The sequence below is a fragment of the Halosubterraneus shenae genome (genome assembly GCF_050510935.1).
Lineage (GTDB): Archaea > Halobacteriota > Halobacteria > Halobacteriales > Haloferacaceae > JBDGPU01.
The window spans coordinates 218,025-273,201 of sequence record NZ_JBNLVO010000004.1; the positions used below are offsets into that span (position 1 = coordinate 218,025).

General features: G+C 67.7%; 53 protein-coding genes and 1 pseudogene (1 of these 54 running past the window's edge). 32 read left to right on the forward strand and 22 right to left on the reverse strand.

Annotation, left to right across the window (positions count from 1 at the left end; genetic code table 11):
- Positions 1-82: 82 nt before the first annotated feature.
- Positions 83-316 (forward strand): annotated as a pseudogene (locus tag ACQE3M_RS10200) (DUF5822 domain-containing protein); the annotation flags it as partial.
- A 52-nt stretch (positions 317-368) separates the two neighbouring features.
- Here the strand turns inward: ACQE3M_RS10200 and ACQE3M_RS10205 are convergent.
- Together ACQE3M_RS10205 and ACQE3M_RS10210 are read right to left on the reverse strand one after the other, a co-directional pair.
- The gene (locus ACQE3M_RS10205; protein ID WP_430505500.1) at positions 369-1,031 is read right to left on the reverse strand and encodes an HAD family hydrolase; all 663 of its coding nucleotides are present in this window, start codon (positions 1,029-1,031) and stop codon (positions 369-371) included.
- Between the two features lie 4 nt (positions 1,032-1,035).
- The gene (locus ACQE3M_RS10210) at positions 1,036-2,181 is read right to left on the reverse strand and encodes an acyl-CoA dehydrogenase family protein (protein ID WP_430505501.1); all 1,146 of its coding nucleotides are present in this window, start codon (positions 2,179-2,181) and stop codon (positions 1,036-1,038) included.
- Positions 2,182-2,432: 251 nt separating this feature from the next.
- Between ACQE3M_RS10210 and ACQE3M_RS10215 the strand changes: the two genes are divergently transcribed.
- Positions 2,433-3,650 (forward strand): carboxypeptidase-like regulatory domain-containing protein, encoded by a 1,218-nt coding sequence (locus ACQE3M_RS10215; protein WP_430505502.1) that lies wholly within the window; start codon positions 2,433-2,435, stop codon positions 3,648-3,650.
- Positions 3,651-3,680: 30 nt separating this feature from the next.
- Here ACQE3M_RS10215 and ACQE3M_RS10220 read toward each other — a convergent pair whose 3' ends face one another.
- The 5 genes from ACQE3M_RS10220 to ACQE3M_RS10240 form a co-directional block, all read right to left on the reverse strand.
- Positions 3,681-4,955: an alanyl-tRNA editing protein gene (locus ACQE3M_RS10220; RefSeq protein WP_430505503.1), complete on the reverse strand. Its 1,275-nt coding sequence runs from the start codon at positions 4,953-4,955 to the stop codon at positions 3,681-3,683.
- 202 nt (positions 4,956-5,157) lie between these two features.
- Positions 5,158-5,358, reverse strand: coding sequence for a dodecin (locus tag ACQE3M_RS10225; protein ID WP_430505504.1), 201 nt, complete (start codon positions 5,356-5,358; stop codon positions 5,158-5,160).
- A 194-nt stretch (positions 5,359-5,552) separates the two neighbouring features.
- Positions 5,553-5,891, reverse strand: coding sequence for a DUF7116 family protein (locus tag ACQE3M_RS10230; protein WP_430505505.1), 339 nt, complete (start codon positions 5,889-5,891; stop codon positions 5,553-5,555).
- Between the two features lie 144 nt (positions 5,892-6,035).
- The gene (locus ACQE3M_RS10235; protein ID WP_430505506.1) at positions 6,036-6,281 is read right to left on the reverse strand and encodes a DUF5816 domain-containing protein; all 246 of its coding nucleotides are present in this window, start codon (positions 6,279-6,281) and stop codon (positions 6,036-6,038) included.
- Positions 6,282-6,419: 138 nt separating this feature from the next.
- On the reverse strand, positions 6,420-6,785 hold the full coding sequence (locus ACQE3M_RS10240) for a HesB/IscA family protein (protein ID WP_430505507.1): 366 nt from the start codon (positions 6,783-6,785) through the stop codon (positions 6,420-6,422).
- Positions 6,786-6,922: 137 nt separating this feature from the next.
- Between ACQE3M_RS10240 and ACQE3M_RS10245 the strand changes: the two genes are divergently transcribed.
- The gene (locus tag ACQE3M_RS10245; protein WP_430505508.1) at positions 6,923-7,579 is read left to right on the forward strand and encodes a helix-turn-helix domain-containing protein; all 657 of its coding nucleotides are present in this window, start codon (positions 6,923-6,925) and stop codon (positions 7,577-7,579) included.
- A gap of 17 nt (positions 7,580-7,596) precedes the next feature.
- On the opposite strand, the gene hisD is transcribed toward ACQE3M_RS10245, so the two are convergent.
- The 3 genes from hisD to ACQE3M_RS10260 form a co-directional block, all read right to left on the reverse strand.
- Positions 7,597-8,874 (reverse strand): histidinol dehydrogenase, encoded by a 1,278-nt coding sequence (gene hisD / locus ACQE3M_RS10250; protein ID WP_430505509.1) that lies wholly within the window; start codon positions 8,872-8,874, stop codon positions 7,597-7,599.
- A 75-nt stretch (positions 8,875-8,949) separates the two neighbouring features.
- Positions 8,950-9,171 (reverse strand): hypothetical protein, encoded by a 222-nt coding sequence (locus ACQE3M_RS10255; RefSeq protein ID WP_430505510.1) that lies wholly within the window; start codon positions 9,169-9,171, stop codon positions 8,950-8,952.
- A gap of 913 nt (positions 9,172-10,084) precedes the next feature.
- Positions 10,085-11,188 carry a PLP-dependent cysteine synthase family protein gene (locus tag ACQE3M_RS10260; RefSeq protein WP_430505511.1) on the reverse strand — a complete coding sequence of 368 codons (1,104 nt, stop codon included), beginning with the start codon at positions 11,186-11,188 and terminating at the stop codon, positions 10,085-10,087.
- Positions 11,189-11,282: 94 nt separating this feature from the next.
- On the opposite strand from ACQE3M_RS10260, the gene gatE reads away from it, so the two are divergent.
- Positions 11,283-13,151: a Glu-tRNA(Gln) amidotransferase subunit GatE gene (gatE, locus tag ACQE3M_RS10265; protein ID WP_430505512.1), complete on the forward strand. Its 1,869-nt coding sequence runs from the start codon at positions 11,283-11,285 to the stop codon at positions 13,149-13,151.
- Between the two features lie 499 nt (positions 13,152-13,650).
- Here gatE and ACQE3M_RS10270 read toward each other — a convergent pair whose 3' ends face one another.
- Positions 13,651-14,133, reverse strand: a complete 483-nt coding sequence (locus ACQE3M_RS10270) for an Lrp/AsnC family transcriptional regulator (RefSeq protein ID WP_430505513.1) — start codon at positions 14,131-14,133, stop codon at positions 13,651-13,653.
- Between the two features lie 183 nt (positions 14,134-14,316).
- On the opposite strand from ACQE3M_RS10270, the gene ACQE3M_RS10275 reads away from it, so the two are divergent.
- Positions 14,317-15,255 (forward strand): DMT family transporter, encoded by a 939-nt coding sequence (locus tag ACQE3M_RS10275; RefSeq protein ID WP_430505514.1) that lies wholly within the window; start codon positions 14,317-14,319, stop codon positions 15,253-15,255.
- A 96-nt stretch (positions 15,256-15,351) separates the two neighbouring features.
- A complete protein-coding gene (locus tag ACQE3M_RS10280; RefSeq protein WP_430505515.1) occupies positions 15,352-15,567 on the forward strand; it encodes a hypothetical protein in 216 nt (71 codons plus the stop codon).
- 164 nt (positions 15,568-15,731) lie between these two features.
- Here the strand turns inward: ACQE3M_RS10280 and ACQE3M_RS10285 are convergent, their stop codons facing one another.
- Positions 15,732-17,417: a YcaO-like family protein gene (locus ACQE3M_RS10285; RefSeq protein WP_430505516.1), complete on the reverse strand. Its 1,686-nt coding sequence runs from the start codon at positions 17,415-17,417 to the stop codon at positions 15,732-15,734.
- 186 nt (positions 17,418-17,603) lie between these two features.
- Positions 17,604-18,419, reverse strand: a complete 816-nt coding sequence (tbsP, locus tag ACQE3M_RS10290; RefSeq protein WP_430505517.1) for a transcriptional regulator TbsP — start codon at positions 18,417-18,419, stop codon at positions 17,604-17,606.
- Positions 18,420-18,612: 193 nt separating this feature from the next.
- Here tbsP and ACQE3M_RS10295 point away from each other — a divergent pair, with 193 nt between their 5' ends.
- A complete protein-coding gene (locus ACQE3M_RS10295) occupies positions 18,613-18,801 on the forward strand; it encodes a hypothetical protein (protein WP_430505518.1) in 189 nt (62 codons plus the stop codon).
- Here the strand turns inward: ACQE3M_RS10295 and ACQE3M_RS10300 are convergent, their stop codons facing one another.
- A complete protein-coding gene (locus tag ACQE3M_RS10300; protein ID WP_430505519.1) occupies positions 18,802-20,838 on the reverse strand; it encodes a hypothetical protein in 2,037 nt (678 codons plus the stop codon). It lies immediately after the preceding gene.
- Positions 20,839-20,980: 142 nt separating this feature from the next.
- Here ACQE3M_RS10300 and glyA point away from each other — a divergent pair, with 142 nt between their 5' ends.
- From glyA to ACQE3M_RS10315, 3 genes are all read left to right on the forward strand, one after another.
- Entirely contained in the window at positions 20,981-22,228 is a 1,248-nt protein-coding gene (gene glyA, locus ACQE3M_RS10305; protein ID WP_430505520.1) for a serine hydroxymethyltransferase, read from the forward strand.
- A gap of 187 nt (positions 22,229-22,415) precedes the next feature.
- Positions 22,416-23,138, forward strand: a complete 723-nt coding sequence (locus ACQE3M_RS10310; RefSeq protein WP_430505521.1) for a TFIIB-type zinc ribbon-containing protein — start codon at positions 22,416-22,418, stop codon at positions 23,136-23,138.
- Between the two features lie 122 nt (positions 23,139-23,260).
- On the forward strand, positions 23,261-23,488 hold the full coding sequence (locus tag ACQE3M_RS10315; RefSeq protein ID WP_430505522.1) for a DUF7385 family protein: 228 nt from the start codon (positions 23,261-23,263) through the stop codon (positions 23,486-23,488).
- A gap of 47 nt (positions 23,489-23,535) precedes the next feature.
- Here ACQE3M_RS10315 and ACQE3M_RS10320 read toward each other — a convergent pair whose 3' ends face one another.
- A complete protein-coding gene (locus ACQE3M_RS10320) occupies positions 23,536-24,432 on the reverse strand; it encodes a tetrahydrofolate dehydrogenase/cyclohydrolase catalytic domain-containing protein (RefSeq protein ID WP_430505523.1) in 897 nt (298 codons plus the stop codon).
- Between the two features lie 172 nt (positions 24,433-24,604).
- On the opposite strand from ACQE3M_RS10320, the gene ACQE3M_RS10325 reads away from it, so the two are divergent.
- The 14 genes from ACQE3M_RS10325 to ACQE3M_RS10390 all read left to right on the forward strand — a co-directional run bounded on the left by ACQE3M_RS10325 (position 24,605) and on the right by ACQE3M_RS10390 (position 38,138).
- The gene (locus tag ACQE3M_RS10325) at positions 24,605-26,161 is read left to right on the forward strand and encodes a Na+/H+ antiporter NhaC family protein (protein ID WP_430505524.1); all 1,557 of its coding nucleotides are present in this window, start codon (positions 24,605-24,607) and stop codon (positions 26,159-26,161) included.
- Positions 26,158-26,436 carry a DUF7513 family protein gene (locus tag ACQE3M_RS10330; protein WP_430505525.1) on the forward strand — a complete coding sequence of 93 codons (279 nt, stop codon included), beginning with the start codon at positions 26,158-26,160 and terminating at the stop codon, positions 26,434-26,436. The genes ACQE3M_RS10325 and ACQE3M_RS10330 overlap by 4 nt, the downstream gene beginning before the upstream one ends.
- Before the next feature lie 917 nt (positions 26,437-27,353).
- Positions 27,354-27,644 carry a 50S ribosomal protein L21e gene (locus ACQE3M_RS10335; RefSeq protein ID WP_430505526.1) on the forward strand — a complete coding sequence of 97 codons (291 nt, stop codon included), beginning with the start codon at positions 27,354-27,356 and terminating at the stop codon, positions 27,642-27,644.
- A 3-nt stretch (positions 27,645-27,647) separates the two neighbouring features.
- Entirely contained in the window at positions 27,648-28,004 is a 357-nt protein-coding gene (locus ACQE3M_RS10340) for an RNA polymerase Rpb4 family protein (protein ID WP_430505527.1), read from the forward strand.
- A gap of 105 nt (positions 28,005-28,109) precedes the next feature.
- Positions 28,110-28,829: a DUF655 domain-containing protein gene (locus tag ACQE3M_RS10345; RefSeq protein ID WP_430505528.1), complete on the forward strand. Its 720-nt coding sequence runs from the start codon at positions 28,110-28,112 to the stop codon at positions 28,827-28,829.
- Positions 28,830-28,927: 98 nt separating this feature from the next.
- Positions 28,928-29,875 carry a 16S ribosomal RNA methyltransferase A gene (locus ACQE3M_RS10350; protein WP_430505529.1) on the forward strand — a complete coding sequence of 316 codons (948 nt, stop codon included), beginning with the start codon at positions 28,928-28,930 and terminating at the stop codon, positions 29,873-29,875.
- Between the two features lie 5 nt (positions 29,876-29,880).
- A complete protein-coding gene (locus tag ACQE3M_RS10355; RefSeq protein ID WP_430505530.1) occupies positions 29,881-31,062 on the forward strand; it encodes a mechanosensitive ion channel family protein in 1,182 nt (393 codons plus the stop codon).
- Positions 31,059-31,634, forward strand: a complete 576-nt coding sequence (locus ACQE3M_RS10360) for a HemK2/MTQ2 family protein methyltransferase (protein ID WP_430505531.1) — start codon at positions 31,059-31,061, stop codon at positions 31,632-31,634. The genes ACQE3M_RS10355 and ACQE3M_RS10360 overlap by 4 nt, the downstream gene beginning before the upstream one ends.
- 163 nt (positions 31,635-31,797) lie before the next feature.
- Entirely contained in the window at positions 31,798-32,796 is a 999-nt protein-coding gene (locus tag ACQE3M_RS10365; RefSeq protein WP_430505532.1) for a 5-methyltetrahydropteroyltriglutamate--homocysteine methyltransferase, read from the forward strand.
- Positions 32,796-33,875: a methionine synthase gene (locus ACQE3M_RS10370; protein WP_430505533.1), complete on the forward strand. Its 1,080-nt coding sequence runs from the start codon at positions 32,796-32,798 to the stop codon at positions 33,873-33,875. The genes ACQE3M_RS10365 and ACQE3M_RS10370 overlap by 1 nt, the downstream gene beginning before the upstream one ends.
- Positions 33,876-34,077: 202 nt before the next feature.
- Entirely contained in the window at positions 34,078-35,391 is a 1,314-nt protein-coding gene (locus tag ACQE3M_RS10375) for an MBL fold metallo-hydrolase (RefSeq protein WP_430505534.1), read from the forward strand.
- Positions 35,392-35,495: 104 nt separating this feature from the next.
- Complete coding sequence (locus ACQE3M_RS10380) at positions 35,496-36,413, forward strand: DUF1028 domain-containing protein (RefSeq protein WP_430505535.1); 918 nt, start codon at positions 35,496-35,498, stop codon at positions 36,411-36,413.
- A gap of 77 nt (positions 36,414-36,490) precedes the next feature.
- Positions 36,491-36,940, forward strand: a complete 450-nt coding sequence (locus ACQE3M_RS10385; protein WP_430505536.1) for an Lrp/AsnC family transcriptional regulator — start codon at positions 36,491-36,493, stop codon at positions 36,938-36,940.
- A gap of 79 nt (positions 36,941-37,019) precedes the next feature.
- On the forward strand, positions 37,020-38,138 hold the full coding sequence (locus ACQE3M_RS10390; RefSeq protein WP_430505537.1) for a DUF63 family protein: 1,119 nt from the start codon (positions 37,020-37,022) through the stop codon (positions 38,136-38,138).
- A 1,202-nt stretch (positions 38,139-39,340) separates the two neighbouring features.
- On the opposite strand, the gene ACQE3M_RS10395 is transcribed toward ACQE3M_RS10390, so the two are convergent.
- A complete protein-coding gene (locus ACQE3M_RS10395) occupies positions 39,341-40,735 on the reverse strand; it encodes a bifunctional metallophosphatase/5'-nucleotidase (RefSeq protein WP_430505538.1) in 1,395 nt (464 codons plus the stop codon).
- A 282-nt stretch (positions 40,736-41,017) separates the two neighbouring features.
- On the opposite strand from ACQE3M_RS10395, the gene rpl7ae reads away from it, so the two are divergent.
- The 4 genes from rpl7ae to ndk are packed head-to-tail and all read left to right on the forward strand — an operon-like array spanning position 41,018 to position 42,275.
- Entirely contained in the window at positions 41,018-41,380 is a 363-nt protein-coding gene (gene rpl7ae / locus ACQE3M_RS10400; protein ID WP_430505539.1) for a 50S ribosomal protein L7Ae, read from the forward strand.
- Positions 41,381-41,386: 6 nt separating this feature from the next.
- Complete coding sequence (locus tag ACQE3M_RS10405) at positions 41,387-41,611, forward strand: 30S ribosomal protein S28e (protein WP_430505540.1); 225 nt, start codon at positions 41,387-41,389, stop codon at positions 41,609-41,611.
- Positions 41,612-41,613: 2 nt separating this feature from the next.
- Positions 41,614-41,799, forward strand: a complete 186-nt coding sequence (locus tag ACQE3M_RS10410; RefSeq protein ID WP_430505541.1) for a 50S ribosomal protein L24e — start codon at positions 41,614-41,616, stop codon at positions 41,797-41,799.
- Positions 41,796-42,275 carry a nucleoside-diphosphate kinase gene (gene ndk, locus ACQE3M_RS10415; protein WP_430505542.1) on the forward strand — a complete coding sequence of 160 codons (480 nt, stop codon included), beginning with the start codon at positions 41,796-41,798 and terminating at the stop codon, positions 42,273-42,275. Before ACQE3M_RS10410 ends, ndk begins: the two co-directional genes overlap by 4 nt.
- A 216-nt stretch (positions 42,276-42,491) precedes the next feature.
- On the opposite strand, the gene ACQE3M_RS10420 is transcribed toward ndk, so the two are convergent.
- On the reverse strand, positions 42,492-43,676 hold the full coding sequence (locus ACQE3M_RS10420; RefSeq protein ID WP_430505543.1) for an outer membrane protein assembly factor BamB family protein: 1,185 nt from the start codon (positions 43,674-43,676) through the stop codon (positions 42,492-42,494).
- 172 nt (positions 43,677-43,848) lie between these two features.
- On the opposite strand from ACQE3M_RS10420, the gene rbcL reads away from it, so the two are divergent.
- Together rbcL and ACQE3M_RS10430 are read left to right on the forward strand one after the other, a co-directional pair.
- Complete coding sequence (gene rbcL, locus ACQE3M_RS10425) at positions 43,849-45,120, forward strand: type III ribulose-bisphosphate carboxylase (protein WP_430505544.1); 1,272 nt, start codon at positions 43,849-43,851, stop codon at positions 45,118-45,120.
- A gap of 269 nt (positions 45,121-45,389) precedes the next feature.
- Positions 45,390-46,211, forward strand: coding sequence for a hypothetical protein (locus tag ACQE3M_RS10430; protein WP_430505545.1), 822 nt, complete (start codon positions 45,390-45,392; stop codon positions 46,209-46,211).
- A gap of 410 nt (positions 46,212-46,621) precedes the next feature.
- Here ACQE3M_RS10430 and ACQE3M_RS10435 read toward each other — a convergent pair whose 3' ends face one another.
- The 4 genes from ACQE3M_RS10435 to ACQE3M_RS10450 form a co-directional block, all read right to left on the reverse strand.
- The gene (locus ACQE3M_RS10435; RefSeq protein ID WP_430505547.1) at positions 46,622-47,677 is read right to left on the reverse strand and encodes an ATP-dependent ribose-1-phosphate kinase; all 1,056 of its coding nucleotides are present in this window, start codon (positions 47,675-47,677) and stop codon (positions 46,622-46,624) included.
- Entirely contained in the window at positions 47,674-48,630 is a 957-nt protein-coding gene (locus tag ACQE3M_RS10440) for a ribose 1,5-bisphosphate isomerase (protein WP_430505548.1), read from the reverse strand. The genes ACQE3M_RS10435 and ACQE3M_RS10440 overlap by 4 nt, the downstream gene beginning before the upstream one ends.
- A gap of 213 nt (positions 48,631-48,843) precedes the next feature.
- Positions 48,844-50,904, reverse strand: coding sequence for a TRAP transporter permease (locus ACQE3M_RS10445; protein WP_430505549.1), 2,061 nt, complete (start codon positions 50,902-50,904; stop codon positions 48,844-48,846).
- Between the two features lie 63 nt (positions 50,905-50,967).
- Complete coding sequence (locus tag ACQE3M_RS10450; protein WP_430505550.1) at positions 50,968-52,086, reverse strand: TAXI family TRAP transporter solute-binding subunit; 1,119 nt, start codon at positions 52,084-52,086, stop codon at positions 50,968-50,970.
- Between the two features lie 435 nt (positions 52,087-52,521).
- Between ACQE3M_RS10450 and ACQE3M_RS10455 the strand changes: the two genes are divergently transcribed.
- Together ACQE3M_RS10455 and ACQE3M_RS10460 are read left to right on the forward strand one after the other, a co-directional pair.
- Positions 52,522-54,066 (forward strand): acyl-CoA carboxylase subunit beta, encoded by a 1,545-nt coding sequence (locus ACQE3M_RS10455; protein ID WP_430505764.1) that lies wholly within the window; start codon positions 52,522-52,524, stop codon positions 54,064-54,066.
- Entirely contained in the window at positions 54,066-54,338 is a 273-nt protein-coding gene (locus ACQE3M_RS10460; RefSeq protein WP_430505551.1) for an acc operon protein, read from the forward strand. Before ACQE3M_RS10455 ends, ACQE3M_RS10460 begins: the two co-directional genes overlap by 1 nt.
- Before the next feature lie 93 nt (positions 54,339-54,431).
- Here the strand turns inward: ACQE3M_RS10460 and ACQE3M_RS10465 are convergent, their stop codons facing one another.
- Positions 54,432-55,177 carry the 3' portion of an amino acid ABC transporter ATP-binding protein gene (locus ACQE3M_RS10465; RefSeq protein ID WP_430505552.1) on the reverse strand. It continues 82 nt past the right edge of the window, so only the last 746 of its 828 coding nucleotides appear in the window; the start codon falls outside the window, past its right edge; its stop codon occupies positions 54,432-54,434.

Genomic DNA, 55,177 nt, shown 5'->3' on the forward strand with positions numbered 1-55,177 from the left:
GTCCCGGAACCCTGCTCGGCCGCCGCGACCGTCGACCGGTCGGAGTCGACAACGCTTAGGGAAGCGACCCGTAGGTGCAACCGTGCAACCCATCGAGCGGACCGAGGTCGAGGGCGTCGACTACGGCTGGGTGATGCAGACGACCTTCGTCGTCACCATCCTGGTCGGCGCGCCGATCGTCGCGCTGCTCTCGACGATGGTCACGCTCGAGACCTGGCCCGCTCGCGCCGCGTTCGCCATCCGCGTCGGCGCCCCGATCTGGTTCCTGACGGCGGTCGGCGCGTTCCTCTACGCGAAGCGGTACGACGCCGGCGACGTGAAACGCGAGGAGAGCGACTGATCGGTCGGTCGCGGCCGCGGTTCGCGACTTACGCGTCCGGGTCGCCGTCGACCCACTGGAACGCCACGCCCGCACGCTCCGCGGTCACCGCGTCGCGCTCGGAGTCACCGACGAACAGCGCCCGCTCCGGCTCCGCGTCGAGCGCGCGGACGGCCGCGAGCAACGGTTCCGGGTCCGGTTTGTGGGTGGCCACCGAGTCGCGTCCGACGACCGCGGAGACGCCGTCGGCGACGCCGTGGGTCGACAGCGCGATCCGACACGCGGCCTCGCAGTTGAGCGAGCAGACGGCGGTCCGGTCGGCGTGGGTCGGCTGGAGCGCGTCGGCGAGCGCAAGGCGGTCGGAGGCCTCCGCACCCGCGCGCTCGTGACTCGCGATCGCCGCCTCGACGTCGGCTTCGAGGCCGTGTTCGGACGCGCTCTCGAGTAGCTCCCAGAGTCCGTCGCCCGGCGGGTCGATCGCGGCGTCCTCGTAGACGCCGATGACGTCGGTGGCGACCTGGTTCCAGTCGACCTGGAGGTCGACGAGCGTGCCGTCGAGGTCGTAGACCACGGCGTCGTACGCGTCCCAGTCGACGAACGCGGGGAGGGCGGGCTCGCTGCTGACGGTGTCGCTGCCGGCAGGCTCACCATCGGCAGGCTCGTTCCCGACTGGAGTCTCGGAAGCAGCGTCGGTGGGGTCGCTGGCGTCCATCGCGTTACAGTAACTCCCGCGCGATGATCTTCTTTTGGATCTCCGTCGTCCCCTCGTAGATCTCCGTGATCTTCGCGTCGCGGTACATGCGCTCGACGTCGAACTCCGACATGTAGCCGTAGCCGCCGTGGATCTGGACGGCCTCGTTCGTCACGAACATCGCCGCGTCGCTCGCGAAGTACTTCGCCATGGAGGCGGCGACCGTGTTGTCCTCGCCGGCCTCGGCCTGCCGACAGGCCTCGCGGACGAGCAGGCGGCTCGCCTCGATCTTCGTGGCCATCTCCGAGAACTTGTGCCGCACCGACTGGATCTGGTCGATGGACTGGTCGAACTGCTCGCGCTCGCCGGCGTACTCCTTCGCCTCGTCGAAGGCCGCCTGCGCGAGGCCGACGGCCTGGGCCGCGATGCCGATGCGGCCCCCAGTGAGGATCCGGAACGCCGCCGAGAGCCCCTTTCCCTCCTCGGTGAGCCGGTTCTCCGCGGGGATCCGACAGTCGTCGAACGTGATGCCCACCGTGTCCGAGGCACGGAGCCCGAGCTTCTCCTCCTTCTTGCCGACCTCGAACCCCTCGGTGTCGGCTGGCACGAGGAACTGCGTGATCGAGGAGGGGTCGTCGCCGTCGGTCTTCGCGAACACGATGGCGACGTCGCCGCGCTGGCCGTTCGTGATCCACTGCTTCTGCCCGTTCAGGACGTACTCGTCGCCGTCGCGCTCGGCCGTCGTCGACATCTCCGCCGGGTTCGACCCCGCCTCGGGCTCGGAGAGACAGAACATGCCGACGGGACGGCCCTCGGCCATCTCCGGGAGGTACTCCTCCTTCAGGGCCTCGGAGCCGAACTCGGCGATACACGAGGTGGCGAGCGAGTGGACCGACAGCGCCGTCGCCACCGCGAGCTGGCCGTAGGCGAGCTCCTCGTTGACGATGGCGTAGGTCGTCCGATCGGCGTCGAAGCCGCCGTACTCCTCGGGCACCGTCAGCCCCGTGAGGTCGAGCTCGGCCAGCCCGTCCCAGACGTCCTCCGGGAACTCCTCGTCGGCGTCGGCCGCCTGCGCCCCGGGGCGAACCTCCTCCACCGCGAACTCGTGGACGAGTTCCTTGATCGCCGCCTGTTCCGCCGTCAGCGCGGATCCGACCCGGACACCAGTCATACCCGGGGGTTCGATTCCGCACCGAAAAAGATGATTGATCCGCGTGGTGTGTCGGACATGGACCCGGAAGCTGCTCCCTGCGCCGGCGATATCGGCGATGATATCCTCGTCCGTCCGGTAATTGTCCGCTCTCAGTCGTCAGCGACGCCGGTTACAGACGCCGGTGAGACTACTATCACCTCCCACACGAACCGCTCAAAAACGATTCGAACTGTCGAACGATTCAACACCCCTCACGAGAATCCCTCCGTATGAACGCGACAGTCACCGCGATATCCGTTGTCGCTCTCCTCCTCGTTTCCCCGATTGCTGGGGCAGGTGCCGCGACGACACAGGACACCGTCACGCTGACCGTCTCCGTCGAAACGGTCGACGGCGACGCGGTCGGGAACGCCGACCTGAACGCGACCTGGGACGGCGGCTCCGCACAGGAGACGACCGCGAGCAACGGCAAGGCCTTCGTCGACGTACCCGCCAGCGCGGACGTCACCATCGAGGTCGACCACCCCGACTACGTCCGGAACGACCCGTACGTCGTCGAGAACGCGACCGCGCGGGACGTCACGGTCGAGGTCGCCGAGAAGGGCGGCCTCGCCGTCGTCGCGACCGAGAACAACGAGTCCGTCGCCGACGCGCAGGTCGTCGTGCGCAAGGACGGCGACGTGGTCGTCCGCGGCACGACCAACGACCAGGGGGCGTTCGACTCCGGCGTCATCGAGCAGGGCGAGTACGACGTCTCCGTCGTGAAGCCGGGCTACTACCGCGAGACGCGGACCGTCACTGTCGACGGCAACGTCACGGAGACGGTCGCGCTCGAAAGCGGGTCCGTCGAGCTGTCGATCAGCGTCGTGGACGACCACTTCGAGCAGCCCGAAGCGCTCCAGGGCGTCTCGGTCCAGATCGGCGACGTCGCCAGCGTAACGACGCTCTCGAACGGCGAGACGAGCGTCCGCGTGCCTGTGAACACGAAACTGAAGCTCCGGACGTCGAAGGACGGCTACGAGTCGACGACGAAGACGGTCTCCGTTCGCGAGTCCGCGACGGACGCCGAGCTTGCGGTCAACCGCGTCGACGCGCTGAATCTGACGCCGGCAAACGAGCGGATGGTGGCCGGTGAACGGCTCTCCGTCACCGTCACCGACGAGTACGGCGAGGTCGTCGAAGGTGTGACAGTCACGCTCGACGGCGAGGTCGTCGGCGAGACGGAAGCCGACGGGACGCTCCGCTTCGAGGTGTCCGAGCCCGGCAACCACACGCTGGTCGCGACGGGCGAGGGCGTCGAGTCGAGTCCGGTCCGGATCCGCGCGATCTCCGACGAGCCGGACGCGACGGCGACCGCGACGGAGACGGCCGCGGCGACTGACACGCCGACGACAACGACGGAGGAGTCCGCCGACGGGTTCGGCGTCGGCCTCGCGCTGCTCGCCCTGGTCGCGGTCGCCCTCGTCGCCGTCGGTCGGCGTCGATAAGCCAGCTTCGGGAGCGGACCGCGGCGGCCGCTACAGCTCTTCTCGCAGGAACTCCACGACAGCCGTCGGGTCGGCGCCCAGCCCGCCGCCCTGCGCGAACGTCGGGCCGCCGCCGCCACCGCCGCCAAACTCGGTCGTCACCCTGTCGACGACGTCGCCCGCGGCGTGCTCACCGGTCGACGCCACGACGACGAACGCGGCCCCGTCGCGGCCGGCGACCGCCGCGACGTCAGGGTCGTCGTCGCCCTCGCCGACCATCTCCTGGACGGCGTCGCCCACGTCGTTCGGCCCGAATCCGTCGACTGCGCCGACCGCCCAGGTCTGCCCGTCCCGATCGAACGAGTCGAGGTCGGCGAGCGCCGCGTCGAGGAGGTCGCGCTCGGCGGCCGAGAGCTCAGCGGCCAGCTCGTCGCGCTCGGCCTGGAGGCGTTCGACGGCGTCGAGGAGGTCCGCCGGGCTGGTATCGAGCGCGCGGGCGGCCTCGAGCGCGGCGCCGTGGACCGCGGCGTCGCGGTCGATCGCGGTCGGACCGACGGCGAACTCGACGCGCGTGCGCCCCTCGCCGGGGTTCGACCGGTCGAGCACCTCGATCGGCCCGATCTCGCGCGTATTCGCGACGTGGGTCCCACCGCAGGCTGCGGTGTCCCAGCCCTCGACGGTGACGACGCGAACGTCGTCGGCGGTGCCGTCGCCGTCGTCGCTGCTGTCTGCGCTTGCCCCTTCTGCAGCTCCCGTTCCGCCATCGCTCATGGCACCCTCCTCCGTCTTCTCGTTGAACGCGATGTCGGGGAGCGACCGGGCCTCCTCGGCGGACGTCGTCTCCCAGGTGACGGGGAGCGAGTCCCAGACCGCGCGGTTCGAGAGGCGACCGAGCTCGACGAGGTCGGCGTCGTCGATGGGCTCGGCGGTCGTCAGGTCGACGCGGACCTTCTCCAGCCCGATGTCGAAGCCGGCGTAGCCGAGGTCGTCGAAGAGGCGACGGGCTGCGCCGTAGAGGACGTGGGAGGCGGTGTGGGCCCGCATGCAGTAGGTCCGGAACGCGTCGTCGACGTCGCAGACGACCGTGTCGCCGGCGGCGAGGTCGAGGTTGGCGGCGTCCGCGTCGAGCGTGTGGACGACCTCGCCGTCGCGCTCCTGGACGTCGGCGAGCGCGACGCCGTCGATCGTGCCGCGGTCGGCCGGCTGGCCGCCCGCCTCGGGGTAGAAGTACGTCTCCGCGAGGACGACCTCGTCGCCGTCGACGCGGTCGACGACCGTTTCGAAGTGGCGAACGTCCGGCTCCGCGGGCGCTCGTGAGCGTGGCATGTCTCCGCGTCGGCGACGAGTCCGCAAAAAGGTGTCCGCTACGGCAGATCGCCGGTCGGCTCCGGCAGATCGACGGCCGATCCGGGTCCGGCAGTCGACCCGGAACTTGGTGCATTCCCCCTGCCTTACGGCCGCGGTCGTCCAGCCTGGTCCTCCAGCCTCAGTCTTCCAGCCTCAATCTTCCAGTCTCAATCTTCAGGCCTCAGTCCTCGAGCTCGAACGCGACCTCAACTTCGGCCTGGTACTCGCGCTCGGGGGCGTTCTTCACTTCCATCCCGAACTCCTCGACCTCCGCCCAGTAGACGTTGTCGAGGGTATCCTCGGCGCGGTCGAGGGCGTCGTCCGCGGCGTCGTCGAAGCTCTCATCGCTCGTCCCGATCAACGTGATCTTCTTGTACACCATGGCATCGGCCCCTTCGGTGCAAACCATCATTAAAGAGGTGGCCGGGCCGACCGCGAACGGCGCGACTACCGGCGCGTCAGCTCGATCGGTGGCGATCGAGGAGCGTTCAGTCGGATGCTTGAAAAGGAGAGTGGAGAAAGGAACGCGGGAGCCGACCCGTTACGGGCGGCGGCCCGTTACGGGAAGTTCATTCGTTATGGACTGCCGGGGACGCCGCGCATGACGGAGAAGTCCCCGTCTTCGGTGACGCCGATGACGGCCCAGTCGAACGGCGGTTTAAGTGTCGTGAGGTGCTCTCGGAGGTCCTCGGCGGCTTCGCGCCAGGTGACGAAACAGCGGAGTTTCGCCGTATCGCCGCCGTCCGCCAGATACGGTTCCGGGTCCGTCGCGTCGGCGGCGCGAAGCGGTGTTACGCGGACGCGTCGCCACTTCCGCTCGGCGACGAACTCCGGACCGTCGTCCGAGACGGTGTATCCTAGTTCACGAAAAACGTCTCTGGCCTCCGTCGTCGGTGGCATGGTAACAGGGACCATCCAGTTTGACCTTCGACGGGATCCGTGATAAGCTTTCTCACGCGATCGCGCAGTGTGGTGGCGCTCGATCGGGGTGGCGCCCGGCGGGCGGGGGCCGGCGCCCGGGGCGTGGCGCGGTGGTGCTGACCGCCGGTCGGACGCGACCTACTCGTGGGCCGAGTCCCACTCGTCGGGTTTCTTCATGTTGCCGCAGTCGTTGCAGGCGATGCGGCCCATCGTGTCCATCGCGGTGTCGGTGCTGTCGCAGTGGCCGCAGTAGAATCCCCAGCGCTCCGGGGTGTCGGCGTCGAGATAGACGACGAAGAAGGGCCCCTCGGTCCCGGTTTCCGCCTCGCTCCGGTCGAGGAACAGCTCGTCACCGTCGATCGGTTCCAGGGCTTCACGGTTCATGCTACTCGATAGGTGAGACAGTGGGATAAAAAGCGCGTCGTCAGGGGCGGTTTCCGCGACAGGGATGGTTTCCGCGAGCCAGGGCTGCGACCGAGCGGCGCAGCAGGTCGGTGGGTACCGCCAGCCCGTCGGTGGTCGCTACGTCCGGAAGGACTCGCCGCAGCCGCACTCGGAGACGACGTTCGGGTTCTCGACGTGGAACCCCTCGGCCTGGAGTCCGTCCTCGTAATCGAGCGTGCTCCCACCGATGTAGTTCTGGCTCGCCGGGTCGACGAAGATCCGCAGCCCGTGTCGCTCGACGATGAAGTCGTCCTCCTCGGGTTCGTTGTCGAAGCGCATGCCGTAGGAAAGGCCCGCACAGCCGCCCTGCTGGACGAACAGGCGGAGCCCGCCCACGTCCTGGTCCATCCCCTCGCGCTCCATTAGTGCGAGCGCCTCCTCGGCGGCGCCCGGCGTCACCTGAACGACCGGGTCCCCGCTGCTGTCGACCGTCTCGGTACTCATACACGAACGTATTCGCCCGAAGGTCAAAACAGTGACGACGCTTCGACCGCTGGCGGCACCAGCGCCGGACGCGTTCCCGGGCCCCCCGCTGATCGCCTGGCCGCCAGCGATTAACCGTCGGCTGCTGACTGGTAGGTATGCCGAAGATCGTGGAGGCCGTGCTCGACGCCGAGGAGTTCCGGCTCGGGCAAGCACTCGACGTCGACCTCGACGTCACGGTCGAGCTGGAGCCCGTGCTCCCGACCGGCGAGCGCGGGACGCCCTACTTCTGGATCTCCGGTGCCGACCTGGAAGCGTTCGAGACGGCCGTCGAGCGCGATCCGCGGATCCGCACCGTTCGTCGGCACGTGAAGCTCCGGGAGTCCGCGCTCTTGTACGCCGAGTGGGCCCAGCCGGACCACGGCCCGGTCGACGTCGTCGACGCCACAGATGGGACGGTCCTCTCCGGTGGCGTCGACGACGGGCGCTGGACGTTCACCTTCCGGTTCGCGGATCCCAGCCACGTCGACGAGTTCCACGAGCGCGCCGACAACCACGACCTGGACTTCGACGTCAAGCGAACCTACAGCATCGCGGATTCGGAGGGCGCGACGTACGGCCTCACGGAGAAACAGCGAACCGCGCTCGCAACGGCGCTCCGGGAGGGCTACTTCCGCGTCCCCCGCGAGATCACCCAGGAGGAGCTCGCGACGGAGCTCGGCGTGCAGTCCTCGGCCGTCTCCGAGACGCTCCGGCGGGCAACCGCGGAGCTCGTCGCGAACACGCTCGGCGAGGGCCCGGCGAGCGAGCAGTAACCGGTTACTCGAACCGGTTACTCGAACCGCTTCCGCACGCTCTCGGCGTGCGCGGAAAGCCCCTCAGCTTCTGCCAGCGTCGTCACCGTGTCGGCGACGTCGTCGAGCGCGTCGCGGTCGAGCCGCTGGACGGTACTCGACCGGAGGAACGTCTCCGTCGAGAGCCCGCCGTAGCGTTTCGCGCCGCCGTTCGTCGGCAGCACGTGGTTCGGGCCGGCCGCGTAGTCGCCTGCGGCGACGGCCGAGTACGGTCCCAGGAAGACGGAGCCGGCGTTCGTGATGCGGTCGAGCAGCGACTCGTCGTCTTCGGCGACGATCGAGAGGTGTTCGGCGGCGTACTCCTCGGTGAACAGCACGGCCTCGGACATCGACCGCGCGCGGAGGATCCCCGACGCCTCGTTGTCCAGCGCCGCGCGGATCGTCTCCTCGCGCTCGCTCGCGGCGGCCTGCTCGTCGACCGCGGCGGCAACCTCCTCAGCGAGGCCGTCGTCGGCAGTCACGGCGACGACGGAGGCGTTGGCGTCGTGCTCGGCCTGCGCGACGAGGTCGGCAGCGACGAGCTCGGGGTCGGCGGTCTCGTCCGCGAGCACGAGGATTTCGCTCGGGCCCGCGAGGAAGTCGATCTCCACGTCGCCGCGCGCCTCGGCCTTCGCCGCGGTGACCCAGCGGTTGCCGGGGCCGACGATCTTGTCGACGGCGTTGACGGACTCGGTGCCGTACGCGAGCGCGGCGATCCCCTGCGCGCCGCCGACCTGGTAGACGGTGTCGGCGCCGGCCTCGTGGATTGCCGCGAGCGTGACGGGGTTGATCTCCTCGGCCGGCGGGGTCGTGACGGCGACGTGGTCGACGCCGGCGACCTTCGCGGGGATGACCCCCATCAGCGCGCTGGAGGGGTACGCGGCCTCGCCGCCGGGGACGTACACCCCGGCGCTGTCGATGGGGCGGAAGCGGCGGCCAAGCTCGCGGCCGTCGAACTCCTCGGTCCAGTCCTCGGGGAGCTGGCGCTCGTGGAACTCGCGGACGTTCGCGGCGGCCTCGCGGATGGCGTCGAGCCGCTCGTCGTCGGCCTCGTCGAGCTCCTCGTGGGCGCGCGCGGCGTCGTCGGTGATGTCGAGGTTCCCGACCTCGACGTCGTCGAACTCGCTGGTGAGGTCCCTGACGGCGACGTCGCCCTCCGTCCGCACTCGGTCGATGATCTCCCGGACGTCCTCGCGAGCGGACTCGACCCCGGCGTCCCGGTCGAAGAACGCGCGGCGGTCGTCCGGCGAGAGGTCCGCGATCTCGCGTACGTTCATGTCTCGTCTTCCGGGGGCCCCGGGAAAAGGCGTTCCGGATAGGGGGCGATTGTGGTTCGGGATCCGGTTCCGGTGTTAGTCGTCCGACTCTTCGAGCGGGAGGAGTCCACTGACGTCGAGGAGTCCGCGAAGAAGGAGGCCGATCACGAGGAGCGTCGCGAGGGCGAACAGTGGCGCCGAGACGTACGCGGCGACGCTGTAGTCGAAGAGGAGTCTGGTGACGCCGCGGGTGATGAACGAGAGCAGGATCAGCCCGAACGCGACGGCGGCGAGCTGGACGAAGCGGGACTGATTCATTCGATAGATAGGTTGCTTACCCATGACGTATCGTTTGTGATTCAGCGACTCGATAGCTGACGTTGGCTGATTCCGTTTTCGGGTATTGGCTCTCGACGTTCGCGAACTCGTTTCGAACACCCTCGACCGCTCTTACTTATAAACCGGATGCTCAGGTGCAGACGCTGCTGTGCTTGACAGCACCGCAAACACCGGGAAAGCCCTCGGCCGCTCTTGCTTATAAATAGGAAGGACAGGTGCAGACGCTGCTGTGCTTGACAGCACCGCAAACACCCAGAAAGCCCTCGGCCGCTCGCGGTCGCTGAGCGACATATCCGCGCCTCTCCGCACCGCCCGGCGCGGATAGAGGTCGGCTCAGCGACTCCCCTGCGGCGCGAGCGGCCGTCGCCCTTTCAGTCCGCCAGGACAGCATCGCAACGGCACCGCGACCGCACCGCAACCGCAATACCTCAGTCCTCCCCAGCCTCGGTCGGGGCGCGCCGGGACCGCACCGCTCCGGCGCGCCACCGCCCTCCCTCGCACGCGTTGCTCGCGCGCGCCAACCGCCCCGCGCCGCACGCCGGCCAGCCGGCGCGCGTCGTTCGCGACCCAGCCGCCGCGAACAACGCCCGGCCACCACTCCCGGGCGGGACTGAAAGGGGCAGCCGCTGCGCGGGACGCCCTGCGACGTAAGCACTGAGCCGACGAACGAGCGAAGCGAGTGAGCTGGCGAGGCGCGCAGCGAGCAGCGCGACCGCTAAAGCGGCTGGGGCTTTCAAGGCATGCTGAGTGGCGACGCCGGCGTCGATAGCCCACTTCATTTATAAACGCGGTCGGGCAACTGCGGGAGGTTTCAGGGAGTATCGAGCGGGGTCGCCGGCGACGATGCCTGTAATCCGAACACCTGCGACATCAGTTCGATCGACGAACCTATTTAAAACAGATCCGACCAGAGTCCCTCGGAGTATCGGTCACCACGGTCACAGAGCGTCGTCACGACGACGTCGTCGCGGGCGAGGAACCCCTCGTGAGCCAGTCCGTAGACGAGCGCGACGTTCGCCCCCGTCGAGGGACCCACGACGAACTCGCCGTCGACCCGGAGCCCTGCCCGCACCTGGTCGCGGTCCCACTGTCCGGTGTCTCGGATCGGGATCTCCCGGTCGGCGTACTGCAGGCGCAGCCAGCGGGCGGCCTTCATCGCCGTATCGGTCGTCAGGTAGCGCTTCTCGTCGACGCGGAACTGCTCGTAGACGTCCTGGTAGGGGTGGTTACCGGTGCGCAGGTATCGCGTCCCCTCGATTTCGCTGGGGTCGCTGGCGGGCTCGTAGCCGACGATGGTGACCTCGTCGCCGAGCGCGCGGGCGACGCCGGTGATCGTCCCCCCTGTCCCGGCGCCGGTCACGTAGTGGGTCAGCTCCGGGGCCTGCTCGCGGATCTCCGCGCCTGTCGTCGCCTCGTGGATCCCGGGGTTGTCCGGGTTCATGTACTGGTTCGGCCAGTAGTAGTCGTTCTCGGCGGCCGCGCGTTCGACGGCCTCGATGATGGCATCGTACGGGGCCGCCGCCGGGACGGTCGTCAGCTCGGCACCAGCCTCGCGGATCACCTCCCGCTTCCCGGCACCCGCGTCTTCCGGTGAGGCGATGGTGACGTCGTAGCCGCGGGCGGTTCCCACGCGGGCGACGGCGGCGCCCGTGTTCCCGCTCGACGGCTCGATGATCGGCTGGTCCGGGTCGAGGTCACCGCGGCGCTGGGCGGCGTCGATCATCGCGTAACCGATGCGGGATTTGACCGTTCCCGGCGTGCCGGTCGTGTAGAAGTTGAACCACTCGGCTTTCGCGTAGACGGTCGGCTCGATGCCGAGGTCGAGCTCGACGAGCGGCGTCTCGAACAGCGTGGACTCGTCGAGGGAGCCGGCCGCGTTCGTCGGCGGGACCGCGGCGGCGGTCGGCTCCGCGGCGGTTGGCTCCGCAGCAGCCCGGGACGCGGACGCTCCAGCGTCGCCATCGACGTCACCCCGCTTCCCCTCGCTGTCGACCATGTTGGCACACTCCCGGCAGGCGACAAAAGTCTGCTTGCCGCCCCAGCGAGCGAACTGCCACCCTTTTTGTCCCGCGGCGTCGGAGTCACTGGCAATGAGCGACTACGATTACGAGGAGTTGGGCCTCGTCGCCGGGCTGGAGATCCACCAGCAGCTCGACACGGCGACGAAGCTGTTCTGTGACTCCCCGACGACGCGTCGCGAGCCGGAGGAGGCCGAGCGGGAGCTCACCCGCACCCTCCACCCGACGAAGAGCGAACTCGGCGAGCTCGACGAGGCCGCCCTCGAGGAGAGTCGCGTCGACCACGAGTTCACCTACCTCGCGTACGATACCACCTGCCTGGTCGAGGAGGACGAGGAGCCGCCCCGCACGGTCGACGACGAGGCGCTCTCCGTCGCCCTCCAGATCGCCGACCTGCTCGACGTCACCGTCGTCGACCAGGCGCACGTAATGCGCAAGCTCGTCATCGACGGCTCGAACACCTCCGGCTTCCAGCGCACGTTGCTGCTCGGCCAGGACGGCGCCATCGAGACGAGCGAGGGCACCGTCGGCATCGAGGACCTCATGCTCGAGGAGGAGTCCGCCCAGCGCATCGAGGAGACGGACGAGGGCGTCGTCTACGGTCTCGACCGCCTCGGCATCCCGCTCGTCGAGATCGGCACACGCCCGGACATCCGGAGCCCGGAGCAGGCCCGTGAGGCCGCCGAGCGCATCGGCATGCTGCTCCGTTCGACCGGGACGGTCAAGCGCGGCCTCGGCACGATCCGCCAGGACGTCAACGTCTCCATCGCGGAGGGCGCCCGCGTCGAGGTGAAGGGCGTCCAGGACCTCCAGGGCATCGAGGACATCGTCCGCGGCGAGGTCCAGCGCCAGTCCGAGCTCCTCGACATTGCCGACGAGCTGCAGGCTCGCGACGCCGAGGTAGGCGACACCCAGGAGGTAACCGACGTCTTCGCCGACACCGACTCCGGCGTCATCGGCGGCGCCCTCGAGTCCGGCGGCAAGGTCACGGCCGTCCCGCTGTACGGCTTCGACGGCCTCGTCGGCCGCGAGATTCAGGAAGACCGCCGCCTGGGGACCGAGCTCTCGGACCACGCGAAGCGCCACGGCGCCGGCGGCATCTTCCACACGGACGAGCTCCCGGCCTACGGCGTCACCGAAGACGAAGTCGAAGCGCTCCGCGAGGCAGTCGGCGCGAGCGACGACGACGCCGTCGCCATCGTCGCCGCCGACCCCGAGACCGCCGACCTCGCCATCGACGCCGCGGCCGACCGCGCCGAGACGGCCATCGAGGGCGTGCCGGAGGAGACCCGCGACGCCAACGAGGACGGGACGACCCGCTACCTGCGCCCGCTCCCGGGTGCGGCGCGGATGTACCCCGAGACGGACGTGCCGCCTGTGGAGCCGGACGTAACGGAGGTCGAAACGCCGGAGCTCCTCGACGAGAAGGTCGACCGCTACGTCGACGAGTTCGCCCTCGACCGCGGGCTCGCCGAGCAGGTCGCGTTCGGCCAGCGCTTCCCGCTGTTCGAGGACGCGGTCGCCCGGGGCGTCGACCCGACGCTCGCGGCGACGACCCTCGAATCGACGCTCACGGAGCTGCGCCGCGACGACGTGCCGGTCGGGAACCTGACGGACGAGCACCTGCTCGAGACGCTCGCACTCGTCGACTCGGGTGAGGTGCCACAGGAAGGGCTCGAGGACGTGCTGACGACGCTGGCCGAGCAGCCCGCCCTCTCTGCCGAGGAGGCCGCGGAGGAGGCGGGCGTCGGCGGCGTCAGCGAGGAGGAGGTCCGCGAGGCCGTCGCCGAGGTCGTCGAGCGCAACGCCGAGCAGGTCGAGGCGGAAGGGATGGGCGCCTTCTCCGGCCTCATGGGCGAGGCGATGGGCGCGCTGCGCGGGAAGGCCAGCGGCGACCTGGTCTCGGAAGTGCTGCGCGAGGAGATCCAGAAGCGGGCGTAAGCAGTAGTTGGAAATACGGGTTCTTAATTCAGAAATCGGCTGAAACAGGCGTTACAACGAGACTGCTTACTGACCGAATATCTGGTTCACCAAACAATTATTGAATAGCGTGTTGTTTGTAAAATATGTCCAATAAGGACACAGTGGACTTAGTAGAAGAATGGCAGACTGGGGTCTTTTTCATCATTGGTTGTGTCATTATCGGAGTTATTGCGGCCGTAATCGGCGGGTCTGTTGGCGGTCACCCCGGAGCCTTGGTAGGTTTATTGGGTGGGGTGATACTGGGCTTTCTTGCGTTATCGTACCTCCGTTACGGTCGGTGACGCCCTGTATTGACCGATGTGTGAGTTCGCTGTACTGACCGATTCCTCTGACGTCGTTCGCAACCTACAATAAATAAACAAATTGTGTTCCCAGCTACTGTAAATCGGAACGCCGCCCCGTCGCCCCGTCGCCCATCGCTCGCGACGGTCGACCTCAGTCAGTGCGACAGTCCCTTTTATTCGGTTAGTTCCTCGACGAGCGTCTCGGCGTCGTAGGTCGCCGGCGCGCGCGGCTCGTCGCGCAGCGCGGAGATGACGAACGTCGAGTTCGTCCGCTCGACCTCGGGGATCGCCTCGAAGTCACCGATGAGGCGCTCGACCGCGTCCGACGAGGAGAGGCGGGCGATGACGATGAAGTCCGTCTCGCCCATCGTGAAGAACGCCTGCGTGACGCCCTCGACGGCGAGTAGCTCGTCCGCGAACTCCTCGTAGGGACCCTCGTAGCTGGCGAGCACCTCGACGATGACGGTGACGCCGAGCCCGAGCTCCTCGTGGTCGAAGTCGTAGAGGTCGTTGTCGATGACGCCGGCCTCCTTTAAATTGTTCAGCCGGTAGTGGATCGTCGACACCGGGATGTCCGTTTCCTCGTGGAGTCGCTCGGGACTCCCCGTCCCGAGATCCGAGATCGCCTTCAGCAGTCGCACGTCGCGTTCGTCCATATCCCCCTTCCGGGCGCCGCCGACAAGTACCTGACGGCTGATAGAATTAGATCTTTCTCCAACAGTGGCGTATAATTCGGGATCCTGATTGGACACACTTCATATGTCTGGTTGTTCATTCGGGATTTAGCGTCTTGTTAGAGTGTAGTTTAAGAGTATAGAGATAGTTCGGATCAGTATCCAATGTTCGGGAAATCTCTCGATTCGTCTCCGGCCGCGACGGTCGCGGCGTTCCTCCTGCTGGCGCTGCTGTGGGGCGGGTCGTTCGTCGCCATCGAGGCCGGGCTGCACTATTTCCCCCCGCTGCTGTTCGCGGGGGTGCGCTACCTCGTCGCCGGGGTCGTCGTGCTGGGCTACGCGGCCCTCACCGTCGACCAGTGGGTCCCTCGGAACCGGACCGAGTGGGCCGGATCGCTCGTCGCGGGCGGGCTCGTCATCGCGCTTTATCACGCGCTGCTGTACGTCGGTGAGCTCCACGTGTCGGGGGCCATCGCGGCCGTCATCGTCAGCCTCTCGCCGGTGCTGACCGCCGCGTTCGCCGCGCTGATCCTGCCGAACGAGCGACTCGGGTCGATGGAGCTCGGCGGCTTCCTGCTCGGGATCGTCGGCGTCACCGTCATCGCGAGCCCCACGGCCGACGCGCTCGCGTCCGCCCAGACGCTCGGGGCGGGCCTCGTCCTCCTCGGCGCCGTCGCCTTCGCGCTCGGGGCAGTGCTCCTGCGACCGCTCCGGACGGACTTCTCGCTCGTCGCCCTCCAGGGCTGGGCGATGGTCTCCGGGAGCGTCCTCCTGTTCGCCGGGGCCCAGCTCCGCGGCGAGTCGACGGCGGCCATCGTCTGGAACGCGACCTCGATCGTCTCGCTCGCGTACCTGACGGTCCTCTCGGGCGTCGTCGCGTTCCTCATCTACTTCGCGCTGCTGGACGCCGTCGGCCCCGCGCAGCTCCACCTGGTCGGCTACGTCGAGCCCGTCGTCGCCGCCGCGTTCAGCTGGGTGGTCTTCGGCCACGTCATCGACGCCGAGGCGCTCGTCGGGTTCCTCGCGATCCTGGCCGGCTTCGTCGTCCTCGAGCGCCACGCGCTGGTCGACCTCGTCGACGCGCGGGTCGGCAGCGAGGCCTGACGCGGACGAGGAGGCCGGCAGCGAAGGCCGACGCCGTCGCTCGGCCCACCGCTTTTGGCGAGAAGCGTTTTCAGTGTGTCCAGTGTCCGGTCGTGTATGTCGCAGAACCTGCTGCAACATACCCTGTCGGTGGAGAGCCTCTCGACCACCACGGACACGGAGCCCCTGGCGGACGCGCTCTCCCAGGTCCCGGGCCTCGAGGAGGTCGACGTCGATCCAGCGACCGGCGAGGTCGAGGTCGCCGTCGACTCCGAGGTCGCCGTCGGCGACGCCCGCTGGGTCCTCCGACACCGTGGCCACGAGCTCGCTTGACGCGTCGACTGTGAGCCCATCCAGTCTGCGGCAACATCCGGGTTCCGACTGGCGGCGTCGACGCGACCCGTCGCGCCGTTACCGACCCGCCTCCGGACCCCACCACAGCCGGGTTCCGGCACCCCGCCTTCTCCGCTCCTCTCCGCTTCAGCGACGCCGACTGACTACGGGAACGGGTGATACTCGCGCTCGAGGTCCGGCACGAAGCCGAGCGTCTCCGGGACGTTGCGAGCGCGAGCGCCGAAGTACGGGTCGCCGGTGAACAGCGGCTGCGCTGACGGGACCAGCGCCCTGACTGACTCGAACCCGAGCGCCTCCAGGTCCCGGGTCGTCGTCCGCGCGGCGTAGGCGTCGAGCCCCTCGTCCGCGAGGCGGTCCAGTAGCGTCTCGAGCTCTTCCTCGCCGGCGACGTCGGGCGCACCGACGCCGTCGGTGTCGACAGCGACGTCCGGGTCGAAGAAGCGGCGCGTTTCCGCCGTGAAGTCGGCGTGGTGACCGATGGCGGCGCCCTGCTTGGTGGCCTCCTCCTGCCCCATCGCGCGCAGCTCCATCCAGTTCTGGAGCGCCTCCGCGAGCGCGGCGCGCGCGGCGGCGACCGGGTCGAGGTCGGCGTCCGAGCCCGCGGCGAAGCGCGGCCACTCCCCCTCGCGATGGACGCCGACCGCGACGACCGGCACGTCGACGTCGACGGTGAGGAGCAGTGCCGTCACCTCCAGCCCCTCCGCCGTGGCGCGCTTCTCGAGCTCGGCGAACTCCGCGTCCTCGACCGTCAGCTCCAGCGGGTCGAACGTCGAGTACCAGGCCAGCATCGACGCGTCGCGCTCGACGGTCTCGTAGAGCCCGGCCAGCAGCGCCTCGACGCCCGAGTTGCCGAGACCGAGGCCGGTCGTGATGCTCGGGCGGAACCGGGACTCGGCGGGCGGGAAGCGGACGAACTCCGCCGGCAAGGAGGCCTGCTCGCCGCTCGCGACGTGCTCGCCCTGGACCCAGGTGATGGACTCGTTGGTGACGTCGACGGGCTCGGGCGTGACGAACTGGTCCGGCGTAACCGGGTTGGGCACGTCGTCGGGCGTCCCGCGAAGGGCGGCGTCGCTCCGGTAGACCCCTGCCGAATAGCGTTCCAGCCCCTCCCCGATTGCCTTCATGAACGCGGCGTTCCAGTCGAGCGAGACGCCGGCGGCGAACTCCGCCGCCTGCGCGTCGCTGAACGCCGTCGTGTCGCAGGTGCTGGCGATGTAGTACGGGACCGGGAACGACTCGCGCTCGCCGACCTCGTGGAGCAGGCCGACGCGGCGGTCGACCGCCTGCTCGCCGCGCTCGAGGGCCTCGTCCAGCGTGACCTCGCGGTACTCGCGGTCGAGCGTCCGGTCCCGCGCCGCGGCGCAGCCACAGTCCGGCACCGGGAGGAACGTTCGCTCGCTGCCCGGGACCTCCACGACGGTGTCCCCGAGGGGCTCACCGGAGAGCAGCTGGACCGTCCGTCGGCCCGCGACGGCGCCCGCGTAGCGGACGGCCGAACGGACGCCGGCCGGGCGGTCCGCCGTCTCGGGGCCGGACGCGGCGACTCGCTGTCGGAGGCAGTCGTAGCAGGTTCCCTCGAAGATCGAGACGCTGGCGTCGACGTCGTCGAGTGCGTGGCCGCCGACACCGCCGACCTCGACGGCGACGACGCGGTCCACCTCGCTCGTCGCGTGTCCGAAGACGTCGGCGCCGGCGGTGTCGACGACGACCGCGAGATCGAAGCCGTCGAGCAGGTCGGCATCGACGGGCAGCAGGTTGACGTCGACGTCGCTCAGGGCGGCCTCCACGGCGTCGGCCGCCGGTCCCTCACCGACGAGTGCGATATCCATGCGAGGGGGGACGAAAAGCGGGGAGAAAAAAGCCCGGGGAGCGGGTCGCTACCGTGGTGTCGAACGGTTCACCGGAAGGAGCGCTGCACGATCGGAACGTCGAGTGTCCTCGGAACGTCGAGCGTCGGAGCGTCGCGTGCGTTCGTTCCGTCGTCGGCTATCCGAAGGGCGTGTTCGCCGAGCGCGTCAGGCCAGCATGCTTTCCGCGACGTTCGCGAGCTGGTCCGGGGAGGTGTCCTTGAGTCGCTCGTCGCCGAGCTTCAGGCGCAGGCGCGGGCGACCGACGTCGATCGGGACCTTCTCCGTGTCGATGAGGCCGAGGTCCTCGAGACGCGTCTTCGTCCGGGAGAACGTCGCCTTCGACGCGATGCCGACGTCCTCGCCCCACTTCGAGATGTCGTACAGCAGCGCGTCGTTCTTGGCGGCGACCAGCAGCGAGATGGTCACCTCGTCGAGCCCGTCGCCGTTGCCGCGGGCCGTCTCCATCGAGTCGAGGACGCTGTCGAAGTCGGCGCGGGCCTCCTCGCCGATCTCCTCGCTCATCGTCTCGCGGACGTGCGAGATGGCCGGCGTGCGCAGGCGGTGGTCCTCGGCCTCGTCGAAGGCCTCGCGGTACGTCGAGAACACTTCGTCGACGAACTCCTCGTCCCCGCTCGACAGCGCGGCGACGCGGTCGTCAGTGCTGACCAGGGCGAGAACGCGGTCCTCGGAGACGAATAGCGAGTTGTCCGCGTCCTCGGGCAGCTCGCGAACCGTGAGCGAGCCGTCGTCGATGAGGTCCGCGGCCTTCGAGGCGACGAGGAAGTCGTCCATGACGTCCTTCAGCACGTCCTCGTCGGCCAGCATGAGGATCCCCGGGAGGTCCGTTCGGTCGACGCCGGCCTCGACGATCGATTCGATCGTTTCGTCCGACGGGTCGACAACGAGCAGTTCGCCGTCCGTTCCGGTGAACGCGGACTCGAGGATATCCTCGACGTCCGTTTTGAGTAAATTCGACACCATTACTATACCGGTATAAAGGGCCGAGCTGTATTTAATATTAACGGGATTACGGGTTAACCCAGATTTCACCGCCCCCGACGATTTGGCCCCTGCTATAGCGTCTACGGGGCTGTTTTTCCAGTACATTTTCCCTATCATCAGGTAATTTTATTTATGGAAAAAACTTAAGGAGATAGTCAGTGATTGTCGTGGTATGCCAGGGCGTGAAATCCCGACGTCGGAGGTACAGGCACGGTGCAGCAACTTCATGTCGAAGCACGGCGCACGGGTTCTCGTCGCGCTGCTCGTCCTCGCGTTCGCCGCGGTCGGTGCGGCCGCAGGAGAGGGGGGCGAACTGCTCGCGGGCACGGCTGGCACCGAAAGCGGGGACGCCGGACCCTAATTAGAGCTCTTCCCGAAGCTCGTCCGACCAGCCGAGGTCGCCGTTATAAATAACCGGCGTGACGCCGTAGCCGAGAAACTCTTTCAGCCGTTCCCGGTCGACCCGGAACTCCTGTTTCGAGCCGTAGAGATGCGACCGGTCGTCCTCCTGAAGGTGCGACTGATACACGGAGCCCTGGTTGTCCGGCATGTTCGGGTGGTGGACGACGTGATACGTCCCGTCCTGTTCCTCGACCCGGAGGTGGGCCGTGATTATCTCCTCGGCTTGCAGCAGGGTGTGTGAGCCGTCGCCGACGACGGCGTAGTCCTTCCCCGCCATCACCCGGCGCCGCGACAGGTCCATGGCGCGCTCGATGCTGAACCCCTGCGCGAGCAGGCGAGCGAAGGCCGTCCCGACCTTCGCCGCGTTGTCCTCGAGGACGCGGTTGAACGTCACCCCGCCGGCGACGCTGCCGTTCTCTATCAGGTCGAGTCCCTCGTAATAGGAGCCACAGGCGTTGAGGAAGAACGTCTCCGCGTTCGACTCGGCCAGGTCGCTGGTCGCGAGGTGGCCGTCGGTACACACGAGGCCGTCCGGTTCGCAGTGCCCGACGAAGTGGACCATGTCGTGGCCGGCCTCGAAGACCGACGCCAGGTCGTCCGTGGAGAGCTCCTCACGCACCGACACGGACGCGTCGACCTCGAGGGCGGCTGCGCGGTCACGGTACGTCTCCGCGGCCTCGCTCGCTTCGATCCCCATGTCCGCGTCGTTGACGACGGCGACGATGGAGAGGCCGTCGCTCGCCTGTTGTCGGTAGCGGGCGCGGTTCTCGTACGCCGAGAGCCGGGATTTGAACACGTCTATCGGGACGCCGTCAGCCAACCAGCCGTGATTGCGCCCCGGGCCGAGTTCGGGCCGGCGGAGGTCGACGGACGCCGACTCGCGGCGGCTCCGGTAGAAATCCCCGAGCGAGCGCGACAGCCACTCGTCGCTGTCGAGCGACTCCGATTCGGGGAGAAAGAGCTGCGGGACGTTGAACAGGACGTACGGGAGCGCCCGCGCGCGCTCGAAGGTCGGCTGGACGTACAGCGAGAGGTGCCACTCCGGGAAGACGTCCGCGACGCGGTCGTACGGGAGCTCGAGGTACGTCTCGACCCGCTCGGGGACCGACTGGTCGTACACCCGGTGCGGATCGACGGCCAGCCGGTCCAGCGCCTCCGATTCCGCGAGCTCCGTCCCGTGCGGGCCGACGTTTCTGACGAGACAGTCGAGGTAGAACGTCCGCTGTAGCAGCTCACTCGCCGCGTGCGGGAACTCCGGGAGCGGCGGCAACTCGTGGCGGTCGCCCGCGACGAGCGTCGGCGTCGCCCCCGGCTCGGTCCGGACCGTCGCCCCGAGGTAGTGCCCCAGCGACGCACCCGTCACGAGGTATCGGAGGTCCGGCGGCAACACGAGCTCGACGTCGTCCCTGCTTCCCCGGAGCCCGGGCGGAATCCGCGTCTCCCCGTCGACGGGGTCCGTGAACGTGAGCTCCGGCGGATGCTGGCGCATCGTCGGGAACGACCGATCCGGAGTCTGCGTCCGGTGACTGCCCGAGATGGCCGACAGCGCCGTCGCGAAGCCGTCGACGGTTTCCGGGACCCGAATCTCCTCCCGGGGGGATTTGATCCGGCTGCGGAACCCGAGCGTGACCGGCGTCCGCGCGGGGAACTCGACCACGACCTCCCGGTGCTGCGGCTTTCGGATCGTGGCCGCCCCGTCGAACCGGAGGTACGTCATCACGGGGGCGTTCAGCCGGATACAGTAGGCGCCCGACTCCAGTTCGATGGGGCCGACGTCGCGTCCGAGCTCCGTCGACTCGTCGGCGTCGAGATCCTCGACCACGGCGAACCCGGGCGGGAACTCCAGGCTCGTCGCCCGGGCGAACACCGTCTCGTCGACGCCTCGCGGGAGGTCCGGGCCGTCCGACGCCGGAGCGAACCGGCCATCGACGACGCTCGTCTGCTTGGCTGCGTCGGTCGCCCGGACCAGATTCACCTCCCGTTCCACCCGAAGCATGTAGACGGAATGGTCGACTCCCGGCCCATAAATCGTTGTCGGGACTCGCGAAAGAATCGATCCCCGGGCGAATCGGGGCGCAAATACGCCGGATCCGAGCCGGACAGACAGGCTTATTGTTCCCGTACACAGGGGTTCGAACATGGACAAAGAGCACGTCCGCGAGGTCGATCCCGCGGTCGCCGACGCGCTCGCCGGCGAGCGCGAGCGGCAGGAGGAGACGCTGGCGATGATCGCCAGCGAGAACTACGCCAGCGAGGCCGTCATCGAGGCCCAGGGGAGCGCCCTCACGAACAAGTACGCCGAGGGCTACCCGGGCGCACGCTACTACGCCGGCTGCGAATACGCGGACGACGTCGAGGAGCTCGCCATCGAGCGCGCGACGGAGCTGTGGGGCGCCGAGCACGTCAACGTCCAGCCCCACTCCGGGACGCAGGCGAACCAGGCCGTCTACTACGCGATGATCGAGCCGGGCGACAAGATCCTCTCTCTGGACCTCACCCACGGCGGCCACCTCTCGCACGGCCACCAGGCGAACTTCACCGGCCAGCTCTACGAGGTCGAGCAGTACCAGGTCGACCCGGAGACGGGCTACCTCGACTACGAGGGGCTCCGCGAGATGGCGGAGTCGTTCGACCCGGACATCATCGTCTCGGGCTACTCAGCGTACCCCCGCGAGGTCGAGTGGGAGCGCATCCAGGAAGCCGCGGACGCCGTGGACGCCTACCACCTCGCCGACATCGCCCACATCACGGGCCTCGTCGCCGCCGACGTTCACTCCTCGCCGGTCGGGATCGCGGACTTCGTCACGGGCTCGACGCACAAGACGATCCGCGCCGGCCGCGGCGGGATCGTGATGTGCGACGAGGAGTACGCGGACGCCATCGACAAGGCCGTTTTCCCCGGCGGGCAGGGTGGCCCGCTGATGCACAACATCGCCGGCAAGGCGGTCGGCTTCAAGGAGGCGCTCCAGCCGGAGTTCGAGGAGTACGCCCAACAGGTCGTCGACAACGCGGAGACGCTCGCGGAGACGCTCTCGGACCACGGCCTCGAACTCGTTTCGGGCGGCACCGACAACCACCTCGTCCTCGTCGACCTCCGCGAGTCCCACCCGGACCTGACGGGCGGCGACGCCGAGGACGCCCTCGCGGCGGCGAACGTCGTCCTCAACGCCAACACCGTGCCCGGCGAGACGCGCTCCGCGTTCAACCCCTCCGGCATCCGGATCGGTACCGCCGGCATCACCACCCGCGGCTTCGACGAGGAGGCGACTGCCGAGGTCGCCGACCTGATCTACGAGGTCGTCGACAACCACGACGACTCCAGCGTCATCTACGAGGTCGGCGAGCGCATCGAGGAGCTGTGTAGCGAATACCCGGTCTACGAATAGGCGACCGCGGATTTCCTTTTTAAGCGTTCGGGCGCGGATTTGAGCGTTCCGGCACGGACTCGAGCGTTCGATCGCGGGTTCGAGCGTTCGAGCGCTGCTGGACGGGCCGTCCGAGTGGGATGCGCCGGTCGCGAGCGGAGGCGGTCGACCATAGGCCTTTCACGTCGGAGCCGCCAACGTGCAGGTAATGAAGATCCGCGGCGCACGCGAGTGCAAAAACTGCGGAACGCAGTGGGCCTACTACGAGACGGGCAGCGTCGAGTGCCCGGAGTGTGGCAGCCTCCGCAGCGTCGGCGTCGACGAGCGGAAGCAGCACACCGACGCGCCGGCGACGCTGGACCTGACCGAGCACCGCGCACGGTTCGGCGAGGCCCGGAGCACCCTCCCGGAGGAGGGCGTCGACGAGCTCAAGACCACCCTCCGAAGCTACCTCCGGAAGCGGGGCTTTATCAAGGGCGGCGAGCTGGAACCCCTCGACGACACGGTGCTCGCGGCCCACGAGCTGCTCCACGCGGTCGACGTGTACGATCGCCTGGCCGATCCCACCGACCCGGACCGCGAGTACTTCCTTTCGCTCCTGTCCGGCGCGGACGACGGCGACCGGCCAGCGCCGGCGGCCGTCCCCTCGAACATGCGGCCCGCGCGAGGGCAGGGGTACGCGAACGCGGTCGCGGACTACCGCGACGACGTGCTCACGTACCTCGACGACCACCCCGACGAGGACGCGCGGGAGGTTCTCGGCTCGCTCCGCGAGCGCGTCAAGCGCGTGGAATCGCTCCAGGGCGACGTCGACCCGGCGGCGGTCGAAGACCTCGTGACCGCCGCGAACGAGGTCGGGCGCTACCTCCGCGAGGACGACGCGGCCGCGCTGACCAGCGCCCGTGGGCGCGTCGAGCGACTGGAGCTGTAGCGGTCCGCGTCGACGGGGACCGCGATGGAGACGGCGAAGGCGACGGCAACGAGCTACCTTCGCCGAATCAAGGCTGATACTCGGCGGCGTGGATTCAAAAGGGACCGCGGCGACGCTCGCCCATGAGCGGGTTCGACGTCCACGACCATCGCCATCGACTGAAGCAACTGCGGGACGGCGGTGACACGAAGCTCTTCGAGAATCGGGACGGGGTCGCCTGTCCAGCCTGCGGCGACCCCTTCTCGCGGCTGTTCAGCACGGCGAACGCGACGACGACGTTCCCCGAGAACGACGGCGCACGGTTCTGTCTCGTTCGCGAGGACGACGTGGTCCACCTGTTCCGGCACTGAGCGACTCTGTCCGAGGGTATCCAGGAGTGCCGGGGGACCGACCGCGCTCAGGGAAGCTCGACGTCCACGCCGCCCTGCTCGCCGGCGGCCTTGACCGTGTTGTACAGCAGCATCGCGCGCGTCATCGGGCCGACGCCGCCCGGGACGGGCGTTATCTTCCCGGCCACGCCCTTTGCGGACTCGTAGTCGACGTCGCCGACCAGTTCCGTCTCGTCCCCTTCGCCCTCGACCTCGACGCGGTTGATCCCCACGTCGATGACGGTCGCGCCCTCGGCGATCATGTCGCCGTCGATGAACTCCGGGATCCCGGCCGCCGCGACGACGACGTCGGCGTTGCGGGTCTTTTCGGCCAGGTTCTCCGTGCGGGAGTGGCAGACGGTGACCGTCGCGTTCCCCTGCGGCGCCTTCTGCAGCAGGAGGTTCGCCATCGGTTTCCCGACGATGTCGGAGCGGCCGACGACGACGGCGTCGGCGCCCGCCGTCTCGACGTCGTACGCGGCGAGGAGCTTCTGGATGCCGTGGGGGGTGCAGGGCTTGAACCGGGCGTCGCCGGCGACGAGCCGGCCGACGTTCTCCGGGTGGAAGCCGTCGACGTCCTTCTCCGGGGCGATCCGGCGCAGGACTTTTCGCTTGTTCACGTGGTCGGGGACCGGCATCTGCACGAGGATCCCGTGGACGTCGTCGCGCTCGTTCAGGTCGTCGATGGTCTCGTACAGCTCCTCCGCCGGCGCGTCGGCGTCGATCTCGACGTGAATGCCCTCGATGCCGACCTCCTCGCAGTCCCGCTGTTTCATCGAGACGTACGTCTCGCTCGCGGGGTCGGCCTTCATCAGGACCGTTGCGAGCCCGGGCACGACGCCCTCCTCCCGAAGCGTCTCGACGCACTCGGCGACGTCAGCACGGACGTCGGCAGCGACGGACTCCCCATCGATGGTTTCGCTCATGTCTCCACCGAGGATCGGGGAGGTGAAAAGCCTACGGGATCGTGTCCAATTCGTCCTCATTAACTCCGCGAGATATACAAGAACGTGAGGTTGCAGTGGGGTACTTTCCGCGGCACCCAGACAGCGGCCAATATCGTGGGTATTTACTTCAGGAAAGAAATACCGCTATCCGATGAGTGACACAACCACCGAGGACGACCCGACGGACGGGTTCGCCGGAACCGACGACGGTCCGGAGATGGAGTTCTACGGCGGCCGGGGTGCCAGTGCGTTCCCCATCGCCTTCTTCATCGTCTGGGCGGTCGTGCAGACGGCCCTGCTACGCGTCGCCGACACGACCGGATTGGTCGTCGGCATGCTCGTCGGGCTGATCGCCGGGATGTTCCTCGTGAAGGGCACGTGGAGTACTTACGCAAACACCATCTTCGAGGGGATGACCCAGCCCGTGGCGGTAACCGCCATCGTCGCCTGGATCTGGGCGGGCATGTTCGCGACTACCCTCCAGACCGGCGGGTTCGTCGGCGGCCTCGTCTGGCTCGCCAACGTGGCCGGCGTGGGGGCAAGCCTGTTCCCCGCGGCGACGTTCATCCTCGCGGCCGTGCTCGCGACCGGTATCGGCACCGGGTACGGGACGACCATCGCCTTCGTCGCGCTGTTTTACCCCGCCGGGCTGCTGCTCGGCGCGAATCCCGTGCTGCTATTCGGGTCGATCCTCTCGGGGGCCATCTTCGGTGACAACCTCGCGCCCGTCTCGGACACGACCATCGTCTCCGCCGTGACCCAGGACGCCGACATCGGTGGCGTCGTCGCCTCGCGGTTCAAGTACGCCATCGTCGCGGCCGGCGTCGCGCTGCCCGCTTACGTCGTCGCGGGCTCGATCATGCCGGGGCTCGATATCTCCGGGGACGCCCGGGAAGTGTTCCTCGCCGGCGCCGAGCCGCTCGCGCTGCTCCACCTGCTCTCGGTCGGCGTCGTCATCGTCTCGGCCGTTCGCGGTCGCCACATCGTCGAGGCCATCTCGTGGGGGATCGTCGTCGCCGCCGCGATCAACCTCCTGACCGGCCTCTCCTCGGCAGCGGACATCCTCGTGTTCCGCGCACCGGAAGGTGCACCGGCCGCGGACCTGCTGGGCGGTCTCCCGATCGTCGAGGTCGTCCCGGCGACGGGCAACGTCGGCGTGGGCGGGTCCCTCTACGCCGGCGCGTCCGGCTTCTTCGCGCTCTCCATCCTCGTGCTCCTGATCATCGCCGCCGCCCAGATCATGATCGAGGGCGGCGCGTTCCAGGCGATCCTCGACTGGTCGATCGAGAACCTCGCGACCAACGTCCGCAACGCGGAGCTGACGATGGTCGGCTCCGCCGCGCTCGTGAACGCCGCGATCACGATCAACACGGCCGCCGAGATCGCCATCGGCCCGTACATCTCGAAGATCGGCGAGCGGTTCAACCTCAACGGCTATCGCCGCGCGAACATCCTCGACGCCCAGACTGCCGCGCTCGGCTACATCTTCCCGTGGTCCGGCGGCGTCCTCGCGGGCTACTCCGCGATGGTCGGGCTCCCGGCCGAGTATGACTGGCTCACGCAGGCGATGCTCGTCAACCCGGTCGAGGTCTGGCCGTACGTCTTCCACGGCTGGGTGCTCGTGGCCGTCTTCATCGTGGCCGCGATCACCGGCTTCGGCAGGGAGTATCTCGTCGACCGCGAGAGCGAGGAGGTGGCTCGCGTATGAGCCTCATCAGCAAGTATCTCAGCGGCTTCTCGTTCCGCACGTCGACGCCCTCGCTGGAACCCGGTCGGACGGTCAACGTCTTCGTCAGCCAGTACGACGACGCGACGGGCGAGGGTATCGCCCTCATCGGCGACACCGAACTGCGCGTGGCCGAGTTCGACCCTGACGACATCGACAAGCGCGTCGCCGTCGACGTTCGCGAGTACGACGAAGCGACCGGCGTCGCCCGCGGGGAGTTCGTCGACGTCGTCGGCGAGAGTTCGTACACGGGCTGAGCGGGTTCGTTTTTGCTGTATCGTACTTTTTGGTTCTGCGGGCGGCAGCGGCCGCCGTTCTTGACCGCGGTGTGAACTTTGTCCGGCTGACACGAGCTTGCTCTCGGCGGCATCGCAGACGCCCAGAAAGCCCTCGGCCGCTCGCTATGTGTCGGTTTAAATAGGTGATACGGTCTTGCGCTTGACAGCACCGCAAACGCCCAGAAGGCCCTCGGCCGCTCGCGGTCGCTGAGCGACATATCTGAACCTCTCAGCACCGCTCGGTTCAGATAGAGGTCGACTCAGCGACTCCGTTACACCGCGACCGGCCATCGCCCTTTCAGTCCGCCAGGACAGCATCAGCGACCGCAACCGCGACGGCGACGCGACCGCCCAGCAACCGCAATTCCTCGACCCTCCCCAGCCTCGGTCGGGGCGCGCCGGTCACGCACCGCTCGGCGCGCCACCGGCCTCCCTCGCACGCGTTGCTCGCGCGCGCCGCCGCCCCGCCCCGCTCGTCCGAAAGCCGGCACGCGTCGCCAGCGAACCAACCGCCGCTAGCGCTGCGCCGCCAACCACTCCCGGGTGGGACTGAAAGGGGCAGCCGCTGAGCGGGACGCACTGCGACGCAAGCACCGCAATCCCGGCGAGCGACCGAAGGGAGCGAGCCGGGTGAGGAGCACAGCGAGCAGCGCGACCGCTCAGCGGCTGGGGCTTTCTGGGCATACTGAGTGGTGTCGCGAACGAAGATGGACGAGTTTGTTTATAAGCGCAACCGCTCAGCGGTGCGGGCTCACTCAGTGTACCGAGTGGTGTCGCTGACGCCGACTCTCGAATTACTGACGAACCCGACGACCACGTCCTTTGCCAATAGGTCCCGTCCGGAGTCCGTAACGCACCATTTATAAGCGCTCCGGGGGTACCATGGGGCAACCACTATGCCGAGTTCCAATGGCCCCCTTAACACGACCCGCGACAAGCTTTCCAACAAGCCCCGAGACCGTGGCACCTCCCCGCCGCAGCGCGCGATTCAGGACTACGACGAAGGACAGAACGTCCACCTGAAGATCGACCCGAGCGTCAACGACGGGCGCTTCCACCCGCGCTTCGACGGCCACACCGGAACCGTGGTCGGCAAGCAGGGCGACGCGTTCAAGGTGCAGATCAACGACGGCGGCAAGGACAAGACGCTCATCGTCACGGCCGCCCACATGAAGGCTCAGGAGTAACGGATGTCCATCTTCAAGGAGAAGCTCGACGAGGAGAACATCACGACGTCGGAAGCGAAGGGCATCCTCCGCGAGATCGAGGAGGAGCGCGCCGCCGACGAGGAGCGTGAACTCCGTTACGAGCTCGCCCGTGCCGTCGAGCACGTCCAGCGGTTCGCGGTCCTCGAGGCCGAGGAGTCCCGCGAACTCGTCAACGAGCTTACGGAGCTGGAGAAGATCGACGAGCCGACGGCGATCAAGATCACCGACCTTCTCCCCGAGGACAAGACGGAACTCCGCTCGGTGTTCGCCCAGGAACGCTACTCGATGAGCAGCGACGAACTCGACGACGTGCTCGATGTCGTCGCGAAGTACGCGTAGTCGGGCCGGGGACCACCGGCACTCGTCTCGCCCCCCGCGTTCTCACACCCGAAACGGCGTCGCGGCGGGCGGTTTTTTAAGTAGTACCTTCACATAGTGACGGCTATGACCAATCTCCAGGGCACCGACGCGGTTCCGGACGGCGGGACCGACCCCGACGCCAGCGGCGAGACCGACGCGAACGCCGACACCGACGACCAGCGCGCCGCCGAGGCTGACGGCAACGACGCGGCGGCCGAGGACGTCGACGACGCGAGCGAAGAGTCCGCCGAGGAGGCCGAGTACGCGGTCCTCCTCGACGTGATGCCTCGCGGGCTGCCGGAGGACGAGCGCCCGGAGTATCAGAAGTCGCCGGTGGCGTACGCCCTCGGGGAGGAGGAGTTCCGCCTGTTCGAGCTGACGCTCACCGAGGACGCCGACGTCTCGGTCAGCGACCGCGTGCAGCTCACGCCCCGCGAGGAGAGCGCCGCCGTCGACCGCTACCGGGAGGTCGACTACGCGGACCTCACGCGCAACGCCGAAACCGAGATCGAGTACGCCGTCGCGGACATCGTCGACACCCACGAGCAACGCTTCGTGGACTTCTACAACGAGGCCGGCCCGATCACGCTCCGGCTCCACCAGCTCAACCTCCTGCCGGGCATCGGGAAGAAGCTCCGTAACAACATCCTCGACGAGCGCAAGCGCAAGCCGTTCGAGAGCTTCGAGGAGCTCGAGGAGCGCGTCTCGGGGCTCCACAGCCCGAAGGACGACCTCGTCGAGCGCATCGTCGAGGAGATCGAGGAGGAGGACCTGAAGTACCGCCGGTTCGTCGCCGAGGACTGAGCCGAGCGGCCTTTTAAACCACGACCGACGGCCACGCCGGCGACCGCCGGGAACCCCGAGTCGGGACCTTTACCCCGAATCGTAGCTTATGCCCGCCAATGACTGACGATTCGACGGACTCCGGTGCGGCGCCGGATTCCGGTTCGGCGTCGGACTCCGGCTCAGCGACGGGCGCGGACACCGCGCGCCCGACGGGCGAGCGCGACCCCGACGCGCTGATCCGCCGCGCCGGCGTCCGTGGAAACCCCGAGTTCGACCAGCACTTCCTCGTCGACGACCGCGTCCTCGACCGGATCCCGGGCTACCTCCCGGACGAGGCGGACACCTCGCACCTGCTCGAGATCGGCGGCGGCGCCGGGGCGCTCACCGACCGCCTGCTTGCGGTCGTCGCCGAGAGCGGGCCGGACGCGACGCTGTCGGTGATCGAACGCGACGGCGAGCTCGCCGCCTTCCTGCGCGAGGAGTTCGCCCCCGAGATCAACGCCGACGCCCTCTCGATCATCGAGGGCGACGCGCTGGAGGTCGACCTCCCGGAGTTCACCGCCTGCGTGGCGAACCTCCCCTACGGCGTCTCCTCGGAGATCGCCTTCCGGCTGCTCCCCGAGAAGAAGCCGCTCGTGTTGATGTTCCAGAAGGAGTTCGCGGAGCGGATGGTCGCGGCCGCGGGCACGGACGACTACGGGCGGCTCTCCGTGTCGGCCCAGCACTACGCCGAGGTCGAGCTCGTCGAGCACGTGCCGAAGGAGGCGTTCGATCCGCAGCCGGCGGTCCAGAGCGCGGTCGTGCGCTGCACGCCGCGGGACCCGGACTACGAGGTCGCCGACGAGGAGTTCTTCCTCCGCTTCGTCAAGGCGCTGTTCACCCAGCGACGGAAGACCGTTCGGAACGCGATCCGGAACACGGCCCACATCTCCCGCCTCGCGGAGCCGGAGTCGGTCGTCGAGGCCGCCGACGAGGACCTGCTCTCGAAGCGCCCGGGGAACCTCGAACCGTCCGCCTTCGCGGCGCTGGCCGAACTGGCCAGGGACGTCGGGGAACCGGAGTGATCCGCATGCTGGAACTGTTGCAAACCACCACGAGCACGACGGAGCGGCTCGCCGTCACCACCGCTATCGTTCTCGTCGTCGTCGGCGTTCGCTACGGCGTGCGACGGTTCCGGCAGCGATGGAGCGGCGAGTTCGGTACGCTCCCGCGGCTGGGCCTCTCGACGGTCATCGCGGCGATCACCGGACTCGGCATCCTCGCGCTCATCTTCGTCTGGGGGCTCGGCGAGGAACTGATCCGGGCGCACACCCAGCTCGAGCTGACCAAGGAAGCACCGAAGATCGTCCTCGGCCTCATCATCCTCGGTGGCGCCTACGGGATGACCGACTTCGTCGGGGAGATCATCCGGAAAGTCGTCGGATCGCGGGAGCGGGTCTCACGGCACCAGCAGGAAGTGCTCTACCGACTGACCCAGCTGGCGATCTACTCCGTCGCCTTCCTCATTGTCATCGGGCTGTTCACGCAGAACCTCGGCGGGCTCCTCATCGGTGCGGGCTTCCTCGGCATCGTCGTCGGCATGGCGGCCCGGCAGACGCTCGGCGCCGCGCTCGCGGGGGTCGTCCTGATGTTCTCGCGGCCGTTCGAGGTCGGCGACTGGGTCGAGATCGGCGACCACGAGGGCACGGTGACGGAGATCACCATCGTGAACACCCGGGTCCAGACGTTCGACGGCGAGTTCGTCACGATCCCGAACGACCAGGTCGGCGGCAACGCCGTCGTCGACCGGTCGAAGAACGGCCAGCTCCGTATCGAGGTCGAGGTCGGCGTCGACTACGAGGACGACCCGGAGTACGCCGCCGACGTCGCGCTCGACGTGGTCCAGGACGTCGACAACGTCCTGTCGGGGCCGGCGCCGGACGTCATCGGCAAGCGGTTCGGGGACTCCGCCGTCGTGTTGGGCGTCCGCTTCTGGATCGACAACCCATCCTCGCGGAAGCGCTGGCGGACGCGGACGACCGTCATCAACCGGGTCCACGAGGCCTTCACGGAGGAGGGCATCACCATCCCGTTCCCGCAGCAGACGCTCTCCGCGCGCGAAGAGGGGTCCGTCGCCGTCGTCCGGACCGCGGCCGGTGGCGCGTCGTCGGAACCCGAATCGGCAGAGGGCGAATCGGCGGAGGAGGGATCGGCTGACATGGCCGCGGACGACCAGGCCTCCACCGAGACCGACGAGGAGGAGTCGCAGTGACGGACCTGGCCGACCAGCGTGGCGCGGAAACCGCGGTCTACCAGCCGGCCGAGGATTCCGGGTTGCTCGCGGAGGCCGCCGTCGAACGGGCTCGCGGCCGCGTCCTGGAGGTCGGGACCGGGTCGGGCTGGGTCGCCGAGCAGATCGCCACCGAGACGGACTGCTCGGTCGTTGCCAGCGACGTGAATCCCCACGCCTGCGAGTCCGCCCGGGAGCGCGGGCTGTTCGTCGTGCGCGGGAGCCTGCTCGACCCCTTCGTCGCCGACGCGTTCGACACGATCTGTTTCAATCCGCCGTATCTCCCGACCGAGCCGGACACCGAGTGGGGTGACTGGATGGAGCAGGCGCTCTCGGGCGGTGAGACCGGCCGCGAGCTGATCGAACCGTTCCTCGAGGACCTCCCGCGCGTGCTCGCGACCGACGGCGTCGCCCTCCTGCTCGTGAGCTCGCTGACGGGCTACGAGACGGTGCTCGACCTGATCGAGGACGCCGGTTTCACCCACGAGGTCGTCGTCGAGGAATCGTTCCCGTTCGAGACGCTGACCGTGCTCGCGCTGCGGCACGCGGACTGACCGCGGCGCCGCCGACTTGACCCCGGCACGCCGAGAGCATGTTGGATACTGGTACGTCCGTGCGCCCGCACGAACCTGATCCGGGGACGGCAACTGGCCAGATAACTACAGTGTATAAACAGCATTAGCAAATATTAAAGGTCGGCATATCGAAGTGCAGGTGATGACTGAACGTGTCGCGACGACGCCGGGGCTGTTCCCACTGCCCGACTGGGCGAAAGAGCAGCTCTCGGACCTGAAGGGCCACCAGAAAGGTGACCTGCTGAGCGGCGACGAGGGACCGGAGATCGTCGAGACGTACGACGAGGTCCGGACCGAGCTCGTCGACGACCAGCTCGGGGCCGGACTCGACCGCGTCAACGAAGGCCAGGCGCGCTGGGACGACAACATCGCCCACCCGCTGACCATCCACGACAGTGTCGAAACCGGCGGTATCGTGCGGTACTACGACAACAACAACTTCTATCGCGACCCCCAGGTCGTCGACGAGCTCACCTTCTCGGGCGACGTCGCGGGCGAGCTGGAGGCCGCGACCGACGTACTCGCGGGCGAGGCGCCGCTGCAGGCGACGCTGCCGGGCCCGTACTCGCTGGCCGACCTGGCCACGGACGAGTACTACGGCGACGACGCCGAGTTCCTCGCCGCCGTCGCGGAGTTCCTCGCGGGCGAGGTCGAGGCGTTCCCGGAGCACGAGACGCTGTTCCTGCTGGAGCCCTCGCTCGTCGAGAACCCGCCGGGCGACGGCGCGGACGCTCGTGCGAGCGAGGCGATCGACACGGTGGCCGCGGCGACCGACGCCGAGGTCGTCGTTCACTCCTACTGGGGCGCCTTCGAGGAGAAGGTGTACGCCCACCTCCTCGACGCCGACATCGACGCCGTCGGCTTCGACCTGATCGCGGGCGACCGCGAGGACACCGTCTACAACGTCCAGGAGTACGGCACGACCGACTCCGTCGCGCTCGGCCTCGTCGACGGGCAGAACACGCTCGTCGAGGAGCCGGAGACGATCGCGGAGCGCGTCGAGTGGTTCGAAGCACAGGTGCCCGTCTCGGAGTTCGATCAGACCTACCTCACGTCGAACACCGAGCTGTTCTACCTGCCCGAGAACAAGTACAAGCAGAAACTCGCTGCCCTCGCCGAGGGCGCGGAGGTGCTCGAGTAATGGTCCGCAATCCCCAAGCCAATCGCGAACAGTTCCGCCCGGACGACCACCCGAACGACACGTTCCTCCTGACGTCCGTCGTCGGCTCCTACCCCAAGCCGAAGTGGCTCAACCGCGCCGACGAGCTCGTCGACGACGTGGAGTCGAAGTTCGACGAGGCCGACCTCGAGGAGGCCCACGACGACGCCGCCCGCCTCATCACGGACGAGCACGAGCGCGCCGGCCTCGACACCGTCGTCGACGGCGAGGTGCGCCGGAACGAGATGGTCGAGTTCTTCGCCGACCGCATCGACGGCTACGAGTTCAACGGCCCCGTGAAGGTGTGGGGGCACAACTACTTCGACAAGCCCTCCGTCGTCGACGACGTCGAGTACGACGAGCCGTGGCTCGTCGACGAGTACGAGTTCACCAACCAGGTCGCCGACCGTCCCGTCAAGGTGCCCATCACGGGCCCGTACACGCTCGGCTTCTGGGCGTTCAACGAGGCGTACGACACGACCGAGGACCTCGTCTACGACCTCGCGGACCTGGTCAACGAGGAGATCGAGAAGCTGGTCGACGCCGGCGCGCGCTACATCCAGATCGACGAGCCCGCGCTCGCCACCACGCCCGAGGACCACGCCATCGTCGGCGAGGCGCTCGACCGCATCGTCTCCGGTATCCCGGAGGACGTCCGCATCGGCCTCCACGTCTGCTACGGCGACTACTCGCGGATCTACCCCGAGCTCAACGACTTCCCGATCGACGAGTTCGACGTCGAACTGAGCAACGGCGACTACGAGCAGGTGCCCGTCTTCGAGGACCCCGACTTCGAGCCGGACCTCGCGCTCGGCGCCGTCGACGCCCACACCGCGGAGATCCAGTCCGTGGAGACGATCAAGCAGAACATCCTGCAGGGCCTGCGCATCGTCCCGCCGGAGAAGCTCACCATCTCGCCGGACTGCGGGCTGAAGCTCCTCCCGCGTGAGATCGCCTACGGCAAGATGGAGAACATGGTCCAGGCCGCCCGCGAGATCGAAGCCGAGATCGACGCCGGCGAGATCGACCCCGATAACCCCGTCGAGAGCTACTCGGAGTAGCTCACAGCAGTACCTTTTCCCCGAGCCACGTCGTCACGATCTGGGTCGCCCTGAGCCACGCCGATTCGACCTACGTCGCCCGACCTGTGCCGTCCCGAGCCATTTCGTCCCGACCTACGTCGCCCCGAGCCGACGAGCATCGGCGTTCCGCCAGTTGATACATGTACGAGCCCTGTGAAGTGCCAGCAATCGAGGGCTCGCGATGAAGATCCACACCGTCAGCGGCTACGAGTCGGTCGACGCCAACATGACCGCCGTCGAGGTCGACGGCGAGGTCGTGATCTGCGACGTTGGCGCGGACGTCGAACGCGTCGTCGAGGCGGACGCGCCGTTCGAGACGCTCTCGACGGAGACCGCGATCGCGTCGGGGCTCGTTCCCGACGACGGCGACCTGTTCGCCCGGCGCGAAGACGTCGTCGCCATCGTCGTCGGCCACGCGCACCTCGACCACTGTCTCGGCGTGGCCAAGCTGGCCGGCGCATACGACTGCCCGATCTACGCGACCCCGTACACCGCCCGCGTGCTGGACCGGTTGATCGAGGAAGACGTCGAGGCCGCCCACAACGACGTGCGCGAACTCGAGCTCGGCGGTCGAACGCGGCTGAGCCCGAACGTCGACCTCGAGTTCGTCAACGTCACTCACAGCATCCCGGGGGCCGCGCTGACCGTGCTGCACACGCCGGACGGCGCGGTCGCCTACTCGCTGGATTTCAAGCTCGACCCCGCGCCGACGCTCGGCCGGCCGACGGACGAATCACGGCTCCGCGAGATCGCGGCCGAGGGGATCACGGCGTACGTCGCCGACTGCACGCGCGTCGACGAACCCGGCCGCACGGGAAGCGAGCGCGAGGCGGCGACGCAGCTCCGGAACGTCCTCGACACGGCCTACCGCGAGAACCGGGCCGTGGTCCTCAGCACCTTCTCCTCGCACATCGCCCGCCTGGCGAACGTCCTCGACGCGAACGACGGCCGTCGCCGGGTGGCCTTCCTCGGCTGGTCGCTCCGGCAGTACACCGACCCCGCCAGGGACCTGGGACTCGTCGACCTCTCAAACGTGGAGGTCCACGGGGAGAAGGGCGACGTCGCGGCGCGCCTCCGCGAGGCCGACCCCGCGGAGTGGCTCTTCGTCGTCACCGGCCACCAGGGCGAACCGAACGCGGTGCTGACGGAGCTGGCGGACCGGACGCTCCCGCTGGCGCTCGACGAGCGCGACCGCGTGATCCTCGCGAGCTCGACGATCCCGACGCCGATCAACCGGGCCAGCCGCGACGCCCTCGAACGGGCGCTCCGGGACCGGGGCGTTCGCGTCGACGGCGGCGTGCACGTTCACGGGCACGCGTTACGGCAGGACCACCGCGACATGCTCGCGCTGCTGGACGCGACCCACGTCCTCCCCGCCCACGCCGGCGCGGAAAAACAGGGAACCCTCGCTACCCTCGCACGCGAACAGGGGTACGTCGTCGGCGAGACTGTCCACCCGAGCCAGAACGGGCGCGTCGTCGACCTCGATAGCTGACCGATGCGGAAGCACAGTGACACTTGAAAGAGACCCGAGGGGTGGAACCACACAGTTCGGCCGCGGCGTCAACCCTTATCCGGAACGCCGACGCAACCACGGACATGACGTTTTCCATCGTTGCACGCGATCCGGAAACGGACGCCGTGGGCGTCGCCGTCCAGTCGAAGTTCATCAGCGTCGGCTCCGTCGTCCCGTTCGCGGACGCGGAGGCCGGCGCGGTTGCGACCCAGAGCTTCGCGAACGTCGCCTACGGCCCGGACGGGCTCGACCACCTGCAGAAGGGACTGACCGCCGAGGAGGCCGTCGAGAAGCTGGTCGAGGCGGACGACGAGGCCGAGCAGCGCCAGGTCGGTATCGTCGGCCAGGACGGCTCGGTCGCCGCGTACACCGGCGACGAGTGTTTCGACGTCGCCGGCGACGTCCAGGGCGAGAACTTCACCGTGCAGGGGAACATCCTCGAGAACGAGGAGACGCTGGAGGCGATGGCGGGCTCGTTCCAGAGCGGGGAGGGCGCGCTCCCGGAGAAGCTGCTCGCCGCGCTGTACGCCGGCGAGGACGCCGGGGGCGACTCCCGCGGGAAACAGTCCGCGGCGCTGTACGTCGCCAAGCCCGAGGGCGGCTACGACGGGAAGAACGACCGCTGGATCGACGTCCGCGTCGACGACCACCAGAACCCGATCCAGGAGCTGGAACGCGTCTTCAAGCTCTACGACGTGACGCTGCTCGCCCGCGAGGAGCCCGAGGAGACGAAGGAACTCAGCGGGGAGACGGCCGAGGCCGTCACCGGCGTGCTCGCGGACCTCGGTCACTACGACGGGACGCCGACGACCGTCTTCGACGAGGACGAGCGCGACGCCCTCGAGGAGTTCCGCGGCATCAACAACTTCGAGAACCACGACCTGGCGGTGCTGGAGGACGCGCTGGCCCGCGGCTGGAGCGAGGCCGACAGCGACCTCGACGACGACGCCCGGATGGTCGACGCCATCTGGCACGGGCTTAAGCGGCTCCCGCGGAAGTAGATTCACGGGTGGAGGCGATGAATAAACGGAACTGATCGATTCGCAAGTTCAAAGTCCTTTCCGGGCGTTGCACGGACATGGAACTGGATGACACGGACCGTGCGATCCTCCGGATTCTCCAGGAGGACGCGCGGACGCCTTTTTCGGAGATCGCCCGCCGGATCGACATGTCGAGCGCGACGGTCCACGACCGCGTCGGTCGCATGGAGGACGCCGGCGTCATCGAAGGCTACCACGCCAAGGTGAACGCCAAGGCGGTCGGGTACGGCGTCTCCGCGCTCGTCGGGCTCCGCGTCGAGCAGGGTCGCGAGGAGGACACCCTCGAGAAGCTCCGGAACATCGAGGAGATCCAGGAGGTCCATCTCACGACCGGCGAGTGGGACGTGATGCTCCGCGTGGTCGCGCCCAACACGGACGAGCTGCGCGAGCTCATGTTCGAACGCGTCGCGACGATGGACGGCTTCTCGCGATCGCAGACGATGATCATCCTCGGAACGGACTACGAGTCCGAAGGTCTGCCGATCTAATTCCCCCGGCGACCATCGGCCCACGACACCGACGGGCACAACCGGAACCCTCAACTCACCGCCTCCGCGTCCATGTGATATGAGTAGTTGGGTCGAGGATACGTTCGGAATCTCGCTGGCGAAGGCGTGGGCCGGCACCGTGGCCGCGCTCGTGGTCGGCCTCGTCGCCGGCTCGCTCGCCTTCCCCCGGCTGGTGTACGACCGCTTCCTGTGGCAGTACTTCTGGGGCCCCGTCGTCGCCGACGGCGAGGGCGTCCACTGTGCCGTGCGCCGGCCCGACGGCAGCGTCGACCTCCTCGGGCGGGCCGCCTGCGCCGAGGCGGAAGCCGCCGGCGCAGTGACCGCATACCCGGGATACACGATCGTCTCGGAAGTCGGGTACATCGTCGCGCTCCTGTTGACGATCCTCGGCGTCGTCCTCCTCCTCAAGCGACTGCGGATCGGCGAGACCCGCCGGTTCTTCTACGCGATGATCCCGTTCATGCTGTTCGGCGGCGCCATCCGGACCGTCGAGGACGCGAGCGTGAGCGCGACGTACGCCGGCGCGGAGCCGATCATCGCGTTCCCGTACAGCGCGGCCATCATCAGCCCCTTCGTCTACTTCACCGTCTTCTTCATCGCCGTCGCCTGCATCTTCCTCGCGTCCGCGCTCGCGAAGGCCGGGCTCGCGCGGAACTTCGAGCGCCCGCTGTTCGCGATGGGGACGGCCTTCCTGACGGCGACCCTTGGCTACCTCGGGTACCTTGCGGCGACCACCGAGTACGTCGAGTTCCACCCGCAGGTGACGGTCGCCGTGCTCGCTATCGCGACACTGACGGCGTTCATCACGTGGGCCGGCGCCGAGTACATCGCGCCGCAGGTCAACTACGGCACCCGGTTCGTCGGCTTCGTCGTCATCTGGGGCCACGCGGTCGACGGCGCCGCCAACGTCATCGGCCTCGACTACATGCCGCTGCTGACCGGCGGCGCGAACCTCGTCCCGAAACACCCCGTCAACGCCGCCATCGTCGACTACTTCGGCGCCGCCTGGCCGTTCCTGGTCGTGAAGCTGGCCGCGGCGACGTTCGTCGTCTGGATCTTCGAGGAGGAGATGTTCGAGGAGTCGCCGCGCTACACGATCCTGATGCTGATCACCGTGCTGTCGGTCGGGCTTGGTCCTGGGACACGGGACATGCTGCGTGCGACGTTCGGCGTCTGACTAGCGGAATTTTTGTTTCGGTCGGGAGAGAACTGGTGGAAAGTCCTCCTCCGCTCTTTATAAGCAAACCCGGGCGGGTGATACGATCTTGCTTTGAACCACAACAGCCGGAAAGGCCTCAGCCGCTCTTTATAAATGAGGTTGGACAGGCGATACGGACTTGCTCTCGACAGCACCGCAAACACCGGGAAAGCCCTCGGCCGCTCGCGGTCGCTGTCCCGAAAATCGGAGATTTTCGGGCTCCGAGAAATCTTCGATTTCTCGCGAAGCAGGATATCCGCGGCTCTCCGCCGCGAAAGACGGTCCGGGCTGCCTGCAGTAGCGGGCTGCCGGGCTGCGACTTTCTGGCCTTCGCTCGCTGCGCTCGCGAAGACACCGCCCGCCGCGGATAGGGGTCGGCGCAGCGACTCCCCGTTGGCGCGACCACTGGAAGACGGTCCGGGCTGCGACTTCCATGGTCTCGTTCGCTGCGCTCACGAGAGCGGCCGTCGCCCTTTCAGTCCGCCAGGACGGCAACCGCGACCGCGACCGCGACGGCACCGCACAGCACCCGCAATACCTCAGCCCTCCCCAGCCTCGGCCGGGCCGCGCCGGCACCGCCTCGGAAGACGGTCCGGGCTGCCTGCAGTAGCGGGCTGCCGGGCTGCGACTTCCGGCCCCTCGTTCGCTCCGCTCACGAGGACACCGCCGCGGCGCGCCCCGCCCTCCCTCGCACGCGTTGCTCGCGCGCGCCGACCGCTCCGCACCGCACGCCGGCCAGCCGGCGAACGTCGACAGCAGAAGAACCGCCGCGAGCGACGCCCGGTGACCACTCGATGGGTGGGACTGAAAGGGGCAGCCGCTGAGCGGGATGCCCTGCGACGCTAGCACCGCAATCCCGGCGAGCGACCGAAGGGAGCGAGCCGGGTGAGGAGCGCAGCGAGCAGCGCGACCGCTCAGCTGCTGGGGCTTTCTAGGTGTGCCGAGTGGTGTCGCTCGCGACGGCGCCCAGTCCAGTTTATAAGCGCGACCGCTCAGCGGCTGGGGCTTTCTGGGTATGCTGAGTGGTGTTGAAAGCGACGACACCCAACTTCGTTTATAAGCGCAACCACTCGTCTGTTGGAGCTTTCAGTGGGTACCGAGTGGTGTCGCTGGCGACGACGACCGAACGCTCACAAATAGAACCAGCCCTCACCCTCGCCTCTTATAAAGAGAATCGCTGCCTACTCACTAACAGCCGTCTCGACGGCGTCGCCGACGATCCGGATCCGGCCCTCGATCTCGGGGTCGATGCCGTGTTCCAGCGCGTAGTCGTAGAGGACCTCGTGCTGGATGCCGTCCTCGCCGATCCGGTGGTGCTCCTCCAGCGTCGGGAACTCGTGGTCGGAGTGGAGCAGGTACTCGGAGGTGGCGATGGTGTAGGTCGCCTCGGGGTCGATCGGCTCACCGTCGACGGTGGCCTCGACGAGCTCCTCGGCGTCCTCGTCCCAGACGACGCGCGCGTTCGAGACGTGGCCGTGCCACCAGTCCTCCTTGCCGAAGTCGACGTCCGGCGCGGCCATCTCGCGGAAGACCGCCCGCAGCTCCTCGCCGGTGACCTCGACGAGGACGACGGGCTCCTCGAAGGGGATGAGGCTGATCAGGTCGGCCTTCGTGACGGTGCCCTCGAAGGGGTCGCCGGAGCGGAGCCCGCCCGCGTTCGAGAGGCCGACGTCCGCCTCGTCCTCGTGCGCCCAGCGGAACGCGTCCGCGACGAAGTTGCCGGCGCGGCACTCGCCGCCGTGGACGACGTCGCCGGTGCGCTCGATGGGCTCGTCGACCTCGGCGACGCCCTCGTCGAGGTCGGCCGCCGCCATGCGCTGCTCGAGCGCAGTCTTTAGCTCCTCGTGTGGCTCCGCGCCGTCGCGCTCGTGGAGCGTCGCGGTCGGGCGGCCGTCGAGCTCGATCTCCGCGATAGCCTGCCCGTTGACGCCGGGACGAACGACGAGCGTGTCGTCGACGTACTCGTTCCGGCGGCTGTGGACGTGGCCGCCGAGGATCGCGTCGGCGTCGACGGCCCGCGCGAGGTCGTCGTCGCCCGCGCCGAGATGTGAGAGGACGACGACGTAGTCGACACCGTGCTCCTCGCGGAGCTCGGTGATGGCGTCGCGGGCGGCGGCGATGGGGTCCGTGAACGTGAGCGGCCCGGCCATGGGGTTCAGCGAGTCGGTGGCCGGGTCGGTGAGGCCGACGAAGCCGACGGTGGCGCCGTCGACCTGGGCGGTCTCGTGGGGGACGACGCCCTGCTCGCGGCCGAAGGGCTCGCCGTCCTCGTCGCGGACGTTGGCGGAGACGAACGTCGGGGTGGCCTCCGCGACCAGCTCGCGGAGGGCGTCGGCGCCGTAGTCGAACTCGTGGTTCCCGAAGGTGTCGAGGATCGTTTCCGTGGAGGCGTAGAAGTCGAGGGTCTGGCGACCCTGGGCGACCAGCGAGAGCACGCCCGGCGCGGTCGTGTCGCCGGACCCGACGACGGCGGCGTCGGCGCCGTCGAGCGCGGCGATGCGCCCGGCAAGGCGTGCGGCCCGCTCCGGCGTGTCGAAGACGTTCTCGATGTCGGAGTAGTGGAGGAGCCGAGGCATTCAGCGAACCCAATGGTACACCCGTGGTTAAAAAGCTCGGAGCGCGGTCGCCGTCGATGTCGGACGTCGGTAAGTGGGTCGCCAGTCACCCGCCGTCGCCGGCGACGCATCCACCGCCCGCGTGCGTGTCGACGGCTCACACGACCGGCTGGTATTGAAAGCGCTTATATGCGAGTCCCCTCAATTCTTGGCTACACCCTTTCAGGGGTTGATGATGTGCCGCGTCGTTAGGGATCTACCACCGGCGCGGTCACGCGAGCCCCGGAGGGAAGAGGACAAACAATGGCAGTTTACGTAGACTACGAAACCCCAGCCGACCTCGCCGAGCGCTCCCTTGAGTCGCTCGAGGTCGCACGAGACACTGGCACCGTGAAGAAAGGCACCAACGAGACGACCAAGTCCGTCGAGCGCGGCAACGCCGAGCTCGTGTTCGTCGCCGAGGACGTCTCGCCGGAGGAGATCGTCATGCACCTTCCCGAGCTGGCCGAGGAGAAGGGCATTCCGGTCGTCTTCGTCGAGACCCAGGACGATGTCGGGCAGGCCGCCGGCCTCGAAGTCGGCTCGGCCGCTGCCGCGATCGTCGACGCTGGCGACGCCAGCGACGACGTCGAGGACATCGCGGACAAGGTCGAGGAACTTCGGTAAGCCGTTATGAGCGCAGAAGAGGGCACCGGCGACTCGGAGGCCGCGGAGGTCATCGAGGTCGTCGGCAAGACCGGGATGCACGGCGAGGCCATGCAGGTCAAATGCCGCATCCAGGAAGGCTCGAACCAGGGCCGCATCATTACGCGAAACGTCCTGGGTCCCGTCCGCGTGGGCGACGTGCTCCAGCTGCGGGAGACCCAGCGTGACGCCGACTCCATTGGAGGGCAATAACAATGGTCGAAGAACGCACCTGTGACTACAGTGGCGAGGACATCGAGCCCGGCACGGGCACGATGTTCGTCCAGAAGGACGGGACGATCCTCCACTTCGTCGATTCGAAGGCGGAGAAGAACTACTTCATGGGTCGCGACCCGCGCGACCTCGAGTGGACCGAAGCCGGCCAGGGGAGCGAAGAATGAGCGAGCGCGACGAGCGCACGTTCGTGATGGTCAAGCCGGACGGCGTCCAGCGCGGCCTCATCGGGGAGATCGTCTCCCGCTTCGAGGACCGCGGCCTGCAGCTCGTCGCCGGCAAGTTCATGCAGATCGACGAGGAGCTGGCCCACGAACACTACGGCGAGCACGAGGGCAAGCCGTTCTTCGAGGGGCTCGTCGAGTTCATCACCTCCGGCCCGGTCTTCGCGATGGTCTGGGAAGGCACCGACGCCACCCGCCAGGTCCGGAAGATGGTCGGCGAGACGGACCCGGCCGAATCCGCGCCCGGCACCATCCGCGGTGACTTCGGGCTGGACCTCGGTCACAACGTCATCCACGCCTCGGACCACGAGGACCCCGGCGCCAACGAACGCGAAATCGACCTGTTCTTCGACGACGAGGAACTCGTCGACTACGACCTCGACGCATCCACCTGGGTGTACGAGGACGTCGACGAATAACGGTCGGTTTCCCTTTTAAATCGCCGTTCACACCCCGATAGCATCGCCGCTATCGACACACCACGTTTCCGGTGAAATAGGGCCGCAGGCGTCACGGGACTGGCGGAACGCCCGCGGTCTGACTCTTAAAAACGCCCCTTCTGTGCACCCTCCCCGCTTCGAACGGACGACGAGTCGCGACCTCGCCGGTCGGGACGCCGTTCACGACGCCGTTGCCTACGGCGTTACAGCGATAACCCGTCCGTCCTCGGTGAGCAGGAGGACCGTCGGGAGTCCGCCGCGGTCGGCCATGACCACGTTGTCGACGACCGTCGCGTCCACGTTCCCGCTGGAGACGACCTTCCCGTTCCCGTCGATAGCCGATATCTCGCCGCCGCGCGTCGCGACGACCGTCTCCGTCGTGGCGTCGGGGGTGAGCGGTCGGAGGGCGTCGCCGTTGCCGCCGAACTGCTGCTTCCAGACGATGCTGCCGTCGATCAGGCCGACGGCCCAGACGTTGCCGCCGCCGGCGACGCGGACGTGGCCCGACCCGACGCCGCCGACTGTCAGCGGGTCGTCCTGCAACGGGACGCTCCAGACTGCCTCCCCGTCCGCGGGCGACAGCCGGTGAACGCTGCCCGCGTCGTCCGCGAGAACGACGGTCGGCCCGACGGTCGTCCGTGGCGCGCTCAGGTCGGCCGGCGCGGTGTCGAGCGAGCGGGACCAGCGCTCCTCGCCGCCCTCGCCGAACGCCGTGAGCGTCGGGTCCTCGCCGGTCGTGCCCACGACGGCCTCGGCCGCGGCATCGCCGGTCAGGTTCCCGGTCACGGGCGCGAGGGGCGCCTCGCCGCCGGTGTCGGCTCTCCAGACGGCCTCGCCGTCCGCGCCGACGACGTGGACGGTCCCGGCACTGCTAACGGCGACGAGCGACGACTGGTTCGCCCCGGCCACGTTGCCGAAGGTCGGTGCGACCGTTGCGGGCGCGGAGAGCTCGTAGACGAACCGCTCGTCGCCGGAGACGGCGTCGAAGACCCGAACCGCGTCGTCGTCGACGACAGCCACTACAGGGTCGCCGCCGAGCGTCCCGGCTGCGACCGGGTGGGGTGCAGTCCCGCTACCAGCGCCGCCACCGGCCGAGCAGTCGCTCGCGTTCCACGCCCAGGCGCCGTCGCCGTCGCCGTCCAGCACGCGCACACCACAGTCCTCGCCGGCGGTCGGGACGGCGACCCGGGAGCCGTTCTCGACGGCGACCGTCGCCAGCGACGCGTCCTCGGTCACGGTCCCGACCGACGCCGACTCCCACTCGACGGTCGGCTGCCGGGTCGTGTCCGGGGGTTCTACGAACGCGAAGAAGACGGTTCCGGCACCGAGGACGACCGCGAGCGCCAACACGAGCGTCGCGAAGAGGACGCGGCGATCCATTGACGGGAGTTGGTCGCTCGTGGGCATACCCCTGTCGGAACTCGTCGAGGCTGACCGTGCCGACGCGGTCGCGGAACGCCGGCCACACGCTCCCAGCGCTCGCCATGCGCTCCCAGCGCTCACAGCGCCCGCCACGCGCTCTTTTATTACCGCGGCGGGCGAGGCGTCGGCCATGGGATCGATCAGTTACGCGGACTTCGTCGACCGCTCCTACGAGCCCGGGGAGACGGAGCTGGTCTGCCGTTTCTTCGTGGTTCCCGCCGAGGGCCTCGACGCCGTGGACGCGGCTGGCCGGGTCGCCTCCGAGTCCTCGAACGGGACCTGGGCCGAGCTCGAGGCCGAGGGGTCGGTCACGGATCTCTCCGCGACCGCCTTCGCGATCGAGCCGGCGACGGCGGGCGAGTTCGAGGGCTACGAGGTCAGCGTCGCCTACCCGGACGCGCTCTTCGAGGGCGGGAACATGGCGCAGGTGCTCTCCTGTGTCGCCGGCAACATTCTCGGGATGAAGGCGGTCGACCGGCTCCACCTCCGCGACTGCGACTGGCCCGAACCGCTCGCGACCTCGTTTCCCGGTCCGCGCCTCGGTTCCGGGGTCCGCGAGGGGATCTTCGACGCGCCCGACCGCCCGATCACCGCGACCGTGCCGAAGCCGAAGGTCGGGCTGACGACCGACCAGCACGTCGAGGTCGGCTACGAGGCGTGGACCGGCGGCCTCGACCTCCTGAAGGACGACGAGAACCTCACAGATCAGGCGTTCAACCCCTTCCACGACCGCCTGACGGCCGCGCTCGACGCGCGCGACCGGGCCGAGGCCGAGACGGGCGAGCGGAAGTCGTACCTCGTGAACGTCACGGCGGAGACCGGGGAGATGCTCGACCGCGTCGACGCCGTCGCCGACGCCGGCGGCGAGTACGTCATGGTCGACGTAGTGACCGCCGGCTGGGCCGCCGTCCAGGCGGTCCGGGAGCGCTGCGAGCGGCACGGGCTCGCGATCCACGCGCATCGCGCGATGCACTCCGCGTTCGACCGGCACCCCGACCACGGCGTCTCGATGCGCGTCGTCGCGCAGATCGCGCGCCTCTGCGGCGTCGACCAGATCCACACGGGCACCGCGGGTCTCGGCAAGATGGCGAACGAGGACACCGTCGGTATCAACGAGTGGCTCGGTTCGGACCTGTACGGCCTCGAGGACGTCCTCCCCGTCGCCTCCGGCGGCCTGCATCCCGGCGTGGTCCCGCCGCTCGTCGACGCGCTCGGGACGAACGTCTGCATCCAGGCGGGCGGGGGCGTCCACGGGCACCCGGACGGCACCCACGCCGGCGCGACAGCGTTGCGCGCGGCCGTCGACGCGACCGTCACGGGCGAGGACCTGCAAGCGAAGGCCGCGGAGGTCCCAGAGCTGGACCGCGCGCTGGCGGAGTGGGGAACGGAAACGCCGCGGTGAGGCGCTTGCGTCGTGGTCGCTACGAGGTATGGACCTACCGGTAGTTGGAAAAACGGGTTCTTAATTCAGAAATCGGCTGAAACAGTCGTTACAGCGAGACTGCGACTGTACCGGACGATCCAGTAGACTCAGTTTCCTCCAAGGCTGAACAAAGAAATCCCAAACAGCGATTCTATAATTATCAATGTGCCTCAGAATTATGGAGCATGAGTAGGAGTTAGATAACCATCCACAAAAGACATATATTTTAAAATGGCTTATTCATTGATATGAGAAGACGTGCTTTTATAAAAACCGTCACCGGGACAGGATTTGGTCTATCTATCGCTGAAACCGGCGCTGCGGAGTGTACACCGCCTGCACCAGACACACCAACAATGGGTGAAAACTGGTCTGTGAATGATGAGAGTGTCTGTGATTCATCTGACTACAACCTTTACAGACGAGTTTTGACTAATAACGGCCTTCAACGGAGAGTTCGAAGGGAAACAAATGGACTGCTCGATCAGCCAATGCAATCGCTCATCGCCATCCGACTCACTCCACAGACTGATTTTGCCGCCTCTTCTGAAGGCGTAACCGAATGCAGCGGAAGCTATGGTGCGACAGCTTTCGGGTTTGGCCTATCCCTACCGTGTAGTGTCGTTGAGGACATCGGTGGTGAAGATGAGGTGAATCCTGTTTCCCCTGAAGCAACACGGTACTTAGATACAGCATTCCGTGACAAAATCAACTATCTACACGGGTTTACCTCCCGATATGACCGTCAAAGACATCTCCGCCGATCTTCGTATTTCGGCTGGAAGTCCTTGGCCTATTCTAAAACTGGATATGACACATTTGGCTTTACTTACGAACCAGTATTAAAAAATCAGGATGACGATGCGTTATTGAGCGACCTGAATTTTCGTGCTTATCTATCAGTAGAGACGGATGGGAAGGACTATCTGGGTGTTGGAGGTGTATTCCCTGACGAAGAATCACCGTCTATCTCGACTAGTGAAGATTTTTCTGGAGAATTAGAATTCGATGTGGAGGAGAAACAAGATAGGACTATCGAGTTCATGGAAGGCACGAGATTAAGCGATTGAATCATAGCCGGTCTGTACTGACCGATCCAGGCTTGTCTATTTTTTACCCAATCAGGGTGAACTCTCTGTTAGAATTAGGTTGCGGGTGAGTCAGATAAATCAATGTTGAACTCGACCCTGAATCCTTCTCAGGAATAATATAAGGAATCCCACGGCGATGATACCAAGGAAAATACTCGATTTTATTCGCCTTTTTCGCACAGCCTTACTGAGCAGATATGCAGTAAGAACTGTCAGAGAAAGCCACATCAATTCACCTTGTGACGGAAACGGGGGGTGGTCAACAGCGAGTCCCATTATATATTCCATGATTGAGGCTATCAAAGGTCTTCTGTGTGCGCCTGTGCTGACCGATGGGAGACTCGGTTTCGTCACATACTCTGCATATTGAAATTGTATTCCTGCTACGGCTACTGCCGATGCTCAGCGAGGAACGCGTCGATGCGCTCCCACGTCAACGACGTGCGCGCGCCGCGTACCTGGGTCGCCAGCGCGCCCGCGACGTTGCCGATCTCGAGGGCGTACTCGAGGTCGGCATCCCGGAAGTGCGGGGCCGTCGCGCCCGGAATGCCGCGATGGGTCCCATCGTCGACCTCGGGCTCGTGCCCCCGGGCCGACTCGAAGCAGGCGGCGAGAAAGCCCGCGGCGAACGCGTCGCCCGCGCCGGTCGTGTCGACCGGTTCCACGTCGAAGGGCGGCGCGTACAGTCGCTCGCGACCCGGAAGGCGGAGTTCAGCGCCCTCGCTCCCACGTTTAAAAACGAGCGTCACGTCCTGCGGGTCCTCGACGTCGACGACGGCTTCGTCCAACATCTCGGCCTCGCGGTCGTTGACGAACAGCAGGTCGGTGTGGCCGAGCGCCGTCGCGTAGTCGCGCTCGTCGAGCAGTCGGCCGGGGTCGAAGCTGACGGGGGTGCCCTGCCCGGCGGCGAGCGCGGCGAGGTCGCCCGCGGAGTTCGGGTTCTGGCTGGTGAGGTGGAGATGGTCGACGTCCGCGAGGACCGCGTCGTCGAGGTCCGCGGCGCCGAACGCCTCGTTGGCGCCCTCGCTCGAGAGTACCATCACCTCGCCGGCGTCGTCGACGATGAGGTACTTGACCGACGTGGCGCGGTCGTTGGCGACCATGACGTGCCCGGGGTCGATGCCGGCCCGGTCGAGCTCCTGGAGCGCGAGCGCGCCGGAGTCGTCGCCGCCGACGCTGCCGAACAGCACCGAGTCCGCGTTGAGCCCGACCAGCTCCGTGGCGACGTTGGCCGCGCTGCCGCCGCCGGCCTGCTGGAGGTGATCGATGCGCTGCTCGCCGTCCGGCTCCGGGAGACGCTCGACCTTCATCGTCACGTCCCAGTTGATGTGGCCGGCACAGAGGACACTTGGCTTCGGCGGGGTGGCGTCGGCGTCGTCGACCTCCGCGCCGGCCTCGTCGTCCCCCACGGCCTCGTCCCCCACGGCCTCGTCGTCGGAGCTCACGATTCGGCCCACGGCTCGTCGGCGCCCTCGCCGAACAGCTCGCGCATCAGCGTCACGATGCTCTCGGGCGGGAACTGGCCGCTTTCCGTGACGATGGCGTCCATGTACCGCGGCGGCGTCACGTCGAAGGCCGGGTTCTCGACGTCGATGTCGCCGACGTCCGCGCGCGTCTCGTCGTCGATGACCTCGGCCTCGTCCCGCATCTCGATCTCGACGGTGTGGCCCGTCAGCGTCTCGGGGTGGAGCTTGATCGTCTGGGCGGCGGTCATGATCGGAACGCCGCGCTCGCGGGCGTTGACCGCGAGCCCCGAGGTGCCGATCTTGTTGATGACGGAGCCGTCGGCGGCGATGGAGTCGGCGCCGACGAGGACGTGGTCGACCTCGTCGAGGTAGCGCCGGGCCGCGGAGTCGACGATGAGCGTGACGGGCACGCCCAGCTCGCGCAGGCGCTCGGCGGTGATGTGGCCCTGCTTGCGCGGGCGCGTCTCCTTCACGATGGCCTCGATCTCCTTGCCCTGCTCCAGGGCGGCCTCGACGCACGCGAGCGCGTCCGTCGAGTGGCAGTGGGTCATGATCGTGTCGCCGTCCTGCAGGCGGTTGGCGCCGATCTGGCCCAGATCCTCCTGGGCGCGCTCCAGCCGCCGGTCGAACTCCGCGGCGGCGCGGACGACGCTCTCGCGGAGCGTTTCGACGTCGTTCCCCTCCATCCGCTGGAGGACGTACCGGAGCGCGTTCGGGAGCGAGACGGCCGTCGGCCGCGTCTCGCGGAGTCGACGGGCGGCCGCGCGCATCGTCGCGCGGAACTCCTCGGGCTCGGTCGCCGCCGTTTCCCGCGCCTGCGTCGCTAGCGCGTCCGCGGCTTCGCCGGCGATGGTGGCGGCACCCCGGACCTCCATCGTCGCGATCGCCTCCGCGGTTTCCTCGAGCGGATCGGCGAGGTCGTAGTCAGCCATATCCCGGATGTTCGGGCCCGACCGACATATGAGTGTGTCCGTTTGGACCGGTGGGGCGGCGAATCCGGGACGTCGGCGCCTATTTAAAAGAGCGTCGCTGGCGACGGGATCATATAAAAGAAAGTGACGGGGGGCGGGACGGGCGGAACCGGCGGGACGGCACGGGACGGCACGGGCGGAACGGGACGGCGGCTCGGCGCCCCGGCGGGACGCCTACGAGCCGACGCGACCCAGGAGCTCGCTCGCGCGGGCTTTCGTCAGCGAACTCTGCCAGAGGAGCGTCCCCACGAGCACGGCCGCCGCGCCGATGCGAACGAGCGTCGCGGCGGGCAGCGCCGGCGCGAACATGACGAGCCCGGCGCTCGCGAGCAGGACCCCGCGGACGGGGAGTCGGAGCGAGCCCGAGAGGTTGTCGATCAGCGCCGCCGACGTGCCGGCGAGCGCGATCACCATCAGCAGGAACGTGCCGGCGGTCTCCAGCCCGTTCCAGTACAGCAGGCTCTCGTTGACGACGAAGATGTACGGGACGATGAACAGCGGGCCGCCCAGCACGAGCGACTTCTTCGCCGTCCGCCAGAAGCTCCCGCCGCTCACCTCGCTGGCGACGAGACAGGCGATGGCGACGGGCGGCGTCAGCGCCGAGAGGATAGCGAAGTAGAAGACGAAGAAGTGGGCGGTCAGCAGCGGCACGCCCGCCTCCGTCAGCGCCGGCGCGATGAGCAGGACCGCGGTGATGTACGCCGCGACGGTGGGCATCCCGAGCCCGAACAGGAGCGCGGCGACCATCGCGAACACTAAGAGTAGCACCATCACGCCGCCCGAGAGCTCCACGAGGCTGCTCGCGAACGCCTGCGTGAAGCCGGTGAGGTTGAGCACGCCGACGAAGACGTTCATCACGCCGAGCGAGACGGCGATGGGCGCCGCGTTCTCCAGCCCCCGGCCGAAGCCGTCGAGGGTGTCCATGACGAAGTCGCCCACGTCGTACTCGTCCGTGAGCACGACGCTCTGGAGGAACGCGGCCGGGATCGCCGAGAGGATCGACCAGAAGCCGGCGTACAGGGGGTCCCACAGGAGCACGACGAGCGTGTACAGCAGGACGGCGAGCGGGACCCACAGCGAGATCCCCTCGACGACGAGGTTCCGCAGCGTTACCTCGTTGAACGAGACGTCCGAGGTCGACCGGCCGAAGACGGCTTCGAGCGCGTCGTCGCGCTCCTGGCTGCCGACGTCCAGCTCGTTGAGATCGGAGGAGTCGACGTCGGCGTCGAGGCCCTCCTTCAGCGTCGTCAGGTGGACGCCGATGGCGACGGTGCCGTAGAACAGCAGGGCCGGCAGGAGGCCGACGGTGATGATCTCGAGGTAGCTCGTGCCGGTGATCTGGGCCATGATGAACGCGGCCGCGCCCATGATCGGCGGCATGATCTGGCCGCCGCTGGAGGCGACCGCCTCGAAGGACGCCGCGGTGTCCTCGTCGAGGCCGTGGCGCTTGAGCAGGGGGATCGTGAACGCACCCGTCGTCGCGGCGTTGGCGGCGGCGGAGCCGTTCACCGAGCCCATCCCCATGCTCGCGACGGTCGTCATCTGCGCGAGGCCTGACCGGACGCGGTTGCCGACGAGCGTGCCGATCTGGATGAAGTACTCCAGCGCGCCGTACGCCTCGAGCAACCCGGCGAGGATCATGAAGATCACGATGAACGTTGCCGAGACCTGCGTGATGACGCCGAAGACGCCGCTACCGAACTCGACGGTCAACCCCTGCACGAGTCGAACCGGCTCGACGCCGGTATGATGGAGGATCCCCGGGAAGTAGGGCCCGTAGATCGCGTAGACGATGCCGGAGAGTCCGACGAGCGAGAGCATCGGGCCGTAGACGCGCCGGCAGATGTCGAGCAGGAGCAGGATCATCATGAGCCCGGCGAACAGGTCGAGGTCGGTGTAGATCCCGAGCTGCTCGTAGACGATGCGCTCGTAGCTCCGGAACAGGTAGACCGTCGTCGCGGCCGCGGCGCCGGCCTCGAGCAGCGTCGCGACGTTGCCGAGTCGCTCGCGGAGCGAGTCCGGGGCCGGCTCGAAGGCGAGGACCGCAGCCCCGACGAGCATCAGCCCGAGGTGGACGATCAGGTGCTGGTCGCCCTCGACGCCGAAGGTGCGCGTGTACCAGAGGTGGTACGCGACGGAGATGGTCCCGAGGACGATCAGGAAGGCGTACTTGACGCCGCGGATCCGGTCGGCGCGGGACCCGTTCCCGCCGCCAAAGAACTCAGCGACGTTCATTCGTGGAGGTAGGTCGGATGTGCATTTGTATGAGTGAACCGCGAAGGGGTCGGTTGGTGGGCGTTACGACTGGTACTGCTCGAGGGTCGTCAGATCCTCGGACCAGAGGTCCTCCTCCTTGAGGTACTTCTCGGCGCCGGGATGGACCGGCGCGTCCTCGGAGGCGAGCAGGAACTCGGCGGCGAACTCCTTGCCCGCGCGGGAGAGCACCGAGCTCGCGTCGCGGACGGCCTCGATGTTCTCGAAGACGATCTTCGTGAACTGGTAGCCGAGCTCCTCGGAGATGTCCGCCGGGAAGACCGTTTCGTAGCCGACGGCGAGCGAGGGGATCGAGTCCAGCCGGAGGTCCTGCTCCCACAGGTCGGCCGGCGTCTCGAGGTACGTGTACGGCATGCCGGACTCGCTCACGTCGGACTCGTCGAACTCCCACTCGACGAGGTCGACTTCGGTCGTCGCGTCGACCTCCTGTGCCCAGCCCGTCAGTACCTCACGGCTGACGCCGTAGACGATGGCGATGTCGAGGCGACCGTCGCTCAGCGCCGAGCCCTGGTCGCTCCAGCCCATCGACTGGATGTCGTACTTCTCCGTCGGGTTGTCGATGCCGGAGAGGCGGAAGCCGTCGAGGCCCGCGAAGTAGTTCGTCCCGCCGCGCTGGCCGAACGCCATCGAGATGGAGCCGTCAGTCGGAATGTCGGAGACGGTCTCGATGTCGCTGAGCTCCTCGGCGTCGCGCTTGACGAGGTAGTACTCCAGCGTCATGAACGGCAGGACCTGCGTCATCGTCTTCCCGACGGGTTCGCCGTAGGGAGCCGCGCCGGTGTTGGCGCGCTGGACGGCCCAGCCCGTACTCTGGGCGACGTCGATGTCGCCCTGCGAGATGAGCCGCGGGTTTGCGGCCGTTCCGCCCGTCGTCTGCGCGCTCATGCTGATCTCGTCGGACTTCTCGGAGACGACCTGCGACATCGCGACGCCGGACGCGTGCGTCGCCGTGTCGGGACCCGAGGTGCCCATCTTCCACTGGGTGCCGCCTTCGCCGTCACTGCCGGACGATTCGGTTCCGGAGTCGGTCCCCTCGGAACCGCCGTCGGAGCCGCCGGTACAGCCGGCCAGGCCGGCCAGGCCAGCGACGCCAGCTGCCTTCAGGAACGAACGCCGATCTGAAATTGAACTATCATTAACCATCGTGTACGTGGTACGCTTTCCCGTACGGTGTTTTTATCTCTGTCGTTAGCGCGAAGATGCCCCACGATTTGAGATAGTGACACGTTCTCACTGGGGGTTTTTCGTGATATATACACGGGTGTGGTGGACGAAATGTAGGCCCGATGAAGCGATCAGGCGAGCGGGAGGTGTTGGAACAGGTCGATCGAGGCCGAGGCGTTTGCACTAGCGTCGATACCGGACACGACAAGTGGTCTCGCCGGCGACGATAGCCCGTCTTCTTTATCAGTGCAACCATTCAGCGGCCAAGGTTTTTCGAGCGATATCGAACGGTGTCGCCAGCGACGACGCCGCCGACAACGGAAAAGGGACGCCAAATATCACTGTGTAGCAGAACCCTTTTGCCGACGCTTTAGCAACCCGATAAGCAATGAAACGTGGTGGTCCAGTATGACGATGGAGGACCGCATCGAGGAGCTCCGCGAACGCCGCGAAGAAGCGCGGAAGGGCGGCGGCGAGGAGCGAATCGAGTCCCAGCACGAGAAGGGGAAGATGACCGCGCGCGAGCGCATCGACTACTTCCTCGACGACGGTACCTTCCACGAGTTCGACCAGTTCCGCACGCACCGGAACCACAAGTTCGGGATGGAGGAGAACCAGATCCCGGGCGACGGCGTCGTGACGGGCTACGGCGAGGTCAACGGCCGCAAGGTGTTCGTCTTCGCGCACGACTTCACCGTCTTCGGCGGCTCGCTCGGCGAGGTCTTCGCCGAGAAGGTCTGTAAGGTGATGGACAAGGCGATGGACGTCGGCGCGCCCGTCGTCGGGCTCAACGACTCCGCCGGCGCCCGGATCCAGGAGGGCGTCGCCTCGCTCGGCGGCTTCGCGGAGATCTTCCGGCGGAACACGGAGGCCTCCGGCGTTATCCCGCAGATATCGTCGATCATGGGCCCGTGCGCGGGCGGCGCGGTTTACTCCCCCGCCATAACGGACTTCACCTTCATGGTGAAGGACACCTCGCACATGTTCATCACGGGGCCGGACGTCATCGAGACGGTCACCGGCGAGGAGGTCTCCTTCGAGGAACTCGGGGGCGCGGTCACGCACACCTCCACCTCCGGCGTCGCGCATTTCGCCGAGGAGAGCGAAGAGGACGCGCTGGACAACATCCGCCGGCTGCTCTCGTACCTCCCGCAGAACAACGTCGAGGACCCGCCGCGCGTCGAGCCGTGGGACGACCCCGAGCGCGCCGACGAGGAGCTCGAAGAGATCGTCCCGAACGCCCCCCGGAAGCCGTACGACATGAAGAACGTCATCGAGCGCGTCGTCGACGAGGGCTCCTTCTTCGAGGTGCAGGAGAACTTCGCGAAGAACATCGTCGTCGGCTTCGCGCGCCTCGACGGGCGCTCCGTCGGCGTCGTCGCCAACAACCCGCGCGTCAACGCCGGCACGCTCGACATCGAATCGAGCCAGAAAGGCGCGCGCTTCGTCCGCTTCTGTGACTCCTTTAACATCCCCATCGTCACCTTCGAGGACGTGCCCGGCTTCATGCCCGGGACGGACCAGGAGCACAACGGGATCATCCGCCACGGCGCGAAGCTCCTCTACGCGTTCTCGGAGGCGACGGTGCCGCTGCTCACGGTCATCACCCGGAAGGCGTACGGCGGCGCCTACTGCGTGATGTCCTCGAAACACATCGGCGGCGACGTCAACTACGCGTGGCCGACCGCCGAGATCGCGGTCATGGGCCCGAAAGGTGCGGTCAACGTGCTCTACCGGGAGGAACTGGAGGAGGCTCAGGACCCCGACGCGCGGCGTCAGGAGCTCATCGACGAGTACCGCGAGGAGTTCGCGAACCCATACACCGCCGCCGACCGCGGGTTCATCGACGACGTGATCGAGCCGACCGAGACCCGCGAGCGGCTGATCAACGACCTCGAAATGCTCTCGGGCAAGCGCGAGAGCCTGCCCGAGAAGAAACACGGCAACATCCCCATCTGATGGCGGCCTTCGACCCCAGCCAGCTCACGCTCCCGGACGACGCCGACGATGCGGAAGCCGCCGCCATCTCCGTTGCCGTCGCCGCCCATCTCCGTGACCAGGAGGCGGCGGCCGCCGCGGCCGCGGCGGAGGGCGACGCGGAACCGACCTGGGAGGGCGAGCGGTGGTCGTTCGCGGGGCGGGTCGACACGCTGCAGAACCGCACCGTGCGCGTCCCGACCGACGCCCCACGTGACGCGTGGGCCGCCGCCGGCCGGACGGACCGGTTCTAACGGAGTCGCTGGCGACGGGTTCTTTTAACCCACCCACCGACGTTCGGAGTTGGTAAAAACGGCCGCCAGGAGACGTTCCACGACTGCAACGTCTCAGTCCCGACTGCGGCCGGCAACGGCGGCGACGGGTTTCGCGTCCGGATCCTCGGCGTCCTCGTACAGTAACTCCCCGTCGAGGAAGCGCTTCGTCCGCGGGTCCTGCGGGTTCTCGAAGAGCTGTTCCGGCGGCCCGCTTTCGACGACCTCGCCGTCGTGAATGAACGCGACCCGGTCCGACACCCGCTCGACCTGATGCAGGTCGTGCGTCGCGAGGACGATGCCGACCCCACGGTCGCGAGCGCGGACCATCGCGTCCTCGAGGACCGCCGTGTTCTGTGGGTCGAGGTTGGACGTCGGCTCGTCGAGCAGCACGATTTCGGGGTCGACGGCGAGGGCGCGGGCGAACGCAACCCGCTGTTTCTCGCCACCCGACAGCGACAGCGCGTTCTGGTCCCCCTTCCCCTCGAGCCCGACCGTCTCCAGCGCCGTTCGGACCGACTCGTCCGCCGCCGACGCGCCGAGCAAGTCCCGGAGACTCCGGCGGAGCCGGTCCGGCCACGACCGTCGCACGCGCCGGCCGTAGGTAACGTTCCGGCGGACGGGCGCGTTGAAGAGGCTCGGTTCCTGGAACACCATGCTCAGCCGTCTGCGGACGGCGAGGCGTTCCTCGGCGGACAGCGCCCAGAGGTCCCGACCGTTCCATTCGATCGACCCGTCGTCCGGCGGCCGAAACCCGGCGAGCCGGCGAAGAAGCGTCGTCTTGCCGGTGCCGGACGGGCCGACGACTGTCAACACCTCGC

Coding starts and splice junctions, on each gene's coding strand:
- ACQE3M_RS10350 (WP_430505529.1), top strand. CDS start 28,928: ATGACTGACGATTCGACGGACTCCGGTGCGGCGCCGGATTCCGGTTCG.
- ACQE3M_RS10230 (WP_430505505.1), bottom strand. CDS start 5,891: ATGGTCCCTGTTACCATGCCACCGACGACGGAGGCCAGAGACGTTTTT.
- ACQE3M_RS10215 (WP_430505502.1), top strand. CDS start 2,433: ATGAACGCGACAGTCACCGCGATATCCGTTGTCGCTCTCCTCCTCGTT.
- ACQE3M_RS10385 (WP_430505536.1), top strand. CDS start 36,491: ATGGAACTGGATGACACGGACCGTGCGATCCTCCGGATTCTCCAGGAG.
- ACQE3M_RS10255 (WP_430505510.1), bottom strand. CDS start 9,171: ATGAATCAGTCCCGCTTCGTCCAGCTCGCCGCCGTCGCGTTCGGGCTG.
- ACQE3M_RS10455 (WP_430505764.1), top strand. CDS start 52,522: ATGGAGGACCGCATCGAGGAGCTCCGCGAACGCCGCGAAGAAGCGCGG.
- ACQE3M_RS10395 (WP_430505538.1), bottom strand. CDS start 40,735: ATGCCTCGGCTCCTCCACTACTCCGACATCGAGAACGTCTTCGACACG.
- ACQE3M_RS10295 (WP_430505518.1), top strand. CDS start 18,613: ATGCCAGGGCGTGAAATCCCGACGTCGGAGGTACAGGCACGGTGCAGC.
- ACQE3M_RS10275 (WP_430505514.1), top strand. CDS start 14,317: ATGTTCGGGAAATCTCTCGATTCGTCTCCGGCCGCGACGGTCGCGGCG.
- rpl7ae (WP_430505539.1), top strand. CDS start 41,018: ATGGCAGTTTACGTAGACTACGAAACCCCAGCCGACCTCGCCGAGCGC.
- ACQE3M_RS10235 (WP_430505506.1), bottom strand. CDS start 6,281: ATGAACCGTGAAGCCCTGGAACCGATCGACGGTGACGAGCTGTTCCTC.
- ACQE3M_RS10270 (WP_430505513.1), bottom strand. CDS start 14,133: ATGGACGAACGCGACGTGCGACTGCTGAAGGCGATCTCGGATCTCGGG.
- ACQE3M_RS10370 (WP_430505533.1), top strand. CDS start 32,796: ATGGTCCGCAATCCCCAAGCCAATCGCGAACAGTTCCGCCCGGACGAC.
- gatE (WP_430505512.1), top strand. CDS start 11,283: ATGAGCGACTACGATTACGAGGAGTTGGGCCTCGTCGCCGGGCTGGAG.
- ACQE3M_RS10325 (WP_430505524.1), top strand. CDS start 24,605: ATGAGTGACACAACCACCGAGGACGACCCGACGGACGGGTTCGCCGGA.
- ACQE3M_RS10205 (WP_430505500.1), bottom strand. CDS start 1,031: ATGGACGCCAGCGACCCCACCGACGCTGCTTCCGAGACTCCAGTCGGG.
- ndk (WP_430505542.1), top strand. CDS start 41,796: ATGAGCGAGCGCGACGAGCGCACGTTCGTGATGGTCAAGCCGGACGGC.
- ACQE3M_RS10445 (WP_430505549.1), bottom strand. CDS start 50,904: ATGAACGTCGCTGAGTTCTTTGGCGGCGGGAACGGGTCCCGCGCCGAC.
- ACQE3M_RS10365 (WP_430505532.1), top strand. CDS start 31,798: ATGACTGAACGTGTCGCGACGACGCCGGGGCTGTTCCCACTGCCCGAC.
- tbsP (WP_430505517.1), bottom strand. CDS start 18,419: ATGGTGTCGAATTTACTCAAAACGGACGTCGAGGATATCCTCGAGTCC.
- ACQE3M_RS10240 (WP_430505507.1), bottom strand. CDS start 6,785: ATGAGTACCGAGACGGTCGACAGCAGCGGGGACCCGGTCGTTCAGGTG.
- ACQE3M_RS10375 (WP_430505534.1), top strand. CDS start 34,078: ATGAAGATCCACACCGTCAGCGGCTACGAGTCGGTCGACGCCAACATG.
- glyA (WP_430505520.1), top strand. CDS start 20,981: ATGGACAAAGAGCACGTCCGCGAGGTCGATCCCGCGGTCGCCGACGCG.
- ACQE3M_RS10320 (WP_430505523.1), bottom strand. CDS start 24,432: ATGAGCGAAACCATCGATGGGGAGTCCGTCGCTGCCGACGTCCGTGCT.
- ACQE3M_RS10390 (WP_430505537.1), top strand. CDS start 37,020: ATGAGTAGTTGGGTCGAGGATACGTTCGGAATCTCGCTGGCGAAGGCG.
- ACQE3M_RS10430 (WP_430505545.1), top strand. CDS start 45,390: ATGAGAAGACGTGCTTTTATAAAAACCGTCACCGGGACAGGATTTGGT.
- ACQE3M_RS10420 (WP_430505543.1), bottom strand. CDS start 43,676: ATGGATCGCCGCGTCCTCTTCGCGACGCTCGTGTTGGCGCTCGCGGTC.
- ACQE3M_RS10210 (WP_430505501.1), bottom strand. CDS start 2,181: ATGACTGGTGTCCGGGTCGGATCCGCGCTGACGGCGGAACAGGCGGCG.
- ACQE3M_RS10315 (WP_430505522.1), top strand. CDS start 23,261: ATGAGCGGGTTCGACGTCCACGACCATCGCCATCGACTGAAGCAACTG.
- ACQE3M_RS10355 (WP_430505530.1), top strand. CDS start 29,881: ATGCTGGAACTGTTGCAAACCACCACGAGCACGACGGAGCGGCTCGCC.
- ACQE3M_RS10335 (WP_430505526.1), top strand. CDS start 27,354: ATGCCGAGTTCCAATGGCCCCCTTAACACGACCCGCGACAAGCTTTCC.
- ACQE3M_RS10300 (WP_430505519.1), bottom strand. CDS start 20,838: ATGCTTCGGGTGGAACGGGAGGTGAATCTGGTCCGGGCGACCGACGCA.
- ACQE3M_RS10220 (WP_430505503.1), bottom strand. CDS start 4,955: ATGCCACGCTCACGAGCGCCCGCGGAGCCGGACGTTCGCCACTTCGAA.
- ACQE3M_RS10260 (WP_430505511.1), bottom strand. CDS start 11,188: ATGGTCGACAGCGAGGGGAAGCGGGGTGACGTCGATGGCGACGCTGGA.
- ACQE3M_RS10330 (WP_430505525.1), top strand. CDS start 26,158: ATGAGCCTCATCAGCAAGTATCTCAGCGGCTTCTCGTTCCGCACGTCG.
- ACQE3M_RS10225 (WP_430505504.1), bottom strand. CDS start 5,358: ATGGTGTACAAGAAGATCACGTTGATCGGGACGAGCGATGAGAGCTTC.
- ACQE3M_RS10310 (WP_430505521.1), top strand. CDS start 22,416: ATGAAGATCCGCGGCGCACGCGAGTGCAAAAACTGCGGAACGCAGTGG.
- ACQE3M_RS10345 (WP_430505528.1), top strand. CDS start 28,110: ATGACCAATCTCCAGGGCACCGACGCGGTTCCGGACGGCGGGACCGAC.
- rbcL (WP_430505544.1), top strand. CDS start 43,849: ATGGGATCGATCAGTTACGCGGACTTCGTCGACCGCTCCTACGAGCCC.
- ACQE3M_RS10280 (WP_430505515.1), top strand. CDS start 15,352: ATGTCGCAGAACCTGCTGCAACATACCCTGTCGGTGGAGAGCCTCTCG.
- ACQE3M_RS10285 (WP_430505516.1), bottom strand. CDS start 17,417: ATGGATATCGCACTCGTCGGTGAGGGACCGGCGGCCGACGCCGTGGAG.
- ACQE3M_RS10340 (WP_430505527.1), top strand. CDS start 27,648: ATGTCCATCTTCAAGGAGAAGCTCGACGAGGAGAACATCACGACGTCG.
- ACQE3M_RS10245 (WP_430505508.1), top strand. CDS start 6,923: ATGCCGAAGATCGTGGAGGCCGTGCTCGACGCCGAGGAGTTCCGGCTC.
- ACQE3M_RS10405 (WP_430505540.1), top strand. CDS start 41,387: ATGAGCGCAGAAGAGGGCACCGGCGACTCGGAGGCCGCGGAGGTCATC.
- ACQE3M_RS10410 (WP_430505541.1), top strand. CDS start 41,614: ATGGTCGAAGAACGCACCTGTGACTACAGTGGCGAGGACATCGAGCCC.
- ACQE3M_RS10440 (WP_430505548.1), bottom strand. CDS start 48,630: ATGGCTGACTACGACCTCGCCGATCCGCTCGAGGAAACCGCGGAGGCG.
- ACQE3M_RS10380 (WP_430505535.1), top strand. CDS start 35,496: ATGACGTTTTCCATCGTTGCACGCGATCCGGAAACGGACGCCGTGGGC.
- ACQE3M_RS10450 (WP_430505550.1), bottom strand. CDS start 52,086: ATGGTTAATGATAGTTCAATTTCAGATCGGCGTTCGTTCCTGAAGGCA.
- ACQE3M_RS10460 (WP_430505551.1), top strand. CDS start 54,066: ATGGCGGCCTTCGACCCCAGCCAGCTCACGCTCCCGGACGACGCCGAC.
- hisD (WP_430505509.1), bottom strand. CDS start 8,874: ATGAACGTACGCGAGATCGCGGACCTCTCGCCGGACGACCGCCGCGCG.